General features: G+C 61.1%; 37 protein-coding genes and 2 pseudogenes. 14 read left to right on the top strand and 25 right to left on the bottom strand.

The features are described from left to right. Window positions 1-49 precede the first annotated feature (49 nt). From KP010_RS15750 to KP010_RS15735, 4 genes and pseudogenes are all read right to left on the bottom strand, one after another. Window positions 50-762 (bottom strand): annotated as a pseudogene (locus tag KP010_RS15750) (IS630 family transposase); the annotation flags it as partial. A 272-nt stretch (window positions 763-1,034) separates the two neighbouring features. Continuing rightward, window positions 1,035-1,694, bottom strand: a complete 660-nt coding sequence (locus KP010_RS23380) for an alpha/beta fold hydrolase (protein WP_371824243.1) — start codon at window positions 1,692-1,694, stop codon at window positions 1,035-1,037. Between the two features lie 175 nt (window positions 1,695-1,869). Then, window positions 1,870-3,300 (bottom strand): RtcB family protein, encoded by a 1,431-nt coding sequence (locus tag KP010_RS15740; RefSeq protein ID WP_216281143.1) that lies wholly within the window; start codon window positions 3,298-3,300, stop codon window positions 1,870-1,872. A 13-nt stretch (window positions 3,301-3,313) separates the two neighbouring features. Beyond that, window positions 3,314-3,757: an archease gene (locus KP010_RS15735; RefSeq protein ID WP_216281140.1), complete on the bottom strand. Its 444-nt coding sequence runs from the start codon at window positions 3,755-3,757 to the stop codon at window positions 3,314-3,316. A gap of 545 nt (window positions 3,758-4,302) precedes the next feature. On the opposite strand from KP010_RS15735, the gene KP010_RS15730 reads away from it, so the two are divergent. Beyond that, window positions 4,303-4,542, top strand: a complete 240-nt coding sequence (locus tag KP010_RS15730; protein ID WP_216281138.1) for a hypothetical protein — start codon at window positions 4,303-4,305, stop codon at window positions 4,540-4,542. 304 nt (window positions 4,543-4,846) lie between these two features. After that, entirely contained in the window at window positions 4,847-5,407 is a 561-nt protein-coding gene (locus KP010_RS15725; RefSeq protein ID WP_216281137.1) for a type 1 glutamine amidotransferase domain-containing protein, read from the top strand. 25 nt (window positions 5,408-5,432) lie between these two features. Here KP010_RS15725 and KP010_RS15720 read toward each other — a convergent pair whose 3' ends face one another. Further along, entirely contained in the window at window positions 5,433-7,247 is a 1,815-nt protein-coding gene (locus KP010_RS15720; RefSeq protein WP_216281135.1) for an adenosylcobalamin-dependent ribonucleoside-diphosphate reductase, read from the bottom strand. A gap of 165 nt (window positions 7,248-7,412) precedes the next feature. Here KP010_RS15720 and polX point away from each other — a divergent pair, with 165 nt between their 5' ends. After that, on the top strand, window positions 7,413-8,939 hold the full coding sequence (gene polX, locus KP010_RS15715) for a DNA polymerase/3'-5' exonuclease PolX (RefSeq protein ID WP_216281133.1): 1,527 nt from the start codon (window positions 7,413-7,415) through the stop codon (window positions 8,937-8,939). A gap of 280 nt (window positions 8,940-9,219) precedes the next feature. Here polX and KP010_RS15710 read toward each other — a convergent pair whose 3' ends face one another. The 13 genes and pseudogenes from KP010_RS15710 to groL all read right to left on the bottom strand — a co-directional run bounded on the left by KP010_RS15710 (window position 9,220) and on the right by groL (window position 19,970). Next, a complete protein-coding gene (locus KP010_RS15710; protein WP_216281131.1) occupies window positions 9,220-9,747 on the bottom strand; it encodes an Hsp20/alpha crystallin family protein in 528 nt (175 codons plus the stop codon). Between the two features lie 71 nt (window positions 9,748-9,818). After that, a complete protein-coding gene (rtcA, locus tag KP010_RS15705) occupies window positions 9,819-10,982 on the bottom strand; it encodes an RNA 3'-terminal phosphate cyclase (RefSeq protein ID WP_256448893.1) in 1,164 nt (387 codons plus the stop codon). A gap of 154 nt (window positions 10,983-11,136) precedes the next feature. Then, window positions 11,137-11,598, bottom strand: a complete 462-nt coding sequence (locus KP010_RS15700) for a hypothetical protein (protein ID WP_216281129.1) — start codon at window positions 11,596-11,598, stop codon at window positions 11,137-11,139. Window positions 11,599-11,667: 69 nt separating this feature from the next. Next, a complete protein-coding gene (locus tag KP010_RS15695; RefSeq protein ID WP_216281128.1) occupies window positions 11,668-12,126 on the bottom strand; it encodes a DUF3775 domain-containing protein in 459 nt (152 codons plus the stop codon). Between the two features lie 60 nt (window positions 12,127-12,186). Next, window positions 12,187-12,438 carry a YdcH family protein gene (locus KP010_RS15690; RefSeq protein ID WP_216281127.1) on the bottom strand — a complete coding sequence of 84 codons (252 nt, stop codon included), beginning with the start codon at window positions 12,436-12,438 and terminating at the stop codon, window positions 12,187-12,189. A gap of 122 nt (window positions 12,439-12,560) precedes the next feature. Next, window positions 12,561-12,935, bottom strand: a pseudogene (locus KP010_RS23375) (CheR family methyltransferase). Next, window positions 12,841-13,380 (bottom strand): CheR family methyltransferase, encoded by a 540-nt coding sequence (locus tag KP010_RS23370; RefSeq protein ID WP_216281126.1) that lies wholly within the window; start codon window positions 13,378-13,380, stop codon window positions 12,841-12,843. Before KP010_RS23370 ends, KP010_RS23375 begins: the two are co-directional and overlap by 95 nt. A gap of 118 nt (window positions 13,381-13,498) precedes the next feature. Beyond that, on the bottom strand, window positions 13,499-13,930 hold the full coding sequence (locus KP010_RS15675) for a DUF2267 domain-containing protein (protein ID WP_216281125.1): 432 nt from the start codon (window positions 13,928-13,930) through the stop codon (window positions 13,499-13,501). Window positions 13,931-14,022: 92 nt separating this feature from the next. Next, the gene (locus KP010_RS15670) at window positions 14,023-14,424 is read right to left on the bottom strand and encodes a CBS domain-containing protein (RefSeq protein ID WP_371824242.1); all 402 of its coding nucleotides are present in this window, start codon (window positions 14,422-14,424) and stop codon (window positions 14,023-14,025) included. A 104-nt stretch (window positions 14,425-14,528) separates the two neighbouring features. After that, complete coding sequence (locus KP010_RS23365) at window positions 14,529-14,867, bottom strand: cytochrome c (protein WP_371824241.1); 339 nt, start codon at window positions 14,865-14,867, stop codon at window positions 14,529-14,531. Window positions 14,868-14,886: 19 nt separating this feature from the next. Then, the gene (locus KP010_RS15660; protein ID WP_216281114.1) at window positions 14,887-15,822 is read right to left on the bottom strand and encodes a hypothetical protein; all 936 of its coding nucleotides are present in this window, start codon (window positions 15,820-15,822) and stop codon (window positions 14,887-14,889) included. Beyond that, window positions 15,812-18,274 carry an AAA family ATPase gene (locus KP010_RS15655; RefSeq protein ID WP_253203904.1) on the bottom strand — a complete coding sequence of 821 codons (2,463 nt, stop codon included), beginning with the start codon at window positions 18,272-18,274 and terminating at the stop codon, window positions 15,812-15,814. Before KP010_RS15655 ends, KP010_RS15660 begins: the two co-directional genes overlap by 11 nt. Window positions 18,275-18,344: 70 nt before the next feature. Next, window positions 18,345-19,970: a chaperonin GroEL gene (gene groL / locus KP010_RS15650; protein ID WP_216281110.1), complete on the bottom strand. Its 1,626-nt coding sequence runs from the start codon at window positions 19,968-19,970 to the stop codon at window positions 18,345-18,347. 352 nt (window positions 19,971-20,322) lie between these two features. Here groL and acsA point away from each other — a divergent pair, with 352 nt between their 5' ends. The 10 genes from acsA (at window position 20,323) to KP010_RS15600 (ending at window position 28,396) form a co-directional block, all read left to right on the top strand. Further along, window positions 20,323-22,098, top strand: a complete 1,776-nt coding sequence (gene acsA, locus KP010_RS15645; RefSeq protein WP_216281107.1) for an acetate--CoA ligase — start codon at window positions 20,323-20,325, stop codon at window positions 22,096-22,098. Next, complete coding sequence (pdhA, locus tag KP010_RS15640) at window positions 22,095-23,084, top strand: pyruvate dehydrogenase (acetyl-transferring) E1 component subunit alpha (RefSeq protein ID WP_216281105.1); 990 nt, start codon at window positions 22,095-22,097, stop codon at window positions 23,082-23,084. The genes acsA and pdhA overlap by 4 nt, the downstream gene beginning before the upstream one ends. Then, window positions 23,081-24,076 (top strand): alpha-ketoacid dehydrogenase subunit beta, encoded by a 996-nt coding sequence (locus KP010_RS15635; protein WP_253203645.1) that lies wholly within the window; start codon window positions 23,081-23,083, stop codon window positions 24,074-24,076. Before pdhA ends, KP010_RS15635 begins: the two co-directional genes overlap by 4 nt. Further along, window positions 24,073-25,239: a dihydrolipoamide acetyltransferase family protein gene (locus tag KP010_RS15630; RefSeq protein ID WP_216281103.1), complete on the top strand. Its 1,167-nt coding sequence runs from the start codon at window positions 24,073-24,075 to the stop codon at window positions 25,237-25,239. The genes KP010_RS15635 and KP010_RS15630 overlap by 4 nt, the downstream gene beginning before the upstream one ends. Then, window positions 25,236-25,493 (top strand): acyl carrier protein, encoded by a 258-nt coding sequence (locus KP010_RS15625; RefSeq protein ID WP_216281101.1) that lies wholly within the window; start codon window positions 25,236-25,238, stop codon window positions 25,491-25,493. Before KP010_RS15630 ends, KP010_RS15625 begins: the two co-directional genes overlap by 4 nt. A 204-nt stretch (window positions 25,494-25,697) precedes the next feature. Further along, window positions 25,698-26,117: a DUF2267 domain-containing protein gene (locus KP010_RS15620; RefSeq protein ID WP_216281099.1), complete on the top strand. Its 420-nt coding sequence runs from the start codon at window positions 25,698-25,700 to the stop codon at window positions 26,115-26,117. Window positions 26,118-26,129: 12 nt separating this feature from the next. Further along, the gene (locus tag KP010_RS15615) at window positions 26,130-27,293 is read left to right on the top strand and encodes a CapA family protein (RefSeq protein ID WP_216281097.1); all 1,164 of its coding nucleotides are present in this window, start codon (window positions 26,130-26,132) and stop codon (window positions 27,291-27,293) included. Between the two features lie 78 nt (window positions 27,294-27,371). Next, on the top strand, window positions 27,372-27,785 hold the full coding sequence (locus KP010_RS15610) for a DUF3775 domain-containing protein (RefSeq protein WP_216281095.1): 414 nt from the start codon (window positions 27,372-27,374) through the stop codon (window positions 27,783-27,785). A gap of 46 nt (window positions 27,786-27,831) precedes the next feature. Further along, the gene (locus tag KP010_RS15605) at window positions 27,832-28,068 is read left to right on the top strand and encodes a hypothetical protein (protein WP_216281093.1); all 237 of its coding nucleotides are present in this window, start codon (window positions 27,832-27,834) and stop codon (window positions 28,066-28,068) included. A gap of 31 nt (window positions 28,069-28,099) precedes the next feature. Beyond that, window positions 28,100-28,396 carry a GYD domain-containing protein gene (locus tag KP010_RS15600; RefSeq protein ID WP_216281091.1) on the top strand — a complete coding sequence of 99 codons (297 nt, stop codon included), beginning with the start codon at window positions 28,100-28,102 and terminating at the stop codon, window positions 28,394-28,396. Window positions 28,397-28,427: 31 nt separating this feature from the next. Here the strand turns inward: KP010_RS15600 and KP010_RS15595 are convergent, their stop codons facing one another. Further along, the gene (locus tag KP010_RS15595; RefSeq protein WP_216281089.1) at window positions 28,428-29,123 is read right to left on the bottom strand and encodes a TIGR02206 family membrane protein; all 696 of its coding nucleotides are present in this window, start codon (window positions 29,121-29,123) and stop codon (window positions 28,428-28,430) included. Window positions 29,124-29,225: 102 nt separating this feature from the next. Here KP010_RS15595 and thpR point away from each other — a divergent pair, with 102 nt between their 5' ends. Then, window positions 29,226-29,822 (top strand): RNA 2',3'-cyclic phosphodiesterase, encoded by a 597-nt coding sequence (gene thpR, locus KP010_RS15590; protein ID WP_216281086.1) that lies wholly within the window; start codon window positions 29,226-29,228, stop codon window positions 29,820-29,822. A gap of 173 nt (window positions 29,823-29,995) precedes the next feature. Here thpR and KP010_RS15585 read toward each other — a convergent pair whose 3' ends face one another. From KP010_RS15585 to KP010_RS15560, 6 genes are all read right to left on the bottom strand, one after another. Then, window positions 29,996-30,505 (bottom strand): GNAT family N-acetyltransferase, encoded by a 510-nt coding sequence (locus tag KP010_RS15585; RefSeq protein ID WP_216281084.1) that lies wholly within the window; start codon window positions 30,503-30,505, stop codon window positions 29,996-29,998. Between the two features lie 5 nt (window positions 30,506-30,510). Next, the gene (locus tag KP010_RS15580) at window positions 30,511-30,810 is read right to left on the bottom strand and encodes a DUF1778 domain-containing protein (protein ID WP_216281082.1); all 300 of its coding nucleotides are present in this window, start codon (window positions 30,808-30,810) and stop codon (window positions 30,511-30,513) included. A gap of 418 nt (window positions 30,811-31,228) precedes the next feature. Then, entirely contained in the window at window positions 31,229-31,987 is a 759-nt protein-coding gene (locus KP010_RS15575) for an HNH endonuclease (protein ID WP_216281080.1), read from the bottom strand. An 11-nt stretch (window positions 31,988-31,998) separates the two neighbouring features. Next, a complete protein-coding gene (locus KP010_RS15570; RefSeq protein WP_216281078.1) occupies window positions 31,999-33,972 on the bottom strand; it encodes a hypothetical protein in 1,974 nt (657 codons plus the stop codon). Then, window positions 33,956-38,830, bottom strand: a complete 4,875-nt coding sequence (locus KP010_RS15565; RefSeq protein WP_216281073.1) for an Eco57I restriction-modification methylase domain-containing protein — start codon at window positions 38,828-38,830, stop codon at window positions 33,956-33,958. The genes KP010_RS15570 and KP010_RS15565 overlap by 17 nt, the downstream gene beginning before the upstream one ends. Window positions 38,831-38,833: 3 nt before the next feature. Then, window positions 38,834-41,112: DEAD/DEAH box helicase (locus KP010_RS15560; RefSeq protein ID WP_216281072.1), on the bottom strand; the 2,279-nt coding region annotated here is incomplete at its 5' end.

The raw sequence follows: 41,112 nt of genomic DNA, 5'->3' as shown, positions 1-41,112 counted from the left end.
GAAACTTCTCATCCTGTTTGTCGCGCGCTTCTCATCCAGATTGTCGCGCCATAGCTGCGCCCTTGCCGTCCTTTGGACAGATGGCGCCGAATATGTAGGTCGAGGCGGTGCGCTGATCGTGGGGCGCGCTCGGCCTCGACCCGCGTTTCGCCCATCGGCGCGTGATCTTGTTTTTCTGGCCGACGCGCGCCTCGTCCTCGAACCAGATTTCTATTTTGTCGGAGGCGACACGCTTTTCGCGCGCGATTTCCTCCAGACGAGCTGCGAAACTTTTTTAAAATCCTCGATCGCGCCTTCGGCCTGCGCGTGATGACGCGGCCGCGCCGACAGCTTGCGATAGCCCATTTTGCGCAGCTCGCGGCTCATGGTCTGTTCCGAGACGACGACGCGAAGCTCCTCGAATGTCCACTGACATAGATCGACGATCCGCCAGCGCACGACGCCATGAATGGCAGGCGTCGGCCTCTCTTCGATGAGCGCCGCCAGCGCGGCGCGATGCGCGTCGTCGAGCCGCGAGGGTTGTCCGGGCGCCTTGCGGTCGACGAGCCCGTCGGGCCCCTCGGCGTTGAAACGCAGCACCCAGTCGCGAACGACCTGGAGAGTGACGCCGCCGATCTTCGCCGCCTCGCTGCGAGCGCCGCCGTCGTAGATCGACGCCAAGGCGAGGAGACGGCGCGCTTGCGGGCCGTCCTTCGAACGCTTCGCTATCGCCCGCAATGAGCGCGCATCGTAATCGCCCCGAAGCCCAATCGCTGCCGCCATGACGAACCTCCATGTGTTCGCCAGGTCGAATCAAATTTCAGGCGATTCGGGAATCCCTCACGTGGGTCGGCTTCTCAGAGGGTTGGTATTAGATAAAGCGCACAGGCGTACGCAACACGCCTTTCTAAGATCTCGATCTTGGGCAGTTGGGTTGGTGGCTCTTTAACCCGCGCGCCCTCATCTTGCGGGAGAAACCTGTGTGCAAACTCCCATAACGTCGGCTCCCCGCGAGTTTGGCGATGGCTCGGGCGATCAGCTTCTCGTCTGGCCTATCATCGGCATGCGGCACGAAACCGACACGCGCTTTTACGCGCGTTCGATCGAAATACTCCCGCAAGGGCGCACAGAACGGCATTCCTCAGTTTCTCCCATACGAAGACTCGAGGGCAGGCCAAAGCGCTCACGTGTGATAACAGAGAACCAGGGACGATATCGGATTCCGACAATCTTTGTGGAAGTAGAGATACAAGCGCGTCCCGGAATGAACTGGAATCCGGCTCGAAACATAGCGGCGCGGTCAAGAGCACAAGGCCGCCAACATTTTGCTGCAAGGCGCAAGAGATTGCCGCAAAGGTTCCGCCGAGCGAATGGCCCAACAGAGCAGGTTTCCTTCCTGACGTTTCGTCCATCACCCTTTCTACACATTGGGAAATCGCGTGATCGGCAAATTCACTAATGCCGACTCGGCTAAAATCGTCGGACGCCGGCGTCCATTCAATGAGATGGACGCTGAACTGGCGATCCAGGAAATGACGCACCACGCTCACCGAGGGAGCGAGATCCCAAATGTAAGGCCGTTTGATAGGCGCAGGGACGATGAGCGCCGCGGCCCGTCCATCGCCGCCGGCATATTCGCGCAAACGCCAATGTGGCCCTTTCAAAATTATGCGATAACCGCACTCATTGGGACCGATTCCGCACCATTCCAGCATATTCCCTTGAGCTCGACGGTAAGAGTCCATAGCGGAGAAACGCGTTGTGCGAAACGACTCTGGGCGCGCAAGCGTCGACACAGGCAGGTCCACGGGATCGCTCCATCTATTCACAGTCCGTTATGATTTGGCGAATACGTTCCTCTTCTTGATAGACGCCGCGCCGTTACCCCCGCTATCCTTTGATGCAGATCAGCGGTCTGAGCTGCGCCACGCGCCGAGCAAGGCCTGCGAGCTCGGCCGCAGCAACCACCGCGCCTACATCTTTGTACGCACCGGGCGCTTCTTCGGCGACACCGCGCATTGAAGGCGATCGGATTAGAATGCCTGCCTCCGCGAGATCATCGACGGTTTGGCGACCGCTCCATTGCTTGAGCGCGGCATGGCGCGAGAGCGCGCGTCCGGCTCCATGACAGGCCGAGGAGAACGCCTTCGCCTCACTCGTCGAACGCCCGACAAGAACGTATGAGGCCGTTCCCATGCTGCCGCCAATGAGCACCGGCTGCCCGATCGGTCGAAGCACCGCAGGCAGGCTCTCATTGCCGGGCCCAAAAGCTCGAGTCGCCCCCTTGCGATGAACGAACAGGTCGCGTCGCCGTCCTTCGACAACATGAGGTTCGACCTTGCAGGTATTGTGGGAGACATCGAACAGCAGGCGCAAATCACAGTTCGAGAAGAAATGGGCGAAGATCCGGCGGGCGTAGTGGCCGAGAATTTCGCGATTTGCCAATGCGCAGTTGATTGCTGCGCGCATCGCGCCGAGATAGCGCTGACCCACTTCCGAGTTGATCGGCGCGCAAGCCAGCTCGCGGTCGGGCAGCTCTATGCCGGCCTCCTTCGCGGCGGTCAACATTTCCCTGAGGTATTCGGTCCCGATTTGATGGCCGAGCCCCCGCGATCCGCAGTGAATTGTCACCACCACCTCGTCCTGCGCCAGCCCGAAGACATCGGCGACCGGGCGATCGTAGATCGCGGCGACCGCCTGGATCTCGAAATAGTGATTACCCGAACCGAGCGTCCCCATTTCTCGGCGCTGGCGTTCTTTGGCTCGCTCGGAAACGCTTTCGGGTCGCGCGCCATCCATGCATCCCTCTTCTTCGATCAATTCGAGATCGCGCGCTTCACCCCAGCCCTGTTCGATCGCCCAGCGCGCCCCTCCAGTGAGCATTGCGTCCATTTCGGAAGCGTCGAGGGTGATCGCTCCTCGACTGCCGATGCCGGCTGGGATCTGGTGATATAAGGAGTCGGCCAGCGATTTCTGAACCGGGAGGATGTCCGTAACCGACAGACCGGTAAGCATGGTGCGCACGCCACATGAAATGTCGAACCCGACACCGCCGGCGGAAACAACCCCGCCGCGATCCGGGTCGAAGGCCGCCACTCCGCCAATCGGAAATCCATAGCCCCAGTGAGCATCCGGCATGGCATAGGATGCTTGAACGATCCCAGGCAGCGTAGCGACGTTGACGGCTTGGTCGTAAACCTTGTCATCCATATCTCGGATCAGGTTTTCGTCTGCATAGATGATCGCTGGCACGCGCATTGCGCCCCAAGGATCGACACGCCACGTTGTAGAATCGATTCGAGTGAAACGAGCAGGGTCCATCGCTCGATCTCCGTCACACGTCCACAATGCACTCCGCCGACCAAGCGCCATCGGGGTTCTTCGCGACATTCAGCTCGGTGTAAGTGGCGCCCTTGGGTTCGCAGGCCGGGCTATGTCGTTCGACCGCGACCGGTTCACCCCACAGCGTCCCGACGAGGTGCGCTCCGTCGATCCGCACGGCAAAGCGTCCGAACAACATCTTTCGAACGGCCATTTCATAGATGATTGCGTTGAGCCACTCGACTAGCAGAAGCTCGAGATCAGGCGCCTCGCATTCGACCTCCACTGAAACCACGGGCGCGACCTCGGCATGAGTGACGACCGCGGTCAGCGCGCAGGCAGCCTGCTCGAACGCCTCCGCGGCGGTCGCTCCCCACCCGCGCACGCCGATGTCTGCGTCATGCCCGAAATGTTCCCATTTCCTGCCGCTTTCGGTGGTCGAGGTGGAGCAGTTCACGGCCCTTCCCCCTGACGGAATTTCCGGGCGCGGCAACGACGAGCCCCCTTGGCGATCAGACCGGCCCGAGATACTTATGCCTCTCGAGGTGAATTTCGAGTGACGGAGCCCCAGGGCTCTGGTTTGCGGACGTGAAGGCGGCTATTGTGCGGCCGCGACGTTGTCGTAGCGCGCAGAGCAAGCTGGCGTCGCTCGAGCGCTTCAAACACGAGCGGACAAGGTTTCGGCACAGCTTCAACAATTCCCAGGAGGACATACGCGCAGGCGAAATTGTCGAGTGTTATTGATCGATGAGATCAAGCGAAGCTGTGATAATCCGCGTGGACGCGCTCGGGACCCGCTACGTTCGAGAGGCCATCGACGCGAAAGGCCAAGGAGTAAGTTGATCGCATTGCCGGCCAGCCTCGCTGGTCGAGCAGTTCTTCGAGCTTCCCGGCACATGAGCAATTTGGAACTCGGCCGTCCGGCGAAAATGAAGACCAAAATCGCCACCCCGGCGCTGGCGCCAGAACGATGTCTTAGATCGAAGCGCGAGAGGCACGAAGATGGCGGCTCTGCCGAAACTGCATCCCCGCATATTGGATGTTCGGACTGCGACAATGATTACGCGCGAGCGAGTCTTGGAGCCTGGCTTGATCGTTCGGACGGACGTTGTTCTGCATCGATCTGATCCCGGCTTCGACGAGAAGGAGTTTGAGGATTTCCTCGATGCAGTAGGCGAATATCACGACAAATACGGCATGGAGAACATCTTGATCGAGCGGATCGAGGCGCGAGTCTCTTGAAAGAGTGACGAACGTGCAAGGATCAGCCGCTGAGGTATCGACGCTATTTGAACCCACGACCGGCCTTATCACCTCGTCTGACGCGCCGTTGGCGCGGCTCGATAGAGGCCGAGACGAAGCGTATTTCAGACAAGTGTCTATCCGTTTCGCCTTCAAATTGCAGCCGCTTGGAGAATAAGGCGGCGTGTGCCGCGCGAGAAGACCGCTTTCTTCAGCACGGCGGTCTGACTCTTCTGCATTCGGATGCGCATGAATGCGTGTGGCGCGGAAACAGTCGAGGATGTCTGCATCGAGGGAGTACGAAATGACCGACGGCAATCTGAACGGGCTCAGCGTAGCGATATTGGCGACGGATGGTTTCGAGCAATCCGAGCTTCTCGAGCCTCGCAAGGCCTTGGAGCGGGCCGGAGCCTCGACCTCAGTAGTGTCTCCCAAACACGACCGCGTGCGCAGTTGGAAGTCCGGCAATTGGGGCGCCGAGGCGCCGGTCGACACGCCTCTCGCTCAGGCCCGGCCAGACGATTTCGACGCGCTGCTGTTGCCTGGCGGCGTCATGAATTCGGACAAGCTGCGAATAGACGAAAAGGCCATCGCCTTCACCCAGGCCTTCATGGAGGCGGGAAAACCAATCGCGGCCATCTGCCATGGTCCCTGGACTCTGATCGAGACCGGAAGGATGCGCGGCCGACGAATGACCTCCTGGCCATCGCTGCGTACCGACGCACAGAACGCCGGGGCCGAGTGGGTGGATCAGGAGGCAGTGGTCGATGGCAATGTCGTCACCAGTCGCAAGCCGGCGGACATTCCTGCATTCAATCGTGAGATGGTCGCTCTGATCAGTCAAAGACGAAAATGCGCCGCTTAGGAAACCAGCGCGGCTGTCGCGTGGCTCAATCCGGCTCGCGCTCGAGCGTGCAGCAATGCGGCGCGTCGGAGCCGGGGCCCTCTCGGCTCAGCACCGCGCCGGTCACAGGGTTCGAGCGGAAGGTCGTGCAGCCTTTCAGGCCTGCGTCATAGGCAAGGTCATAGAGGCTTCGAAACTCGGAGAAAGGGCTGTCTCGAGGCGCATTGATCGTCTTTGAAATCGAGTTGTCGACAAAAGGTTGCAGCGCGCTTTGAATGTCGAGATGAGCGCGAATGGATAACTCCGCGGTCGTGACGAAGCAATCCGGCGCGCCGGATTTCACATTTGTTTCTCTCCGCCACAGATCGAGCGCATAATCCGTCAGCGCGAATTCTTTGGATTTTCCATCTTCTGCAAGCACCTGACGGGAATAGGAACCGGCGAAGATCGGCTCGACGCCGCTCGAAACATTGCCGGCGAGCAGGCTGATCGTGCCGGTCGGAGCTATGGCCAGCAAATGACTGTTGCGAACGCCGTGTTTGTCGATCGCCTCCCGAATATCCTCGGGCAGGCTGCGGATGAACGGTCCGCACAGATATTTGTCGCGCTCGAACCAAGGAAATTTCCCCTTCTCCTCGGCGAGGGCGATCGAACTGCGATAAGCTGCATGGCAGACCGCGCGCATGACTTCCGCAGCGCGTGCGAGCGAATCCTTTTCGCCGTAGATCGCTCCGATCATCAGAAAGGCGTCGGCGAGACCGGTTATGCCTAGGCCGATGCGTCGCGATCCGCGAGCGCTCTCGGCCTGAGCGGGAAGCGGAAACTTCGACGCGTCGATGACATTGTCGAGCAGCCTGACGACCAGCCCCGCCGCCCGGGAGAGCGCCTCGAGATCGATACGCGCCTTTTTCGTGAAGGGCTCAAGCACGAATCGCGTCAAATTGAGCGATCCGAGGTCGCAGGCGCCGTAGGCAGGCAACGGAATTTCACCGCACGGGTTCGTGGCGCTGATCCGCTCTCGATACCACAGATTGTCGAGTTGATTGATGCGGTCGATGAATAGCACCCCAGGCTCGGCGAAATCATAGGTCGATCGAAGGATGAGATCCCAAAGCGCACGAGCGCGGATGCGGCGAATGACGCGACAGGGAACCGGATCGGCCTGGCCCGACCACTCACGCAAGATCGTGTCGCCTTGCGCATCGGACTCTGTCATCGGAAACAACAACGGCCAGTCGTCATCGGCCCGAACAGCCGTCATGAGCGCGTCCGTGACCAGCACGGATAGATTGAACCGCCGCAGGCGACCGGGCTGCCGCTTAGCCGTAACGAACTCTTCGATGTCGGGATGGTCGCATCGAAGCGTCGCCATCATGGCCCCGCGTCGCGCGCCGGTGGAGAGAATGGCGCCGCACATCGCGTCCCATATCTCCATGAAAGAAACTGGTCCCGAGGCGATGGCGCCGGTTCCCTTCGCCACCATACCGCGGGGGCGCAGCGTGGAGAAATCGTAACCGATTCCGCCGCCCTGCTGCATCGTGATCGCGCCTTCTTGCAGCGCGCTGAAAATTCCGGGCATCGAGTCTTCGACTGTTCCCATGACGAAGCAATTGAACAAGGTGACGTTGCGCGTCGTGCCGGCGCCGGCGAGGATGCGGCCCCCGGGAAGGAACTTGAAATCCTTCAAGAGGTCGAAAAAGCGTTCGCGCCATAAAGATTGGTCCTGGGACTCGACCGCGGAAAGAGCCGAGGCGACACGGCGCCAGGTATCCTCGATCGTGCACTCGGGGCCGTCCGAGCCTGTGTAACGGTACTTCGTCGCCCAGATATGATGAGAAATGTCGGCCGCGGTTTCGTTCAAGACTTGAACTCCGCCCTACAGAAGAGCCGCCAGCTCAGCCGTCTCCGAAGGGTCTCTGCGAGAATCGAGAACGTTATTTATAGCAGGTGGGCTCCGGTCCACTACGCACACGACAAGGGTCATTGCGGCCGATCCGGGCTAAGCTCCTGGCGATGGAAACAGACGATGCCGGTCCAGAACGCCGAAATCGCCGCAATGTTCGATCAAGCGGCCGAGCTTCTCGAGATCAAGGGAGAAAACCCTTTTCGGATCAGAGCCTATCGGCGCGCGGCGCGCACTGTCGAAAACCTCCCTAAAAGCGCCGCAGCCATGCTCGTCGTCGGAGAAAAGCTCTCCGAGCTGCCGGGGATCGGCAAGGATTTGGCCGGCAAGATCGCCACTATCGTCGACACTGGCAAATTCGAGCTGCTCGAATCCCTGAGACGTGAGCTTCCTGGCGAGCTCGGGCAAATGGCGGCCCTTCCCGGCCTCGGCCCCAAACGCGTCAAGACCCTCGCGGACAAGCTCGGCGTGCGAACATTGGAAGACCTCGGGCGCGCCGCTCGGAAAGGCCGATTGCAGGAGCTTCGCGGCTTCGGCGCCAAGCTCGAGCAAGGCATTCTGGCCGCGCTCGACAAGCCTGTGAGAATGACGCGCTTCAAGCTTCCATTCGTCGAAGCGGAAGCCAAATCCATCGCGGATTGGCTCGGCGGCGATCCCTCCTGCGGCCGCGTCGTCGCCGCGGGAAGTTATCGTCGTCGACGCGACACGATCGGCGATCTCGACATGCTCGTCACGACGCGCCGCGGCGCGACCGTCGGCGACAGACTCACGGCCTATGAAAACACGGCAAAGGTTTTGGCGCATGGCCCGACTTGGACGACGGTCATCCTGCGGTCCGGCCTGCAGGTCGATCTCCGCGTCGTCGAAGAGGAATGCTATGGCGCCGCGCTGCTGTATTTTACCGGCTCCAAGGCCCACAACATCGCCTTGCGCAATCTGGCGAACGACGATGGCTGGAAGCTCAACGAATATGGCCTCTTCGCAGGCGAACGCCGGATCTGCGGCAAGACCGAGGAAGAAGTCTACGAGAAGCTCGGACTGGATTTTATTCCGCCCGAGATGCGAGAAGACCGCGGAGAAATCCTGCTCGCGAAGAAAAGGGCCCTTCCCGAGCTCGTGTCGATATCGGATATCCGCGGCGACCTACATATTCATTCGAAATGGAGTGATGGCGCAGCCTCGATCGCGGACATGGCGCATGTGGCGAAGAGCCGCGGCTATTCCTACATCGCCATGACCGACCATAGCCAACGCGTTACGGTTGCACACGGGCTCGGTCCAGACAGACTGTTGCGCCAGTTGAACGAGATCGATCGGCTCAACGCGGAAATCGGCGAGTTCACCATTCTCAAAGGCGTCGAGGTCGACATACTGGCCGACGGACATCTCGACCTGCCGGACAGAGTGCTGTCTCGCCTCGACATCGTCATCGCTTCCATACACTACAAATTCGATCTTCCCCGTGACGAGCAAACGGAACGGATCATCCGAGCGATGGACAATCGCCACGTTTCCATCATCGCCCATCCGACAGGACGACTGATCGGAGAACGTGAGCCATACCAGATCGATATGGAGCGCGTGCTTCGGCCGCACGAGAACGAAACTGTTTTCTGGAGATCAACGCCCATCCGGACCGGCTGGACCTGAATGATATTTATGCCGAAGCGGCCAAGTCGATCGGAGTGAAAGTGGCTATTTCAACAGATTCGCACTCCCCTCTCGGCTTCGACTGCATGCGATTCGGAGTCGATCAAGCGCGTCGCGGATGGCTCGGGCCGAAAGACATCATCAACACGCGTTCGTTGCCGGAATTGAAAAAAATGATCCGGCGATGAGCCGGGCGGGGCCGGACCGCCCTCCAGCGGCCAGCCCTCCGCCTATCAGGGTAAAACGCCTAGACGACCGGCACGCGCTACGGGGATGCAATTCAGGCCGCTTTGATCGCGATCTTCTTTTCCGGCTTCTGCGCCTCCGGCTTCTTGGGAAGCGTCAACTTAAGCAGGCCATTTTTGAAGCTTGCCTCGATCTTGTCCGCGTCGACGCTTTCCGGGACGGCGAAGCGCCGCTCGAAGCTGCCGAAGCGCCGCTCATGAAGCCGATAATCCTTCTTCTTCTCGGTTTTCTCTTCCTGCTTCTCGCCCTTGATCATCAGGTCGCCATTGGCCAGCTTGACCTCGATATTCTTCTCCTCGAGTCCCGCCAGTTCGGCCGTGAGCTCGTAGGCATTGTCCTTTTCGATCACATCGACCGTAGGAGCCAGACCCTCGGCCTGCCAAAATGGCGCGATCTCGAAAGCCGAAGGCCGGAATGGAGAACGCCAAAAGTCGCGATCGAAGTTCTCGAAGAGCCGATCGACTTCGCGACGCAAGCCTTCGATCGGCCGGAAAGTCGTCAATGAAGGCGCGAGCCCTTCCTTCGCCTCCGCCTTCGCGGGAACCTTTGATGCCTCAGCCATGCCATGTCCTCCTCTCGGGATCGCCGAGTGGCTTTCCCACTGGGGTTGAACTGGTTCGGCTCAGCTCGAAGTCAACTCGAAGTGACGCCGTCGCCTCGGACGCAGCCCGCAACCGCCCGTCCAACCGAGAAGCGAGTAGACGGGTTCACTTTGACGACCGCTGTCCCGTCGCCACGCGTTTCGACGGCTATTCGAGCGAGCCCGAACTGCTCGATCACCCACGCGTTCGTTTGGAGATGGCTCGTCACGTCTTCTGTCGTGAAGCTCGACGGAACATTAGGAAGCGCGAGCTGCAGTAATATTTGGTCGGCAAGGTGAGACTCCAGAGCCGCGCCACAGCTTCTGTGACGGAGCAGTTGCGCGACCGCCTCCTCTGCGACCACCTCGGAAGGCTTACCGCGCGCCCCGAGCGCGCTGAACGCGCAGCTGACTTGGTCGTATGCCGCACAGAGAAAGATGCCGGCCCCGGCGCTCCTGGCGGACGCCAACTCCTCCCGAATCTCGAGGCGCGGCGCCACATCCTGCAGCAGCGTGCGGGCGCGCTCGGCCATGCGCCGAGGGACGTGGTCGGGCAAATTCGCCCCTACTGCTCGAACCTTCACCGATCGCAAAGCGCCCTTTTCGATCAGCGTGACGGGTCGAAGCTGCAATCCTCCGTCGCGCCCGCGGCCCTCTATGCGCGCCACGATTTCTCCGCCGCCCGCCGGATAGAATCCAAATCGGGTCAGTTCGACTCCTATCTGCAGATTCATGATTTTCAATAGCGGACACCATGCGTCCGCAATGTAGTCGAATGGCGGACTCCTCGGCACATGCGTTCCGCCCCTAATGCGAAAGACGCTGATGCCTTCGGCGAAGAAAGCCGGAAGCGCCGCGGTCTGCAGCACCAACGTCGCCGCGCCGGCGCTGCCCCCCAGCCTGGCCTCGGCGACATCAAAAACATATTCGCCGGCACGCGGCGCGCCATTCGGCCGAAAGCGCAAAGCGTCGCTTCCGAGTTCGCCGCCGTGGACATCGGCATTGCAGAGAGTCGCCGCAGCTCGCACTGCCGCCAGATGCTGCGGCTGGAGGCCTGGCTTCGCTCGCCCCGCTCGAATGCGAACGATCCGACAGGCCCGTCCGGTGATGGCCGACAAAGCCAGAACCGAGCGAACGATTTGCCCGCCGCCTTCCCCATGCGAGCCATCGATGACGATTTCCGATGAGTCGCCTGTCACCGTGGGAGCGCGCTCCATTGATCGCGAGATGACGAACAATTTCCATTCTGCGCGATATCGCCTCTGGACCGCGATCCGCCCTCGAGGTTTCGCGTCTCCCCCGAGCCAGCGATCGCTCTCCGTACAAAGACCGCTCCAGGTCGAAAGAAGCGATGAAGCTCAGGACGCCTCTTCAGCCGCGCCTCGCGACATGGAGATTTATTTCGACATCTTCGAGCAGCCGTCTCAGTCGTTCTTTCGCCGCCGAATTCGCCACTTCGGCGACCACATTGGCGGCGCCGCGGCTCGGACAGATGAATTCGTGGTAGAATTCGTCGATCCCGATCTCCTGCTCCGCGTCGATCCCCGAAGCGTCGTCGCGCAGGCGCGGTCCGATCTCATCCTCGACCGTGATGGTCAAAAGCCAACCGGCCGTGGAATCTGCAGGAGCAATCTGCAAAGTGGCGACGGTCGCGACCTCGCTCAGTTCACTCTGCTCCTCGTCGCCCAGACGCGCTTCCTTCCTGGTCGGCAACTCGCGAGTTTCCGTCTCGCGCATCGCCATCGTCTTGAACTTGGTCGGAGCGATTTTCCGCTCAGCGAGCACCCAGCGAACGATCTGCTCGCAATCGAGGTCGACGGGATAGCGCTCCATTGCCGGCGCTCCTTTCTGCCGATCCGGCGTCAGCCGAGGCTCCGCACCTCGACAAGGATTCTCTCGCGATCAGAGCCGTCCCATTTCGAAGTCTTGGCAGGAATAGCCGAGGATCGACAAGCCTTCTTCCAGGAAATCTCCGACCAGCGGCGTGCCGAGAAGATACTCGGCTGTACGCTCGTTGTGAGCCCGGGCCGCCTCCTCTCGGACCTTTGGCCAGTCAGCGGCGGAAAAGTCGTTGCGCCCAAGCCATGTCAAGGCGACCAGATCGATCTGCTCTTCTTCCGACAAGGAATCGATCAGCGAGACGATTTCTTCCACAACGGGATCGTCGGCATGCTCTTCGAGAACAGAAGTTTCCCTGTCGTCCGAAGGATTCGATCCTGGATCTGGCTCCGTCACCTCGTCTTTCGCATCGAATTCTCTCGCCTTGATGATGATGAAGCAAACCTTCTCGGGCGAGATCGAGAGCGCAGCCTCGTTTTCTTCCCCAGTGGACGTCTCATTTCGGTTCTCTTCGTCGCTCATCACTCGACTCCGCATAGGGCTGGTTGCATCGTTGCGCAGCAAGCGCGCCCTCGCTCTCGGTTACGATCGGTCGTCCCGTTTCTCGAGGGCTTCGCCGATCTCATCCTTGAGCTTCAGCCGTCTCTTCTTCAGCTTCTCGAGCACCTCGTCGGTCGTAGGCTCCTCCTCCGACTCGATGAGGTGAATGTTCCGGTTGACCTCGTCGTAATCGGCAACGAGCCTCCCGAAGCGATAATCCGATCTCGTCAATTGCTCGACGAGCTGCGCCTCGGTGGGAAACTCCTCGGATAATTCGTGCGGAATTCGTATCATGCCGACAACCTTTCCCAGATTTGGACACGATGCGAGCGCTCGCCTTGGCTCCGGTCACGTCGCGACGATCGGCTACGGTCCTATAGAGGGCGGGTCCCGAACTAGGTCAAACCTCCCCGGTTTCACATGCCAATTTTGCGCAATATTCCGTTGCAGCCGTGAGCTGCCGCGAACCGATCCGTTTGCGCCGGCAATTCTTCATGAGCGCCGATCACGAGATATCCTGTGCTTCGCAGCGCAGCCCCAATGCGAGCCAGCGTATCGCGCTGCCGCTCAAGCTCGAAATAGGTGAAGACCAGATTGCGGCAGAGAATCAGATCGAAAATTCCGTTTGGAACATCAGACCCGATGTCCTACAGACGGAAAGCGATCGCGCCACGAAATTCACGACGAATGCAATATTCACCATCGTCTCGTGAGAAAGCCAGCATTCGCCAGTCTTTCGGCAGGCTCTCGAGACTGCTCGAAGGATAGCATCCCCGCTCGGCGCGATGCAGAACTTCTAAATCTGCGTCGGTTGCGATCAATTCGAACGAGGCTTCGGGCGCGTTCCGACGTGCATCGAGCTCCCAGATCAGGCTCGACGGTGTAGACTTCTTCGCCGCATGCGCAGCCCGCGCACCAGCAGCGGATCGTCCGGCCCGGCGAATGCGCCGCTCTGGCGAGCTCGGGAAGCACCCGGAATCTGAGAATATCGAACACGCGGCGGTCGCGGTAGAAGCGAGAGATGGTGACGCGGAAAAAGCTGTCTAGAACAGCCCATTCTGTCGTATCGGCTCGGAGTCGCTCCCGATAGTCGTCGAGAGTCGGCAAACCCAGCTCGGCAAGGCGACGGTTCAATCGCTTGCCCACCTGGCGCCTCACATTCAGAAATCCTCGCCACCGCAATCGGAGGATCGGCAAGGCCCACTGGAGGAAGCTCACGAGTTCCTCGTCGCGCATCCCACCCTCGCGATTTCGGCATTTCGCCGGAACGGCTGTCGGTACGCCAACCGCGACTTTTCGACGCCACACGTCGCAATAGGTCCTCCGACGCCTGAGCCGAGTTTCCGCTGCGCGTTCAGTGAGCCAAAGGCCAGAGAGCGCGTACTTCGGCGGGCAAAGCGTGCTCGACATCATCGATCTCGCCCTTCGAGATTTTGCGCGTCAGCAGGTTGAACACCTCTTTCACCAACGCTTCGGTGTCGGCATTCGGGTCCCGTTCGAACGCGGCTTCGATATGGGCGAGGAATGCTTCCTTCGTCCGCTCGGTCGGCGGCCTGTCTTTCAAGCGCCAACCGTCGTAGTAGAGGCCGCGAATGAGCATGGGTAGCTGTGCGCCGAGTTGCACCGCCTCATGCGCGGGAAGCCGATCGCGCAGAGCGTGAAGAGTGGCGCGAAGAAGCCGATAGGTGCGCTGCTTTTCTTCCCAATCGACAGCGTGCATCAGCTCGTTCAGCCATTGATTCGACAATTGCACCGTCTCATCGAAGGTGGACAGTCCCGTGCTCATGATCCGCCTCCAAACGGGATGCGCACCGCCCGTTTGCCGGGAGCCGCAGCGTCACCCCCAATCGCCGTGCCGAAGCGCTGCCGTTCTTTGCTCTAAGCGTGATGATCGGAGACGGCGCGCAAAACCTCTCCGGAAAGATTCGAGCCGACCTGATGCGAAATATCGCCGAGGCTCAGCATTCCCATCATTTTCTTTTGCGCGTCGATGACCGGTAGACGGCGGATTTGCTTCTCCTCCATCAACTGGATCGCGGCTTCGACATCCTCGTCCGGCGAACAGCACACGACATTCTCGGTCATGACGTCCTGCGCGGTCATCCGGTCGATGTCGCCACTATCCGCGAGGCCGCGACAGGCGATGTCGCGATCCGTCACGATTCCAATCAGCCGACCGTCGGATTTCACCGGAATTGCGCCGACGTCGCCGTCGCGCATCCGCGTTGCGATTTCCCTCACCGACGCATTCGGCGCCACACAAGTCGCACCTCGGTGCATGACTTCTTTCACTTTCATGGAAATCCTCCTCAGCGTCGACGCTCCCATATGGCGCGCTTTCCCGCCGAAGAAAGCGTCGCCGAGGTGAAGAGAAGAATCTCCGTCTAATTCTGTCGGGCTCGCAGGCTCAGAATATACGCCGCGATGTCGCGAATCTGGGCGGCGGTAAGCAGTGGACTGGGCATGGCTGCCGGATGACTGACGGTGCTGTGGGTCGATGACAGAAAGCCTTGCAGGTATTCGGCGTCGGTCTTTGGCTGTTGCGCCATCTCTCGGAATGACAGGGCGAGCGGTAACGGAGGAGGCGTTCGCTCTTGATCCGCCGCGACCTGGTGACATGAAGCGCATAGCCTTAGCGCCAATTCTTTGCCGACGCGAATATCCCCTGGCCGATCGGCCTCGCTCCAGGCCGACGAGCCGGCTTCCAACAGCAACACGAGCATAAAAGCGGCGCGTCTCATCTCATGGATCCGCCCACTTGCTCTGCTCTCTCGTCGAGACTGCGGCGCGGCTGGTCTGATCGCCTGCATTCGGCGGACGCGACAAGGCGTCGGCCGCAGCAGTCGGACCCACCAAAATGATGGGAGATTGCCTCATGGAGGCAATCACGAAAGGGTCCATGTCCCCGTGTGCATTGTCCGGTGGGCGCGTCAACACGATGAGACGCTCTTGCACTCCCTCGGCGGCCGACAGAAAAGCCAGCTCGTCGAGCCTCACGAGCGCCACGAACTCTGTCTTCGCCCAGTGGCCGCCAACCATTTTCGCAGCGTGCAGAATCCCTTCACGCAAACCGGAGTCGTTCGGCCCGAGTATGACCAGCCGCTCCTCGGCGGCGCGCGCGACCGCCGCTGCCACGGAAAGGCCCTTGTCCTGTGGCGTCCCCACGAGCGCCAACACGGGCCCTCTCTTCCGCCCGATCCGCCGAGGCACAAAAATCGTCGTCGCCGAAAATCCAGGGACGAGCGCTGGCTCCGAATAATACGGAGCCAATCGCTCATGCGGGTCTCTCGGCGCAACCACCGCAAGGATGTCGCCGGGGCGCGCCAAGCTTGGCAGACTCGACATCGGTTCATCATGCAACACTTCGAAGAAGCTCGCCACACCGAGCCTTTGCGCCGCCCGGTCCAACAGGCGTCGGGCGCTCAGCTCTGCGAGTTGCATATCCTCGGCTAGGCGCTCCGCTTCTATCGGGCGCCATTGACGTCCGATCAGTTGGAACTCCCTCGCCTCGAGGAGCGCCCCGATTCCGCTGACCGCGCGGTCTTCCACGAATATGCCCTGAAGAACCGCGCCCAGAAGCCAGGCCAGCTCCGCCACGACCTCGACGGCATCCCTGTCGATCGCGCCCGGACGGAGGCCGAGGATGATCCTTTGAAACAGCGGAGCTTCAACCATCATCCGATTCCGAACGTTCGGCCAACCTTTCCTCCAGAGCGACGCGCCGCGCCGCCGCGAAGAACTTCAATCGGTCCTCGACCAATCGGTTGACGCTGCCTGTCGGATAGGCGCCATTCGCGTCACGTTCGCCCGCCATCTTTCCGAACAAAACCGCGACGCCTTCATCGATCGTTTCGATAGGAAAAATCGCAAATCTTCCTGCAGCGCACGCCTCGACGACGTCCTGCCTCAGCATGAGGTGCTGGACATTCGCCCTTGGAATTAGAACCCCTTGCCTCCCAGTCAAGCCGCGCGCGCTGCAGACGTCGAAGAAGCCTTCGACTTTTTCGTTCACGCCGCCGATGGCCTGGATTTGCCCGCGCTGGTTCACCGATCCCGTTACCGCCAAGTCTTGGCGCAATGGAATCTCGGCGATCGCCGACAACAGAGCGTAAAGCTCGGCCGAGGACGCGCTGTCGCCCTCCACCCCGCTGTACGACTGTTCAAAAACCAGACTCGCCGCCAGAGACATTGGCGCATCCAACGCATATCGGCCGGCAAGGAATCCAGACAGGATGAGAACGCCTTTCGAGTGCAGCGGCCCACCCAACTCGACTTCGCGCTCGATGTCGATGATCTTGCCGAGCCCCGGACGCGCGCGACAGGTGATGCGCGTCGGCCGACCGAACGAAAAGCCGCCGAGGGCTATCACGCTGATGCCGTTGACCTGCCCGATGCATGAGCCGTCCGTATCGATCAGCGCTATGTCGCGCAGGATCGCCTCCTTGCTGCGCTCATGAAGTCGGGCAGCTCGCCGAATTTGCTGTTCGATCGCCTGCTCGACGTGCTGATGCGCGACGATTGCACGATTTTCCCGACCGGCCGAGAAATCCGCCTCTACCATCAGATCGTCGATCTTTTCGATCAGCAGGGTGAGTTTCCTCGAATCCTCGGCGAGACGGCCGGCGTGTTCGATGATGCGTTCCACCGCTTTGCGATCGAAGGGCCTGAGCTCGGCCTTCTGAGCGAGAGAGGAGATGAGCCGCGCCATCACCGCCTCGCTGCTCGGAGATCGATCGAGATCGTCGTCAAAATCCGCCAAGACTTTGAAATAGCGGGAGAACTCTTGATCCAACGCGCTGAGGAGATAATAGAGGATACGATCCGAAAACAAAATGATCTTGAGATCGAGCGGAATAGGATCCGGTTCGAGCGAAACGGTCGTCGTCAGACCGATGAAATGCGCCACATCTTCTATGATGATCTTGCGTTGCAGCAGCGCACGTTTCAGAGCCGTCCAACTGAAAGGTTCGAGCAGCAGGTTACGCAAATCGAGAAGGAGGTAGCCGCCATTGGCGCGGTGCAGCGAGCCCGCCTTTATCAATCTGAAGTTCGTGACCAGAGCGCCTTGCTGCGATATGTACTCGATACGGCCGCACAGATTAGCCAAGGTCGGATGCGCCTCTTCGACTACCGGCGCATTCCGGTCTCGACCCGTTCGGGATACGAGAATGTTGACCTCGTATCGATCGAACGGTCCGCCCGGCCTCAGACGCGCGCTCTCGACGGCCTCTTCGGGCAAACCCGCGACGAAGAGCTGTGCATTTTCGATCAAATCGAGACGGATCATCTCGAGGTGCTCGAGGACCCGCGGAAGATCGCGCAATCGCGCCTTCGCTTCGTCGATCGTCTGTCCGACGGCGGCCTGTACCGTCACTCGCTCCAACTTCCGGATTTCGTCGCGACGTTGCTTTTCCCAGCGCGGCATCGCGCGCAACGTCTCCTCCAGTTCGGGGGCGATTTTCTCGATCTCCGCTTGCGCTGCACCCCTTTCTTCTTCCGGCCAGGAATTGACCTCTCCAGGCGGGACGACCCTTCCATCTCGCATCGGGACGAGCACGAAGCCCATGGGCGTGCGCAGGATGCCGACGTTTTGCGCATTGGCCTTGTCCCTCAGAGCGGCGAACGCTTTCTCCTGAGATTGATGCGCCTCTTCGTCGATCGCGTTACGCCGTGTCTGGAACTCGCTACTCTCGAATGCGGCCGGCAGGGCCGCTTGCAAATCTTCGATGAGCGCATGCAAGACATCTCGCACCTCCGACGCTCGCCCCGGAGGCAATTCAATCGCCATCGGCCGATGCGGCTGCGAGAAATTATTGACGTAGATCCAGTCCGATGGCGGATGTCGCGTCGAGGGCGCGGCTTCCGCGACCAACGCCTTTACGGTGTGCTCCATCCGTGCGCCTTCGACGCCGATGACGCACAGGTTGAACCCCTTCGCGCGAATTTGCGTCCCGAAACGGATTGCGTCCAGCGCCCGCGCTTGTCCCGCCGTCCCGTCGAGCGGCTCCAAATCGGCCGTCGTTTCGAAAGCGAGCGCCGACAGATCCGCATGTCGGTAGAGCCGATCCGGCGTCAATGGCTCTATGTGCGGTGCCTGCATCCCACGCCGCGCAGATGGATCGAGCGCCATGGTCACGTCTCATCCGAGCCGCGGCGCAATGGTCGACTGGGCGAGGCTCGGCAGAATTGTCGACGCGCAGTCATTGCAGTCCGACTTCCGATTTGCCCGCGCTTGCGGTTTCCATTTCCGGAATTTCGGTCAATGTCGCCTCGGTGAGGAGGAGGACGCTCGCGACGGACACCGCATTCTCGAGCGCGATGCGCAAGACCTTCACCGGATCGATAATCCCAGCCGCGACAAGGTCGACATATTCCTTGCGCGCCGCGTCGAATCCAAAGTTGCCGTCGCCCTCCAACATCTTGGAAACCACGACGCCCCCGTCCACCGCCGAATTTTCGGCGATCTGACGCGTTGGCGTTTCGAGCGCGCGCTCGAGAATTCGCAACCCGGTCCTCTCGTCTCCCTCACATTTTCTCTCTTCGGCCACGAGAGCCTCGATGCAGCGCAGCAATGCGAGTCCTCCACCCGGCGCGATCCCCTCGGCCATGGCCGCCTTGGCGGAGCTTATCGCGTCGTCGAGCGCCTCCTTCTTCGATTTCATTTCGGATTCTGTCGGCGCGCCGACGCGAATGACGGCCACGCCGCCGGATAATTTGGCGAGGCGTTCCTCGAGCTTCTCGCGATCGTAGTCGCTCGTGGTTTTCTCGATTTCGCGACGGATCGATTGAATGCGCCCGTCGATCTGCGCCCGTCCGCCAGCGCCGTCGATGATCGTTGTCGTATCCTTGTCCACGACGACGCGCTTGGCGCGCCCAAGTTGCGTGATCGTCGCATTTTCGAGCTTCAACCCCAAGTCTTCCGAAATCACCTGCCCTCCAGTCAGGACAGCGATATCCTGCAGCAGGGCTTTTCTCCGCTCTCCAAATCCAGGCGCCTTGACGGCGCAAGTCTTGAACACGCCGCGAATGTGGTTGACGATCAGAGTGGCGAGCGCTTCGCCTTCGATGTCTTCGGCGATCAGGACCAGAGGGTGCGCGGATTTGGCGACCTGCTCCAGCAAGGCAATGAGGTCCCGCAATGCTCCAATCTTGTGATCGCAGAGTAGAAAATAGACGTCCTCGAGCACGGCTTCCATATGTTCCGGATCGGTGATGAAATAGGGAGAAACAAATCCTCGATCGAATTGCATACCCTCGACCACGTCGAGAGACGTCTCGGTCGTCTTCGATTCCTCGACCGATATGACGCCTTCGGCGCCGACCTTCTCCATGGCGCTCGCGACCAATTCGCCAATAGCGAGATCATTGTGCGCCGATATCGCTGCAACCTGCGCCTTTTCTTGCCTCGTCGTGATGGGACGGGCGAGGTTGCGTAGCGTGTCGATCGCGACTGCGGCGCCTCGATCCAGGCCGCGCTTGATATCGATGGCGCTCGCGCCGGCGACCACATTCCTTACGCCTTCGGCGAAGATGGAATGCGCGAGAATGGTAGCGGTGCTGGTTCCATCGCCGACGACGTCCCCCGTTTTTTCGGCGGCTTGACGAAGCACCCGCGCGCCGAGGTTTTTCTCGGGATCTTCCAGATCGAATTCCTTCGCGATGGTCACGCCGTCGTTGCAGACGATCGGCGCGCCCCACGACTTTTGAATGAGCACCGACTTGGATTTCGGTCCGAGCGTGATGCGTATGGCGTCGGCGAGTTGGGACGCGCCATCGAGAATTTTTTCGCGGGCCGCGAATTTGAAGAGAACGCGTTTGTGCGCCATCCTGACCTCCGCATCTCGAGGCGTCACGGCAGACGTCGCCCCCGCTCTCCGCCCGATCCACGCTGCTTGCCACATCAATCTGGCAAAGCCGGGCGAAAACTCACCCTGAGCTCCGTTCTTTGAAAAATCGTCCCTCGAACCAGATCGGCAAGGCCATCGCTTGCTCTTCGATCGTGAAAATCCGACGCCGGACTTGATAAAAATCAAGGCAGCGATCGCTCCGCCTCGGTTGCCTCGACGCCGACTCCGACTTGCGCCCTTGACGACTGCTGCCTACACTGTTTCGAGCGACGGTCGAACAGTCAGCGTCCTATGAGAATTCGCACCGGGGCCTTCGGTTGCGGAGGACGATATGCGGGTTCACGATGACCCCACACGCTATGCGCCAATCCGCAAGGACAAGGCGTCGCTTGCCGTTGCGCCAAACCTTTCCGACTACCGCTCCGTCTGCGCCGAATTCACCTGGGCGTCGGCGCGCGCAATGCTCGATGGGCTTCCGGGCGGCAAGGGATTGAACATCGCGCACGAAGCCGTGGACCGTCACACCCGCGGTCCGCGCGGGACGCGGGCGGCGCTGCGTTGGATCGGAAAAACCGGCGAACGCCGAGACTACACCTACGGCGACTTGGCCTCGGCCAGCAATCGTTTTGCCAACGCCCTGGGCTCGATGAGCGTCTGCGCCGGAGAAACTGTCTTCATATTGCTCGGACGGGTCCCCGAACTCTATGTGGCGATGCTCGGCGCGTTGAAAGCGAAATGCGTCGTATCTCCCCTTTTCTCGGCCTTCGGCCCGGAGCCGATCGCGACCCGAATGGAGATCGGCTCCGCACGCGTGCTGATCACGACCCGGTCGCTCTATCGGCGCAAGGTCGAGGCGATGCGGGGACGCCTGCCGAAGCTCGAGGTCGTTCTCGTCGATGCCGATACCGACGAAGAACAGACCCATTCCTGGGACGGATTGATGCGCGCGGCGTCGCCCGAATTCGAGATACCGCCAACCGACCCCAACGACACGGCGCTTCTGCATTTCACCAGCGGCACCACCGGCCGGCCAAAGGGAGTCCTCCATGTGCATGAGGCCGTCGTCACGCATTACGCGACCGGGTTCTACGCCCTGGATTTGCACGAGAACGATCGCTTCTGGTGCACGGCGGATCCGGGATGGGTCACCGGGACGAGCTACGGCGTCATCTCCCCACTCGTGCATGGGGTGACCAATGTCGTCGTCGAAGCCGAATTCGACGCGCCGACATGGTACAGCGTTTTGGCCGAGGAGCGTATCAGTGTCTGGTATACGGCGCCCACCGCCATTCGCATGATGATGAAGCTCGGAACGGCGGCGGTGAAAGACTATGGCATCTCGGCGCTGCGCTTCGCCGCCAGCGTCGGCGAACCGCTGAACGCCGAAGCGGTGGTCTGGGGCATGGAGGCGTTCGGCCTGCCGTTCCACGACAATTGGTGGCAAACGGAAACCGGCGGCATCATGATCGCCAATTACGCCTCCGAGGACATCAAGCCGGGATCCATGGGCCGGCCGCTGCCTGGCATCGAGGCTGCAGTCGTCAGACGAAAGGCCGACGGCTCGGTCGAAGAGGCCGCGCCGGGCGAAGAAGGAGAGCTGGCGCTCGCGCGGGGATGGCCGTCGATGATGCGCGGCTATCTTCATGAAGACGAGCGTTATCATAAATGCTTCTCCGGCAAATGGTATCTCACCGGCGATCTCGCCCGCAGGGATGCCGACGGCTATTTCTGGTTCGTCGGCCGCGCCGACGATGTCATCAAATCGTCGGGCCATCTCATCGGCCCCTTCGAGGTCGAAAGCGCGCTCATGGAGCATCCGGCCATCGCCGAGGCCGGGGTCATCGGCAAGCCCGATCCGGTCGCAGGAGAGATCGTGAAGGCGTTCGTCGCCTTGAAGCTCGGATACGAACCAGGCGAAGCTATGCGCAAGGAGCTTCTCGGCCATGCGCGCAAGCGGCTCGGAGCCGCAGTGGCGCCGAAGGAGATCGAATTTCGCGCCAATCTTCCCAAGACGCGCAGCGGCAAGATCATGCGCCGCCTGCTCAAGGCGCGCGAGCTCGGCTTGCCGGAAGGAGATATTTCGACACTGGAGAGCGACGAGCGATGACGGATCACAAGGTTCATCTCGACCACGCGCATCTGCGTCATCTGCTGAAGTCGATGATGCGCATCCGGCGCTTCGAGGCCAAATGCGTCGAGCTCTATCAGGCGCAGAAAATCCTCGGCTTTCTGCACCTCTACGATGGCGAGGAAGCCGTCTCCGTCGGCGTGATGGAGGCGCTCTCGCCCGAGGATGCGGTAATCGCCACCTATCGCGAGCATGGACAGGCGCTGGCGCGCGGGGTCGGCGCCGCCTGTCTGCTCGCGGAGATGATGGGCAAGCTCGAGGGATGCTGCCGCGGCCGCGGCGGCTCTATGCACATGTTCGACCGCGCTCGCCGTTTCTATGGCGGCAATGCGATCGTCGCGGGCGGCCTCCCACTCGCCTTGGGAATAGCTCTCGCGGACAAGACTCTCGGCCGCGCATCCGTGACCGCTTGCTTCTTCGGTGACGGAGCGGTGGACGAGGGCGAATTTCACGAGACGCTCAATCTGGCGCAACTCTGGCGTCTTCCAATCCTCTTCATCTGCGAGAACAATCTCTATTCGATGGGCATGGCGCTCGAGCGCGCCGAGGCCGAGACGAATATTTCCCGCAAAGCTGCCAGTTACAACATCGCCAGCGAAAGAGTGGACGGCATGGATGTCGTCGCAGTGGAGAGCGCCGCTCGGCGCGCCATCGAAGCGATCCATGCCGAGAGCGTTCCTTATTTTCTCGAATGCCAGACCTATCGTTTCCGCGCCCATTCGATGTTCGATCCGCAACTCTACCGGTCGAAGGAAGAGGTCGAAGCGTGGCGCAAGAAGGGACCGATCGTCCGGTTCCAGACATGGCTGGAGGCCAATGGACTGATCCGTCAGGACGAGATCGTGGCGATGGAGACGGAGATCGACGCGGAGCTCCGCTCGGCCGTTGCTTACGCGGAGAGCGGATCGCTCGAGCCCGTCTCGGAGGTGGACCGCTTCCTCACCATGGAGGAGATTCCCGCATGAGCGAGACGGCGGGAAACGCCATGACCTATCGCGAGGCCTGCAAGCAGGCGCTGCGTCAGGCTCTGCTCGCCGACCCTCGGGTCTTTCTCATGGGAGAAGACATCGGGCGCTATGGCGGATGCTACGCTGTGACGAAGGGGCTTCTCGACGAATTCGGCGAGGAACGCATTCGCGATACGCCGCTCTGCGAAAGCGCCTTCGTCGGCGCGGGCATCGGCGCGGCGATGGCGGGCCTGCGTCCGATCGTCGAGATCATGACCGTCAATTTCAGCCTGCTCGCGCTCGATCAGATCGTCAACAACGCCGCCACCATCCCCCATATGTCGGGCGGCCAGTTCGCGATTCCGCTCGTCATCCGTATGGCGACGGGAGGCGGCCGGCGCGTCGCCGCCCAACACTCGCACAGTCTCGAAGGATGGTACGCGCATATTCCGGGTCTGCGCATATTGACCCCCGCCACCATCGAGGATGCGCGTTTCATGCTGCTCGCCGCGCTTCGCGATCCCAATCCCGTTCTCATCTTCGAGCATGTGATGCTCTACAATGCCGAGGGCGACATCACTCCCGAAGTGAGCGAGGTCGACATCGACCGCGCCAGAGTCCGGCGCGCAGGACGCGACGTGAGCCTCATCGCCTATGGCGGCGGCCTGTTCAAGACGCTCCAGGCGGCGGACATGCTCGCGTCTGAAGGGATCGACGCCGAAGTGGTCGATCTGAGGGTCTTGAGGCCCCTCGACACGAAAACGATATTCGACTCGGTGACGAAGACACGGCGTTGCGTCATTGTCGACGAGGGCTGGCGCAGCGGTTCGATCTCCGCCGAGATCGGCATGCGCATCGCGGAGGAGATATTCTTCGAGCTCGACGCGCCCTTGCGCCGCGTCTGCGGACGTGAGGTCCCCATGCCCTACGCCCCGCATCTCGAAGACGCCTGCCTGCCGCAGCCCGCCTCGATCGCCGCGGCGGCGCGCGAGCTCGTTCGTCCGTCATGAGCGATTATCGTATGCCCGCGCTCGGCGCCGACATGGAATCCGGCACTCTCGTCGAATGGCTGGTGAAGCCGGGGGACCGCATCAAATCGGGCGACATCATCGCTGTCGTGGAGACCCAGAAAGGCGCGATCGAGGTCGAAATTTTCCAGGACGGCGTCGTCTCGACCATTCTCGTGCCGGAAGGAGAGCGCGTTCCCGTCGGGACCGTGCTCGCCCATATCGAAACGCCGGGCGCCCCGCCACAGGAAGTCTCTCCTGCCCTGCCCGCAGCGCCGCCAGCCCCTGCCGTCAAGGCTGTCACAGAGCCGAGACCAGCCAAAGCGCTCGCGCCGGCCCGCAGCAAGATTACGCCCGCAGCGCGTCGTCGCGCGACGACGCTGGCGCTCGATCTCACGAAAGTGAAGGGTACCGGCGTCGACGGCTCGATTTGCCTCGTAGACGTCGAGGCGGCGATCGGCCCCTTCCGCGCAGCGGCTCCGGCGGTGAAGCGAGGCCTCGATCTCGCGGGGATGCGCAAGGCGATCGCCGCCGCGATGAGCCGTTCCAAACGGGAGATCCCGCACTACTATCTGAGCGAGACCGTAGATCTGCACGCTGTCACCGCTTGGATCGAGCGCTTCAACGCAGAAAAGCCGCCGATCGAAAGAATCCTGCCGGCCGTTCTCTTCCTCAAATCCGCCGCCCTCGCCCTACGCGACTGGCCACAGCTCAACGGCGTATACGAGAACGGCGCTTTCGTTCCAGCCACTGGCGTCCACGTCGGATGGGCGGTCGCATTGCGCGGCGGCGGCCTCATCGCCCCCGCCATTCGCGATGCGGACAAGAAGTCAGTCGCAGAATTGATGGCCGCCATGCGCGATCTCGTCGAACGCGCCCGCCGCGGCAGCCTGCGCAGCTCCGAACTCACCTCCCCGACGATCACCGTCACGAGCGTAGGGGATCGAGGCGCCGAGACGGTGACGGGCGTCATCTATCCGCCGCAAGTCGCCATCGTCGGATTCGGTCGCATCGTAACGCGGCCATGGGTAGCCGATGGGCGAGTGGAGAGCCGCCCTCTCGTGACGATCAGCCTCGCCGCCGACCATCGGGTCACCGACGGCCATATCGGCGGCCTGTATCTCGCGGCAATCGCGCGTCTCCTACAGGAGCCAGAAAAGCTATGACGGATGCGGATATCAGAGCGCTCATTCTCGAGTTGATCTGCGAGGTGGCGCCGGAGGCCGACCCGACGACCGCGAGCGATCGCGACGATATACGCGATGTATTCGACCTCGACTCGATGGACTTCACGAATCTGGTCGCGGCAATCCATGAGCGAACGAAAATCTCCATACCAGAAGCCGACTACAACAAGCTCTTCACGCTGGAGAGCGGCGTCGCCTATCTGCGGGACGCGCTCGCGCGGTCGCCATCATAGAGCGCTTTTCGATCGAACGGAATCGTTCGATCGATCAGAATTCGCTCTAAAGAAAGAAAGCTAGAGCGCCATCCGATCCGACTGGATCGGATGGCGCTCTAGCGAGCGGCGCCGGGAGTTGCCGGCTCGAACGCCGGCTATAGATGGTAATTTCGCCATCGGCGCCCGCGTCGATGAGAAACCGATCTGGCGAGGTAATCGGTCGTGACGGACATTCGAGAATTCGACGCCGCGGCCCGCGCCGCCGAACAATGGATCGACGATCTGCAACGGCGCCTCGGGTGGCGCGATCGCGAGAAGGTGTATTCCGCCTTCGTCGCGACACTGCACGCCCTGCGCGATTGCCTGCCTGCTCATGAGGCGATCTTCCTGGGAGATCATCTAACGGCATTGCTGCGCGGACTTTACTATGAGGGCTGGCGCCTCGCCAAATACAGCTCCCTCAGGAGCCGCGCCGCATTCTTGGAGCGCATTCGCGAAGGCGTCCATCGCGATCCGGGCGTCGACGCCGAGCATCTCGCCCGCATGGTTCTCTCGTTTCTCGCCGAGCGCTTGCCGGCATCCGAGCTGGAGGACGTGCGAGCCGTGACGCCGAGAGAGCTGCGCGCTCTTTGGCCGACGTGAGAGGCGCAAGCGATGCCGTCCTCCATCAGACTGTTCCTCTGCGGAGACGTAATGGCGGGAAGAGGCATCGACCAGATTTTGTTCCATCCGTGCAACCCTCGGCTCTACGAGTCATATGTCGCCTCGGCGGAGGACTATGTCCGCCTCGCCGAAGACGCCAATGGGCCGATCCCGAGGCCCGCACCGCCGGACTATATCTGGGGCGCCGCGCTAGAAGAACTCGAGCGCGCGCGTCCCGACCTTCGCCTCATCAATCTCGAGACGAGCATCACCCGTAGCGAGACCTATTTTCCCAAAGGCATAAACTACCGCATGAGTCCAGAGAACGCAGGCTGCCTGCTCTCGGCCGGCGTGGATTGCTGCGCCCTCGCCAATAATCACGTCCTCGATTGGGGTCGCGCCGGTCTGCTCGACACGCTCGAGACGCTCGAGCGCCTGAACATAAAATCGGCCGGCGCCGGCCGCAGCCGCGCCGAGGCTTGGGCGCCGGCGGTCTTCGATATTCCCGGCAAAGGACGCGTCCTCATCTATTCTTGCGCCTCCGTCACCAGCGGCGCGCCGCGCAGCTGGGCCGCGACGCCCGAGGCCGCTGGAATCGCTGTGCTGCCGAGTTCGACGGAAAGGAGCGTCTCTCTGCTCGTCGACGAACTCTCACGCGACCGGCGCGAGAACGACGTCGTCGTTCTCTCCCTGCATTGGGGGCCGAACTGGGGCTACGACGTCTCGGAGGATGAAAGGCGCTTCGCGCACCGGCTGATCGACGAGGCGCGGATATCCGTCCTGCACTGTCATTCCTCTCACCATCCAAAAGGAATCGAGGTCTATCACAATCGCCTGATCCTCTATGGCTGCGGTGATTTCTTGAACGATTACGAAGGAATTTCTGGCTACGAGGAATTTCGAGGAGACCTGTCGCTGATGTATTTTGTGGAAATCGAGCCGACGAGCGGCGATCTGATCGCGCTCGAGATGACGCCACTGCAAATCAGGCGCTTTCGACTGAATCGTCCATCGAGCCTCGACGTGGAATGGCGACGACGCACGCTCGACAGGGAGAGCCGGAAATTGGGAGGCGCCACGATAGAGCTCGGAGCAAGCGGAAGACTCGCGCTCGCCTGGAACGACGAACATGTTCGAGGCGTCGCCCCGAGCACACGCTCCGCGACTTCGCTTTGACTTCGTCGCAGGCCTTTCTATTTGTGCCGGGATGAACGGCCCACCCAGATCGCGCCATGGCAAGAAGCGAGAACGCTCATGTTGACGGAATTGAGAAGCGACCAGGCGCGGTTCATCGCACTCTTGGCAAAAACTGCGCGTCTTCAGCGAGACAAGTTCCTCGGCAATGTCGCCGAAGAGGATTTGAATGAAATCGAGCCCAGCCGTGGCGAACATAACCCGACCGCGTCGCTCGGTTTCGACCCGTTGGACTCCGGTTCCGAGCAGATGAAGTCTCTGCGAGCGGCGATCGACGAACTGACGCCGACCGCCCGCACCGAATTATACGCGCTGATGCGGATCGGCCAGGGACATCTCGCCGCCAGAGACTGGGCTCGAGGCTTTTCCGACGCGACTCTGCTGGACGAGTCGACGATCACCGCTACGCTCTTGGACGATGCGGACCTGCACGATCACCTGATCAAGGGCCTGTACGAGACTGGAACAGCGTGACGAGCCGAGATCGAGATTTGAAGGATCCGCAACAGAAGAGGCCGACATGGAAAGCGCAACGTTTCGTCGATGGCTGGCCGAACGCGGCTGCACTTTCGACGCCGGGAAGGACACGGTCAAAGCCCATGGCCACGCCTATGTCACCGTACGTCTGGGCGATCGCCGGGCGACGCTGCCGGACGTTGGCACTCGCAGGGCGCTCGATCCGAGGGTCGTCCGACAAGTCGTCGACGAATTGGGTTTGAACTTCGGCGAACTGCCCGGCCCGGCGTCGCGCGCCTGACATCGCATCCGATGCGCGGAGGAGTTCGGACATGCAGACCTTCATCATGTTGACGCGCCTCAGTCCCGATGCGGCGAGATCGCCACAAGCGCTCGAGCAGCTCGAGCACAAGGTGATGGAGAGAGTGCGCAAGGATTGCCCCGACGTCCAATGGCTCGACAGCTACGCCATTCTCGGTCCGTGCGATTACCTGGATATTTTTCGGGCGAAGGACGTCGAAGCGGCGAGCAGGGTGTCCACTCTGATCCGCACATTCGGACATGCTCGGACGGAAATATGGTCCGCCACCGAGTGGAAGAGATTCAAAGAAATCGTTCGGGGCCTTTGAAGAAAGAAACGGCTGGTCCAGGGACGCGGCATCATCGCCGTTTCAATCGGTCGATGATGAAAAAGGGCGCATAATAGAGCAAGGTCGATGCGATCGCGAGCGTAGCGAGTTGAACGATGTAGTACGGCCAAGGCGCCAGGTAATCGAGAGCCGACGGCTGGCTCGGCTTCGCACGCAGATAGCCGAAGTTGGCGTCGAGCAGGAAATTCGCCGTCATCGCGGCCACGAGATAGACGACCGACCAGATGAGGACGCGAACGATCGACATCGGAACGGGACGCATTCCCATACAGAGAGTCGCATAGAGCGCCGCCGTGATCACGCCGCCATGCGATATGAAAAAGGTGATGAATCGAGGATCGGGAAATCCATACGCGAGATCCGGCGTAACGAGTGCCTGCAGCGTTCCGCCCATGGCCCAGAAGTAACACAGCTCATATGTCCATTGGTTCGGATAAGCCAACGTGATCACCGCTGCGATGGAGGCCCAGTCGCAAAGATGCATAGGCGCAACACTCTCGACCGTGAGTTCGCCCTCGCAGTGCAAGAGGAGGATCCTGAACGTACGATTGCCGACCAATAGAGCGACCAAGGTCCAGCGAATGATCTTCGAAGCCGAACCAGCCGCGTCTCGTCGAGCGACTGCGCTCAGAACCAGCGGCGCACTGACGGTCAGCAAAATGGCGCCGATATGCGCCGAACCGAAACGGGTGAATGAATCAGGCATGAATTTCGGCGGCTGGGTCGTGTGGCGAACGTCGATTGGCTTTCAGGTCAGACACTGTCCCTCGTCGAGGCCGCAGAGATTGCGCGGCGCCGGAGGTCGAGCATGAACGCGACCGACAGCTCCGCCGGCCCGATGCGCGTCTTTGCGGGCCTCAGGATCGCGCCGGAAATCTCTCACACTCTCGCCCAGGACGCCCGAGTTCTGGAGCAATCGGCGGTTCGGCTCGTGGCTCCCGCCGATATTCACCTCACCCTCGTTCCCCCATGGAACGAAACGTCGATCCAGGACGTCGCCGTCAGACTACAAACGGTGGCTGAAGGATTTTGCCCGCTCAGTTTGACGTTCACGCGACTAGGTTACGGCCCTCGACCGGAACGGCCTCGTCTTCTGTGGGCAGAGTGCGCCGGCACGGACGAAATCTCGACGTTGCGGAAAGCGCTGCTCGAAACTTGTGGACAGAGCGACGAGCGACCGTTTCGTCCGCACGTGACGCTCGCCCGGATTCGAGGGAACGGAACCGCTATCGCCAGACGACATCCGATCGAAAGGATCTTGTCGCTCACCCAGGAAGTGACGTCCATCGAGCTATTCAAATCCCCGCCCGCTGGCGAGAGAGGCTATCAAATTCTTGCTTCTCTGCCATTGTCCGCAGTGCGCGTCGGTCAAGGCAACCGCGCTAAGCACGACGTAACCAATTAATGTTATTAGCTAATGATCCAGATCTTGGTTGCAGGACCCGCAACACCCAATTCTTGCGATTGGCCGAAGGCGTGATACTCCAAACTCGCTCGTAACATTGCCAAGATTCGAGGCGATGGTCCTGGGGAATGATGAAGGCCCGAACGCACCAGCGCATAGGACGCACCCGGCCCTCAGTTTCGCGCCTTGGCAAAGGAAGCGGCGATATCGACAATTGAACGGAATAGCACAAACGGGTCGTCTCTCGACGGAAAGAAGCCGCGTCGGCGCCAGAACGCTGCAGCCTCGATATCGACGGCTTTGACCATGAGTGCGCGGCCCCCGACGAGCGCAGCCGCCGTTACACAGCGTTCGAGGGCATGCTTCACTAATCCAGTTCCAATTCCATGGCCCGCCCAGCCGATGTCGGTCGCGAGTTGGCCGAGCAGAAGGCACGGCACGGGATCAGGCGGCTGTCCAGTGCGGATGAATCGGGGCAGCGCATTAGGAACGACCGCAGTCGGCGCGAGCCCGTAATAGGCGACGACACGGCCCGCATCATGGACAACCAAGACAGCCGTGAAGCCCTTCTCCTGATTGGAAAGCGCTCGGGTCTTGAGCCAGTAATCGAGAGACGACTTTCCACAGGAGAACTCGGACACATCGTGGGCAGCGGTCAGCGGTTCGGGAGCCGAGAGCGCCACGACATTCAGCTCTTCGCGACGTAATCTGACTCCCAGGGCGCAGGCCGCTTCGCTAGTTCCACCATTTCGGGAGCCGGATTGACCGGCCCGGACAGGACCGCCATGAAATCGGCGAAGCCCTCGGGGCTCATTCGAACCAGCCGATTCTCCATCAACACTTCCTCGGCCGCACGAACAGCAGCCTCGCGCACGAAGTCCGTGCGCGACCGCCCCCGCAGACCTGCAGCACGATCGATTATCGCAATATCGGCCTCTGGAAGGCGCATCGAAATCGGGTGTTCCTTGCGTTCAGCATTAGCGGCCATAGGCGCTCCTTTTGATAGCCTAACGTAGTGCATTTTGCAATACACTGCAAGGACCCCATCGTGCCATGCCGCTCACTTCGACCCAGATCTCAGATTTTGCCCTGCCGGGACACCGCAACCTTGCCAAGGTTGGGGTCGAGGGTTCGAATCCCTTCGCCCGCTCCAAAATAACTCAAGAAAATTAGAGCGTTATGAACGGGCCGCCGAAAGGCGGCCCTTCGCTTATTTGGCTTGGTGTCCACATGGTGTCCACGACGTCGATCCCCATCTCCCATCCCAGTCACTGCATCGCCTCGCGTTCAGAACCCTCGGCCGCTCTCAAGGGGCATCTGGGTATATCCCCGCCCGCCGCCCGCCCGCTCTTCTAAAAACCATCGCGACCTCGCAGGTTCCGTCATTCAGAATGTCGCGCGATACGCTAAGATAAAATTTGCGCTCGCTCACGGTGGCGGGCAAGCCGGCGACGATGCTCGTCCGTGAGCGGAATCGGCGATTCCCAGCGAAGTTCGAAACGCGCTTTCTCGCTGAGACTGGGCGAGAATTCGGGCCTGCCCTGGTCGTCGAAGCTCACGAGCGCCCGATCGAATGCGGCGTCCCACAGCGCAGAAAGGAGGAGCCCGTTGTGCACGTCGAGCCGCTCGGCATCGCTTTGGCAATCTGCCCAGGGAATGATGTGCGAGGCGCGGAGCAGGGCCGGGTCGGAGATTCCGGTCAGGGGACATCGCCCTCGCCAATAATCCATCAGGCGGTCGCGAAAGATGTCCTGCCCGATCCGCTGCAGCACGAGTCGTTCAGCCTCTGTCGCGCGAGGCAGCGCCGCCACGCGAAGCTCAAACTCCCGTAGCGGCGCATCCGGTAGGCAGACCCCCAGTTCATAGACACGACGCAACACCGCATAGAGCGCGCCGAGCGTATCGAAGACGAAACGGGCTCGTCCGGGGCCCGGAAGATTCGTTTCGGGGATGTTGAGTTCTTGGATGACGCCGTGGTGGTCGAGGGCCAGGCACCACGGCCCGGACGGCCCCGTGGCCGCCAGAAAGATTGTACCTTTTGCCGTGGTCGATCCGAAGGCCCTCCAGCCCGCCTCTTCCCCCATGGTGCGGCGGAAGCCGTTCTGTGAGGCGGCCTTCTGGCATTCCTCGCGGACCACAAAGGATTGGGGCGATTCGATCGTCATCGAAGCCGGGCTCAAATGTCCATTGCAAACAGGCGCTTCTCCGCTGGCGTCGAACTCATCAAGAGGCGGACATAGTGATCGCCCCGGAGTTCGGTCGGCGGAGCCGTCGTGGTGGTGATGATGTATTGGAAGCACGGCGTTTCTGCCTGCTCCTCCCATTGATGCACGAGTCTGAACAGGCCGTCGTAGAGCTGACCATCCAAGTCCGCTTCGCGCGGACTATCGTGTAGAAGGAAGGCGGGCAGATCCGCCTTCTCCTCGACGGCCATATGCAACGCAGCAAGGTCGAACGCGACGATCTTCAAGGACTCCAAGGCAGCCGTCGATACCTCGCCTCGGCCTGAGAATTCGGCGTCGACCTTCAAACCGTGGCCATCGAGCTTGATAGAGCCCGCCACTCCGTCGGGAAGCCAAGCAGCCATGATCCCTTGATACCTCTCCTCAAGCGTTCTGATGGCCGCTCGCGCTCGCGCACGTCCGTCGTCCAATTGCGCACGAACAGCCTCAAGCTCCGCGGCCCCTGGGGAGCTGGGTTTCGCGACCGCGTGGCGTTCTCGGAGCGATCGCACGTCATCGAGCGTGCGCCTTGCCCGATAGACGCGATCCTGCACCTTCTTCGCGGCTGCCTGTGCGGCGCGGCTCGCGGTATCAGCTGCCTGAGCCTCCGTCTCGAGTGCTTTTTGTCGGGGACCAAGTTGCTGAATAAGGGCGTTGACCCGTTTCGCCTCCAGCTCTGCACTATGTGCCTCCGCCTCCAGGTCGGTGGCTTTCTTCTGCTTGTCCGCAATTACGGCCTTCCGGCCAGCTAGGTCACAGGGTTCAAGCGAAATCCCGCATCCCTTTGCCTTGACCTCATCTATGTCGACCCCGCAGACGGGACAGACCCTGATCCGTCCGTGAGAGAGGTCTATCTCATCTGAACTCGCTTCAGAGCGGTATCGTTCAGCCGCACCCCGTTTGAAGCGCGCGTCGTTCTCCAATTGATGACGTTTCGCGGCTAACGCCTCGTGCTCCTCATTGAGCGCTTTTTGGCGCGCGAAGATCGAACCGACGTCCGGCGGTTTCAACAGATCGCTTCGCATCGCCTCGGCCAAAGCCGCTTCCGCCAGCGAGACCAGCCCCTTCTGCTCAATCGTGTCGTCGAAACCCACCTCGTCACCAACGCCCAATGCAAGCCTCACGGCGTTCAGGCTGTCGACATACCGTTGTTGCTGGTAGGCTTGACGCCTCCGCTCCTCGTCGACAGCGGCCATAAGCTCCCGTTCTCGAGCAGCGGCCGCGCGCTCGTCGGCATCCAAAGCACGTAATGCGAGTCGGACCATGGTCAGTTTGGCTGTCTCGCCAATCACCTGGGCGCGCGAGCGAGTTTGAGTCTGCGATGACCGCCAAGCGAGAATGTCGGCCAGACGGCACTCCTGATCGCGCGTCAACCAGGCCCGGAGCACGTCCCAGACGTTTTCACGGCCCACGTCAGGCGGTGTGACGCCCACAATTGTCGAGAAGAAAAGATCAGAGATCACGGGATCGATCGATGACGAATCAAAGTCTCGATGTCCCCGTACGATTGCGTCCTCGATAGAATCGACTCGCGCGACAAACTCACCGCCCGGCAGCCCCAATGGCCGCACGGGGACCCAGCACAGCCCGTCGATCAGAATCTCCGCTGCGATGAAGCCGTTCGGAAGCCGTGTCATGAGGCGTGATCGCTGGGTGTCCGTGGCGTAGCCGAGCTCCCCCAAACAGGCCCGTAGCAAGCGACAGAAAGTCGTCTTGCCGCTGCCATGCGCCAAGGCGCGGCTGCCGCTGCTCGACATGTCCGGCGTCCAGACGATGTTGAGGCCGGGTTTCAGCGGCACGTTGCGAAGTAGGGTTTGCCGGTCCTCGAAGATCGCCAAACGACGGATCCAGAGCCGAGGCCCGGTTCGGCCCTTCGGCGCGACCGGCGGATGAATCACCGGGGTGAACAGGTCAGCCAATGCGGCCACTTCCGACCCTCCAGTAGATCACGTTGTCTTCCGGAGCAACGGCAGCCGTCAGGCGACCGACATCAATGTTCCGCACGGCGCGAATTACGAACGCGGCGCGTTGGGCATCGGCGGAGGCGGCTTGTAGCCCGTCCGGACTAAAATGCCGGCCCCTTGCCCACGTCCCATCGGCACGCTCCTCCAATTGACCTGAGGTCCGCAGCGTATCGAACATAGACTTCCACGCCGCGTTGATCGCTGGCCGCAGTCGGACTGCCCCGCGCGTCGGCGCCGGCTCTGCCTCGTCGCCGATGAGCCTGATCCATTGGTTCCGTTCGCCACCCGTCAGCTCGGGAGTCAGCCAAGCCGGCTCGGCAAGACTGGCAATGACGAAGCGTACGCGTTCGCCATCGTTCGTCGGGTCCATCTGCCAAAGCGCATACTGAGCTGCGTAGCGGAGGCGATCTCGCGGCTGGACGCCAACCGGCCAAGCCCAAGCGCCATCAGCGAGGCCTTCGAGAGGCGGCAAGATGACTGATGCATGCGGCAAGACCGCCATTTTATCCGCTTCCATCCGTTGCCATGACTCGAGCACCAGACGCTCGGTCCGGTACTCGCCGTAGAGGCGAATTTCCTTTTCCTTCAAAACGCGGAAAGTTTCGGATGGATAGTCAGCACCTTTGGCCTTGGCCGGGTCGAGCACATATTGCAGTTCATCTTCAGTGAGGCCGTATTTCCGGGCGAAGAAGACATCGAGTTCGGCGCGCAATTTGGCGCGGCGGTCTTCGTCCCAGGCGAAAGGTGCGCCGGGGTAGCCAAGATCCGCCGCCCAAGGTTTCATCGCGTTGCTTGTGTAGGTCAACTCCAGTACGCGCGGCGTGATGAAGGCAAGATCGTCAGCCATGAAGTCGCAAGGGTGAAGGACGGGGAGCTGCTGGGCTATGAAAAAATTGAGATGGGTCCCTCCCACCTTATGACGCGCTGAAAAATCAAATACCATGCTTGAGAGCATGCCAACGAAAGCTGCTGCCATCTTCCCATCGACGGGCTGCCCGAGATACCAAATCGGCAAGTTGTTACCGACACCTACTTTGGGAAACACACCGCCAACTACAGTTCTCTCGGCAGAATTATTCGTAATGTCCCGCCAACCTATGAGCCAGCGCGGTTGCTTCGCCTGGATTAGGAGTTCAGCGAGAGTCAATGCATCTTCAGGTCCCTCGCCGATAAGTGTAAGATCATTCTGATCGAGTGGCGTTTCGCGCTGCATCTCTGATCCGTTAGCCTGTGTTTTGGGATCAATGAGGAAACGCTCGGGCGATGACTTCAATACCTCACGCCAATCTTGCGCGCGACCGAACAAGCGGAAGAGGTCAGCCTCCCGCGCCGGTCGTCCTTCCAATGCAGGTATCGCCCCGGCGAGCCATGTGACGAAGATTTTGAGCGCAGCCGCGTGGGCGACTTCCCGCGGATCCACATCCGCCTTGCGTCGCCCTTTCCCGCCCCCGCTCAGCGAAAGGCGGATAGCACTTTTCAATGCCGTAGGGACACGTGCAGAACGGAGAAGGACTTCTTCTTCTGGTACCCAGTACCAGGGATCAGGCTCGAAGCTGACATCAAGTTTTTTCGAAGACTGCACCTCTGGTAGCGCACCATCCGCGGGTCTTTCAGCCAAACCAAAGAAGGAACCAAAACGGTGATCGAAGTGATGAATCATCTTCGCTTCGTAAAGCGGGACTCGACGTTTGAGGGCCGTTGGCGTTTCCCGCAGCCAGTCGGTACCATCGCGCTGCCAACCTTCCGCTTCCATCTCCGTCAGCGTTCGGAAGTGGCTAGAATCGTTTGACATATGGAACATCGTTTGAAACGTGATGCCCCAAGGGTTGATATCGCCGCCTTGCTCCTCGTTGCGTTCCTCGATGAGCACTAGTGCTCTAGAATAGATCTTTGCCGCTAGCTTCGCATCGGCGCGGGAGCGAAAAACAGGTGCTGTTCTGGTATTGGGGTTGATATGAGCGATTTCTTCTTCTGTTAGCTCGAAACAGCGCTCCAGGTCGTCAATCTCAGCTATGTTCTTTATGTCAAAGCAGAACTGAGCGGCCTTTGACCGACCACCCAAGCAAATGATACAGAACGATTTTCTGTCATCCGTTCCCTTGAACCACCCTCTAATTTCATAGAAACTAAACAAGGATTGGAGCTTATTTCTTGTGATGAGATGGCCGAAAAACTCGGACGTTGAAGAGTCTGTTGCAATTCCAGTTGGTACGAGCACGCCCGCTCGGCCCCCTGGGTTGGCAAGACGGGAAAACAGCTCCGCGAAAAGAGCGTAAGTGTTGACGTCGCCCCGTCCGGTGAGCGGATAGCGCCCTGAGGATCTGGCAAATTCGCTTGCGGCTTCCGCTGTGCGCTTTGCGAAGACGAAATCCCGCCACAGCCGGCCATCGGCGCTGTCAGAATCCGCCTGTTCCAAAGCGTCGATCAGCTTTTGACGCTCCGCCTTGTTGGGCGCGCCCGCAATCGCCGGCGAGCGCGCGGCGAAGAACTCTTGCTCCTGAAGCTTGATGCGCTCCCATGGCGGGTTGCCGATGACGACGTCGAACCCGCCATCGCGCTCCATGACTTCAGGAAACTCGATGAACCAGTGGAAGGCGTTCACCTTCTCGGATGTCAGCGTTGCGCCGTCACGCAAATGTTCGGCAGGCACTTCACCGCCCGCCGTCCGCCACACATGTTCGGTGAGCGGCATCGCGTCCGCGCCCGCCGGCCCAGCGGCTTTCGGCGTGAAGAACGCGGCCATGTAGAAGCTCGCCGAGATGAAGAGATCGCTGGCGGTTTTCAGGCGCCGCCAATCTTCCGAGCCACGCATGGCCTCGAAGACCTGCGCCTTTGCCTCAACGCTCGCGAGATCGTCCTGCGCCATCTCCTTCAGCTGGTGATCCCGTTCCGCAAGAACTTTAGGCGGCGACCAGTTGTCAAAAAGCTGCGGATGCCCCTTCGCCCTATCGCGCTGCTCCCTATTGAGGCGCGCATAGCGTCGAGAAAGTTCCTTGTCGTCGCCGGTCAACGGCTTGTAGGCCTCGTCCGGCAATCCTTCCCGCAGCATCGCGCGGTCGAAAACACCGATAAGGCTATCGCCGCAGCGAATTTGCGCGTCGAAGAAAGCAAGCGGCCGACCCGGATCCAATGCTTCGATCCAGAGCGCGACCTTGGTCAACTCGACCGCCATGGGATTGCGGTCGACGCCAAAGAGGCAGCGGCATGTGACCTCGCGCAATGCATGGCGAAAGTCGTCGGCCGACGAGATGCCGCCTGTGCGATGGCGCGCGACGCGAGTGGCGATACGTCCGGCCGCCGCGAGCAGGAAATGACCCGATCCGCACGCGGGATCAATTACGGTGAGTTTTAGGAGCTCTGCGGCGGGATCGTCGGCCTGCGCTTCCTGCTCGTCCAACACTGGATCGAGGGTCGTGTCGAGCAGGAGCTGCACCAGACTATCGGGCGTATAGTAGGAACCGGTCGTCTTGCGCTGATTGCCTCTCTGCTCGGCCGCTTCCGACGCAAAGCTCAGCGTCTTGCCGTCGTCGCCGAGCTGCGGCTGGAGCTCGAGCAAAGACTCGTAAACCGAGCCCAGCTCCTCGGTCTTCATGTCGCGCCAGTTCACCGGAACCATCCCGGCTTTGTCGGAGAGCCAGGACAGACGGTAGAGCGCCTCCATGAATGCCCGGTTGCGCAGCCGAGCGGTTTCCAGATGCGGCAACATGTCGGCGCCGAAGAGACCGCCAAGTGCAGGAAGGTCGAGCGCCGGCTGGCCTTGGGCGAGGGCGCGGAAGACGATCTTGACGGCTTCGAAGCGGTCGTGATGCTTGTCCCATGTCGCCGCGCGAACGCATTGCGGGCGCAGCGCTGCGAGGCTGTAGCCCTCGGCATAGAGCTTGCGCGCGGCAAGTTTCTGCGCCCGCTGAGGATCATCTTCGTCGATGCGCGGATGCAACAGCTCTCTGTCCTCGGCCACCATCAGGAAGATCAGGCGATAGACGAGGCGCAGAAGTTCGTTGAACCATTTGGTCAGATCGATCGCGCCGGCTTTCAGCTGGTGGGCGAGATCCGGGTTGGCTTCGAGGAAACCGGAACCGAGCGCCTTCAGCGCGATTTCCACCTGGGCCGCGAGCCGATCGCGGGCGGCTTCGCCTTCGCGCGCGCCGGCTTCGCGCCAACGTTCCAAAGCACAATCCGTCGCCGGTACGCCGTTCGCGCCGAACCGAGTGCGGTGGATCAGCGACCAGAGGACAGCGAAAGAGGCCGCGTCCTCATTGGTGAAGATCGCCGCAAGGTCGGCTTCGATATAGGTCGGACGGGTGAATGAGGGGTTGTCGCGCATGAGGCGAATAGCGGCCCCATTCGTCGCCAGCCCCCAAAGCGCATCGTCATTGTCGTTGAGATAGTCTTGAAGCGCGAAAGCCGGGGACCGCGAACGATCGGTCGAGAGCGTCGGGCTACGCCGGTCGAGCTTGTCTTCGGCGCGCGGGACGACGACGACGGGCACACGTCCGCCAGCGAGGAACGAGATGACGCCATCGGCTGGGACGAGATCGTCGAAGCCGAAGGTTTCGGCGAGGAAGCCACGCACGAAGCGCCGCGTCGCCTCGACTGACGGGTTCTGCAAATTCGCGAAGGCGTCGAAATGAGCCTGGCCGACGCGGAAGGCCGTCGAAACCTCCTCGCGGATCGTCAGTCCTTTCCGAACGCGGTAGTCCTCCTCCGTCTGCTCCGCAGCTTGGCGGCGGTCGATGCTGGCGATCATGGCCGGCGCGATCAGGTTCCCCTCCAGCGTCAGCGAGGGCCAGGCCGACATATCGGTGATGGGCTTGCGCGCCATGGCTCAGGCCTCTCCCGGCATGAGCACGAACAGGCCGATCACATCGGGCGGCAGTACGGCCTCCACGGTGACTCTCGGGGCGGATCCCGACGCGGCGCGGAGGCGAGCATGGTCGGCCATAAGTTCTTCCGCGCGCAGATGAACGAATTCAGCGATCGGCCCTTCGAGCAAGCTCGGCAAGTCCTCCTTTGCTTTGGCGATGAACCTGTCGCGGGCGACGGGTGCGAGATTGGACGTTGCCGGCGTGTTGATCCATTCCCGAGCGGCATCACCTGCGGCCACGATTTGGCCGCTCTGAATCGCGACGAGGACTGCTTCTTCGGCCAGCAGAAGCCGCTCCTTGCGGGCATGGACGGTCAGTTTGAACCGGATACGCAGGACAGCAAGCCGGGTCAGTTGCTGGACGGCGGTGGTCGGCCAGGCGCCGACCCGGCCGATGCCGAGACCGGACAGGGATTCCGGATCGAGCGACGCCTCGACCAGCGCTTCGGCCAGTGTCGCCGTCAGGGGATGTGTCCTGGTCAGCAGCGCGGTGCCTGACGGCGCCGGCTCGGCCATTGCCAGCCGCACCGATCCGGTGAGTTCGTACTCAGCCAAACGCTCGCGCAGACCGGCATCGAGATCGTCGACATGAGCCAGCAGCACGTTTTTTCGAGTTTCGAGTGGCACACCGAAGCGCGCCATCGCCCGTTCGACGAAGAGCCTCGCATCAGCAGGCGAGCCGAGCAGCGTCCGGACCTTCTCCCATTCCGGCGCGACTTCCTGCGGCTTCATGGCGTTCTGCGCAAAACGCGCCCGCGATCGTTTTTCGTTTTCGGAAGCGTCACGCCAGCGCGCCTCCATGACATTGACTCCGTCGTCGAGGCAAAGATCGAGCGTGAGCTGACGGGGCACGCCGCGCCGCAGCATCATCGAGGCCATCAGCGCATCCGTCACCGGCCCACGCTCATCGGGCAGCGGCACGGTCACGCCAGTCGCCTTGCGAATCTCCTCGGCCTTACGAAGAATGACCTCGAGCACCGCCCCATCGATGGCGCTGTCCGGAGAGAACATCATGATCGATCGAATGAGTTCGGCCGGCTGGCCGAAGCGATCCACTCGCCCTTCGCGCTGCTGGTGCCGGGTCGGGTTCCACGACAGGTCGTAGTGGACGACCGCGTCGAAGAGTTGCTGAAGGTTGATGCCTTCGGATAGGCAGTCGGTGGCGACGAGAATGCGCTGAACCTGTTTCTGCTCGTCGACGGGCGCCATGTCGGCCACACGATCACGACGCTCGTCCGGTGTGAGAATTCCCGTTATGGCTTCGATGAGCAACTTCGGGAACGCCTTGCGTAGGCCATCACGGACATGCTCGGCCGTCGCCAGATAGCGACAGAAGATGACGGGATTTGCACCCTTCTTGATGAGAGGCGTCAGCGCGTCGATCAAGGCGGCCAACTTCGGATCGGGCTTGTCGACCAAGTCCTGGGCGCGCCGCACCAATGCGAGAAGCTCCGGATCGGCGTCAAAGGTCGTACCCGGTTCGAGATCGACCGCGTCTTCATCGTCCCCATCATCGTCATAGATTTGAGGCTCCAGGCGATCGCTCTCGTTCGACATCCGATTCCGCAGCGCGCTCACCGCTGCCGCCGGCGAGGATCCGACACAGCGCATTAGCGCCAGCGTGCCCCAGAAGGCCAAGCGCCGCTCGCGTTGTCCGGACGCAGCTCTGGACACGATGTTGAAACAGTAATCGATCACAGCTTCCTGAAATCCGCGATGGCCCTCGGACAGACGATAGGCAAATTCCTTCGTCTCATGCTTCGGGAAAGCGCGGTCTTCGTCCCAATCCCCTGAGGTAAGATCGATACGGCGTCGCTGTACAAAGTGCCGGGCCAGACGCTCGCGATACCGCGCTTCCTCGAAGTTCATCGACGCAAATGATGAATCGATAAGGGAGAGAAGCCGCGCGAAAGCCTCTTCGTCCCCGGAATGCGGTGTCGCGGTCAGAAGGATCATCCGCCGTTCGGGATTCAGGGAAAGTCCCGACAGAAGCTCGAAGCGTTGCTGCCGGCCTTGGTGCGTGCCCACGCAAGCATGGGCTTCATCGACGATGACGAAATCCGGGCAGGCGCGCGCGAATCCTTCACGGCGTTTCTCGGCCTTGATGTAGTCGAGGCTGACGACCGTGAAGGGATACGCTTCGAACAGCGTCTGAGCGAGCGGCAGGCCTCGTTCCAGCCGACTCGCTGTCGATTTCCGTCGAGATTTGACCCAGGATTTCCATTGAGAAGTGACCCGGG

The sequence above is a fragment of the Methylosinus sp. KRF6 genome, from assembly GCF_018887255.1.
GTDB lineage: Bacteria > Pseudomonadota > Alphaproteobacteria > Rhizobiales > Beijerinckiaceae > Methylosinus > Methylosinus sporium.
The sequence above is the reverse complement of the archived record's forward strand: the minus strand, read 5'-3'. Positions and strand labels throughout refer to the sequence as shown.

What these genes read in the sequence shown, in the direction of transcription:
- KP010_RS15635 (WP_253203645.1), top strand. Translation starts at nt 23,081, where the DNA reads ATGAGCGAGACGGCGGGAAACGCCATGACCTATCGCGAGGCCTGCAAG.
- rtcA (WP_256448893.1), bottom strand. Translation starts at nt 10,982, where the DNA reads ATGGAGCGCGCTCCCACGGTGACAGGCGACTCATCGGAAATCGTCATC.
- KP010_RS15595 (WP_216281089.1), bottom strand. Translation starts at nt 29,123, where the DNA reads ATGCCTGATTCATTCACCCGTTTCGGTTCGGCGCATATCGGCGCCATT.
- KP010_RS15695 (WP_216281128.1), bottom strand. Translation starts at nt 12,126, where the DNA reads ATGAGCGACGAAGAGAACCGAAATGAGACGTCCACTGGGGAAGAAAAC.
- KP010_RS15660 (WP_216281114.1), bottom strand. Translation starts at nt 15,822, where the DNA reads ATGATGGTTGAAGCTCCGCTGTTTCAAAGGATCATCCTCGGCCTCCGT.
- KP010_RS15600 (WP_216281091.1), top strand. Translation starts at nt 28,100, where the DNA reads ATGCAGACCTTCATCATGTTGACGCGCCTCAGTCCCGATGCGGCGAGA.
- KP010_RS23365 (WP_371824241.1), bottom strand. Translation starts at nt 14,867, where the DNA reads ATGCTCGTGTTGCTGTTGGAAGCCGGCTCGTCGGCCTGGAGCGAGGCC.
- KP010_RS15675 (WP_216281125.1), bottom strand. Translation starts at nt 13,930, where the DNA reads ATGAGCACGGGACTGTCCACCTTCGATGAGACGGTGCAATTGTCGAAT.
- pdhA (WP_216281105.1), top strand. Translation starts at nt 22,095, where the DNA reads ATGACGGATCACAAGGTTCATCTCGACCACGCGCATCTGCGTCATCTG.
- KP010_RS23380 (WP_371824243.1), bottom strand. Translation starts at nt 1,694, where the DNA reads ATGCTGGAATGGTGCGGAATCGGTCCCAATGAGTGCGGTTATCGCATA.
- KP010_RS15725 (WP_216281137.1), top strand. Translation starts at nt 4,847, where the DNA reads ATGACCGACGGCAATCTGAACGGGCTCAGCGTAGCGATATTGGCGACG.
- KP010_RS15690 (WP_216281127.1), bottom strand. Translation starts at nt 12,438, where the DNA reads ATGATACGAATTCCGCACGAATTATCCGAGGAGTTTCCCACCGAGGCG.
- KP010_RS15605 (WP_216281093.1), top strand. Translation starts at nt 27,832, where the DNA reads ATGGAAAGCGCAACGTTTCGTCGATGGCTGGCCGAACGCGGCTGCACT.
- KP010_RS15710 (WP_216281131.1), bottom strand. Translation starts at nt 9,747, where the DNA reads ATGGCTGAGGCATCAAAGGTTCCCGCGAAGGCGGAGGCGAAGGAAGGG.
- KP010_RS15670 (WP_371824242.1), bottom strand. Translation starts at nt 14,424, where the DNA reads ATGCACCGAGGTGCGACTTGTGTGGCGCCGAATGCGTCGGTGAGGGAA.
- KP010_RS15700 (WP_216281129.1), bottom strand. Translation starts at nt 11,598, where the DNA reads ATGGAGCGCTATCCCGTCGACCTCGATTGCGAGCAGATCGTTCGCTGG.
- KP010_RS15580 (WP_216281082.1), bottom strand. Translation starts at nt 30,810, where the DNA reads ATGGCCGCTAATGCTGAACGCAAGGAACACCCGATTTCGATGCGCCTT.
- groL (WP_216281110.1), bottom strand. Translation starts at nt 19,970, where the DNA reads ATGGCGCACAAACGCGTTCTCTTCAAATTCGCGGCCCGCGAAAAAATT.
- KP010_RS15730 (WP_216281138.1), top strand. Translation starts at nt 4,303, where the DNA reads ATGGCGGCTCTGCCGAAACTGCATCCCCGCATATTGGATGTTCGGACT.
- KP010_RS15610 (WP_216281095.1), top strand. Translation starts at nt 27,372, where the DNA reads ATGTTGACGGAATTGAGAAGCGACCAGGCGCGGTTCATCGCACTCTTG.
- KP010_RS15740 (WP_216281143.1), bottom strand. Translation starts at nt 3,300, where the DNA reads ATGGACCCTGCTCGTTTCACTCGAATCGATTCTACAACGTGGCGTGTC.
- KP010_RS15575 (WP_216281080.1), bottom strand. Translation starts at nt 31,987, where the DNA reads ATGACGATCGAATCGCCCCAATCCTTTGTGGTCCGCGAGGAATGCCAG.
- KP010_RS15625 (WP_216281101.1), top strand. Translation starts at nt 25,236, where the DNA reads ATGACGGATGCGGATATCAGAGCGCTCATTCTCGAGTTGATCTGCGAG.
- acsA (WP_216281107.1), top strand. Translation starts at nt 20,323, where the DNA reads ATGCGGGTTCACGATGACCCCACACGCTATGCGCCAATCCGCAAGGAC.
- thpR (WP_216281086.1), top strand. Translation starts at nt 29,226, where the DNA reads ATGAACGCGACCGACAGCTCCGCCGGCCCGATGCGCGTCTTTGCGGGC.
- KP010_RS15655 (WP_253203904.1), bottom strand. Translation starts at nt 18,274, where the DNA reads ATGGCGCTCGATCCATCTGCGCGGCGTGGGATGCAGGCACCGCACATA.
- KP010_RS15565 (WP_216281073.1), bottom strand. Translation starts at nt 38,830, where the DNA reads ATGGCGCGCAAGCCCATCACCGATATGTCGGCCTGGCCCTCGCTGACG.
- polX (WP_216281133.1), top strand. Translation starts at nt 7,413, where the DNA reads ATGCCGGTCCAGAACGCCGAAATCGCCGCAATGTTCGATCAAGCGGCC.
- KP010_RS15615 (WP_216281097.1), top strand. Translation starts at nt 26,130, where the DNA reads ATGCCGTCCTCCATCAGACTGTTCCTCTGCGGAGACGTAATGGCGGGA.
- KP010_RS23370 (WP_216281126.1), bottom strand. Translation starts at nt 13,380, where the DNA reads ATGCGCGACGAGGAACTCGTGAGCTTCCTCCAGTGGGCCTTGCCGATC.
- KP010_RS15630 (WP_216281103.1), top strand. Translation starts at nt 24,073, where the DNA reads ATGAGCGATTATCGTATGCCCGCGCTCGGCGCCGACATGGAATCCGGC.